At 72.1% G+C, this 57,671-nt stretch carries 44 protein-coding genes and 2 pseudogenes; 21 read left to right on the top strand and 25 right to left on the bottom strand.

Annotated elements, in window-relative coordinates; genetic code table 11:
* The first annotated feature begins 349 nt into the window (after positions 1 to 349).
* The 4 genes from Sm713_RS31630 (at position 350) to Sm713_RS31615 (ending at position 5,373) form a co-directional block, all read left to right on the top strand.
* Positions 350 to 745, top strand: a complete 396-nt coding sequence (locus Sm713_RS31630) for a nuclear transport factor 2 family protein (protein WP_212913396.1) — start codon at positions 350 to 352, stop codon at positions 743 to 745.
* 277 nt (positions 746 to 1,022) lie between these two features.
* Entirely contained in the window at positions 1,023 to 2,201 is a 1,179-nt protein-coding gene (locus tag Sm713_RS31625; protein WP_212913395.1) for an acyl-CoA dehydrogenase family protein, read from the top strand.
* 87 nt (positions 2,202 to 2,288) lie between these two features.
* Positions 2,289 to 3,746: an NAD(P)/FAD-dependent oxidoreductase gene (locus tag Sm713_RS31620; RefSeq protein ID WP_212913394.1), complete on the top strand. Its 1,458-nt coding sequence runs from the start codon at positions 2,289 to 2,291 to the stop codon at positions 3,744 to 3,746.
* Positions 3,747 to 3,870: 124 nt separating this feature from the next.
* Positions 3,871 to 5,373, top strand: a complete 1,503-nt coding sequence (locus Sm713_RS31615) for an aldehyde dehydrogenase family protein (RefSeq protein WP_283249834.1) — start codon at positions 3,871 to 3,873, stop codon at positions 5,371 to 5,373.
* Positions 5,374 to 5,813: 440 nt separating this feature from the next.
* Here the strand turns inward: Sm713_RS31615 and Sm713_RS31610 are convergent, their stop codons facing one another.
* Positions 5,814 to 7,064, bottom strand: coding sequence for a cytochrome P450 (locus Sm713_RS31610; RefSeq protein ID WP_212913393.1), 1,251 nt, complete (start codon positions 7,062 to 7,064; stop codon positions 5,814 to 5,816).
* A 276-nt stretch (positions 7,065 to 7,340) separates the two neighbouring features.
* Positions 7,341 to 7,685, bottom strand: a pseudogene (locus Sm713_RS31605) (MerR family transcriptional regulator); the annotation flags it as partial.
* 58 nt (positions 7,686 to 7,743) lie between these two features.
* Here Sm713_RS31605 and Sm713_RS31600 point away from each other — a divergent pair.
* On the top strand, positions 7,744 to 8,670 hold the full coding sequence (locus Sm713_RS31600; protein WP_212913391.1) for an NAD(P)-dependent oxidoreductase: 927 nt from the start codon (positions 7,744 to 7,746) through the stop codon (positions 8,668 to 8,670).
* 106 nt (positions 8,671 to 8,776) lie between these two features.
* On the opposite strand, the gene Sm713_RS31595 is transcribed toward Sm713_RS31600, so the two are convergent.
* Both Sm713_RS31595 and Sm713_RS31590 read right to left on the bottom strand, forming a co-directional pair.
* Positions 8,777 to 9,637: an NAD(P)-binding domain-containing protein gene (locus Sm713_RS31595; protein ID WP_283249833.1), complete on the bottom strand. Its 861-nt coding sequence runs from the start codon at positions 9,635 to 9,637 to the stop codon at positions 8,777 to 8,779.
* Positions 9,638 to 9,786: 149 nt separating this feature from the next.
* The gene (locus Sm713_RS31590) at positions 9,787 to 10,302 is read right to left on the bottom strand and encodes a flavin reductase family protein (protein ID WP_249416817.1); all 516 of its coding nucleotides are present in this window, start codon (positions 10,300 to 10,302) and stop codon (positions 9,787 to 9,789) included.
* Between the two features lie 312 nt (positions 10,303 to 10,614).
* Between Sm713_RS31590 and Sm713_RS31585 the strand changes: the two genes are divergently transcribed.
* Positions 10,615 to 12,177 (top strand): aspartate aminotransferase family protein, encoded by a 1,563-nt coding sequence (locus Sm713_RS31585; RefSeq protein ID WP_249416816.1) that lies wholly within the window; start codon positions 10,615 to 10,617, stop codon positions 12,175 to 12,177.
* 180 nt (positions 12,178 to 12,357) lie between these two features.
* Positions 12,358 to 12,639: a helix-turn-helix domain-containing protein gene (locus tag Sm713_RS31580; protein WP_249416815.1), complete on the top strand. Its 282-nt coding sequence runs from the start codon at positions 12,358 to 12,360 to the stop codon at positions 12,637 to 12,639.
* Positions 12,640 to 12,716: 77 nt separating this feature from the next.
* Here Sm713_RS31580 and Sm713_RS31575 read toward each other — a convergent pair whose 3' ends face one another.
* A complete protein-coding gene (locus Sm713_RS31575; protein WP_212913389.1) occupies positions 12,717 to 15,152 on the bottom strand; it encodes a BTAD domain-containing putative transcriptional regulator in 2,436 nt (811 codons plus the stop codon).
* Between the two features lie 603 nt (positions 15,153 to 15,755).
* Between Sm713_RS31575 and Sm713_RS31570 the strand changes: the two genes are divergently transcribed.
* The 8 genes from Sm713_RS31570 (at position 15,756) to Sm713_RS31535 (ending at position 24,896) form a co-directional block, all read left to right on the top strand.
* A complete protein-coding gene (locus Sm713_RS31570) occupies positions 15,756 to 16,937 on the top strand; it encodes an acyl-CoA dehydrogenase family protein (protein ID WP_212913388.1) in 1,182 nt (393 codons plus the stop codon).
* A gap of 78 nt (positions 16,938 to 17,015) precedes the next feature.
* The gene (locus tag Sm713_RS31565) at positions 17,016 to 17,417 is read left to right on the top strand and encodes a DUF4440 domain-containing protein (RefSeq protein ID WP_212913387.1); all 402 of its coding nucleotides are present in this window, start codon (positions 17,016 to 17,018) and stop codon (positions 17,415 to 17,417) included.
* A gap of 454 nt (positions 17,418 to 17,871) precedes the next feature.
* A complete protein-coding gene (locus tag Sm713_RS31560; protein ID WP_212913386.1) occupies positions 17,872 to 18,153 on the top strand; it encodes a hypothetical protein in 282 nt (93 codons plus the stop codon).
* 2 nt (positions 18,154 to 18,155) lie between these two features.
* The gene (locus Sm713_RS31555) at positions 18,156 to 19,976 is read left to right on the top strand and encodes a fatty acyl-AMP ligase (RefSeq protein ID WP_249416814.1); all 1,821 of its coding nucleotides are present in this window, start codon (positions 18,156 to 18,158) and stop codon (positions 19,974 to 19,976) included.
* On the top strand, positions 19,973 to 20,971 hold the full coding sequence (locus Sm713_RS31550; protein ID WP_212913384.1) for a beta-ketoacyl-ACP synthase III: 999 nt from the start codon (positions 19,973 to 19,975) through the stop codon (positions 20,969 to 20,971). The genes Sm713_RS31555 and Sm713_RS31550 overlap by 4 nt, the downstream gene beginning before the upstream one ends.
* Positions 20,968 to 22,686, top strand: a complete 1,719-nt coding sequence (locus Sm713_RS31545) for an acyl-CoA carboxylase subunit beta (protein ID WP_212913383.1) — start codon at positions 20,968 to 20,970, stop codon at positions 22,684 to 22,686. The genes Sm713_RS31550 and Sm713_RS31545 overlap by 4 nt, the downstream gene beginning before the upstream one ends.
* Complete coding sequence (locus Sm713_RS31540) at positions 22,683 to 22,955, top strand: acyl-CoA carboxylase subunit epsilon (RefSeq protein WP_212913382.1); 273 nt, start codon at positions 22,683 to 22,685, stop codon at positions 22,953 to 22,955. Before Sm713_RS31545 ends, Sm713_RS31540 begins: the two co-directional genes overlap by 4 nt.
* 159 nt (positions 22,956 to 23,114) lie before the next feature.
* Entirely contained in the window at positions 23,115 to 24,896 is a 1,782-nt protein-coding gene (locus Sm713_RS31535) for a biotin carboxylase N-terminal domain-containing protein (RefSeq protein WP_212913381.1), read from the top strand.
* 62 nt (positions 24,897 to 24,958) lie between these two features.
* Here Sm713_RS31535 and Sm713_RS31530 read toward each other — a convergent pair whose 3' ends face one another.
* The 5 genes and pseudogenes from Sm713_RS31530 to Sm713_RS31510 all read right to left on the bottom strand — a co-directional run bounded on the left by Sm713_RS31530 (position 24,959) and on the right by Sm713_RS31510 (position 29,929).
* Positions 24,959 to 26,893 (bottom strand): Xaa-Pro dipeptidyl-peptidase, encoded by a 1,935-nt coding sequence (locus Sm713_RS31530; protein WP_212913380.1) that lies wholly within the window; start codon positions 26,891 to 26,893, stop codon positions 24,959 to 24,961.
* A 379-nt stretch (positions 26,894 to 27,272) separates the two neighbouring features.
* Positions 27,273 to 28,175 (bottom strand): annotated as a pseudogene (locus Sm713_RS31525) (non-reducing end alpha-L-arabinofuranosidase family hydrolase); the annotation flags it as partial.
* A gap of 527 nt (positions 28,176 to 28,702) precedes the next feature.
* On the bottom strand, positions 28,703 to 29,275 hold the full coding sequence (locus Sm713_RS31520; protein WP_212913378.1) for a YbhB/YbcL family Raf kinase inhibitor-like protein: 573 nt from the start codon (positions 29,273 to 29,275) through the stop codon (positions 28,703 to 28,705).
* A complete protein-coding gene (locus Sm713_RS31515; protein ID WP_212913377.1) occupies positions 29,272 to 29,448 on the bottom strand; it encodes a hypothetical protein in 177 nt (58 codons plus the stop codon). Before Sm713_RS31515 ends, Sm713_RS31520 begins: the two co-directional genes overlap by 4 nt.
* A gap of 40 nt (positions 29,449 to 29,488) precedes the next feature.
* Positions 29,489 to 29,929, bottom strand: a complete 441-nt coding sequence (locus Sm713_RS31510) for a MarR family winged helix-turn-helix transcriptional regulator (protein WP_212913376.1) — start codon at positions 29,927 to 29,929, stop codon at positions 29,489 to 29,491.
* A 174-nt stretch (positions 29,930 to 30,103) separates the two neighbouring features.
* On the opposite strand from Sm713_RS31510, the gene Sm713_RS31505 reads away from it, so the two are divergent.
* From Sm713_RS31505 to Sm713_RS31485, 5 genes are all read left to right on the top strand, one after another.
* Entirely contained in the window at positions 30,104 to 32,251 is a 2,148-nt protein-coding gene (locus Sm713_RS31505) for a CocE/NonD family hydrolase (RefSeq protein WP_212913375.1), read from the top strand.
* 23 nt (positions 32,252 to 32,274) lie between these two features.
* A complete protein-coding gene (locus Sm713_RS31500) occupies positions 32,275 to 33,174 on the top strand; it encodes a glycine betaine ABC transporter substrate-binding protein (RefSeq protein ID WP_249416813.1) in 900 nt (299 codons plus the stop codon).
* A gap of 61 nt (positions 33,175 to 33,235) precedes the next feature.
* Positions 33,236 to 34,288 (top strand): ABC transporter ATP-binding protein, encoded by a 1,053-nt coding sequence (locus Sm713_RS31495; RefSeq protein WP_212913373.1) that lies wholly within the window; start codon positions 33,236 to 33,238, stop codon positions 34,286 to 34,288.
* Entirely contained in the window at positions 34,285 to 35,073 is a 789-nt protein-coding gene (locus Sm713_RS31490) for an ABC transporter permease (protein ID WP_212913372.1), read from the top strand. Before Sm713_RS31495 ends, Sm713_RS31490 begins: the two co-directional genes overlap by 4 nt.
* Positions 35,074 to 35,727, top strand: a complete 654-nt coding sequence (locus Sm713_RS31485) for an ABC transporter permease (RefSeq protein ID WP_212913371.1) — start codon at positions 35,074 to 35,076, stop codon at positions 35,725 to 35,727.
* A 49-nt stretch (positions 35,728 to 35,776) separates the two neighbouring features.
* Here the strand turns inward: Sm713_RS31485 and Sm713_RS31480 are convergent, their stop codons facing one another.
* The 8 genes from Sm713_RS31480 to Sm713_RS31445 all read right to left on the bottom strand — a co-directional run bounded on the left by Sm713_RS31480 (position 35,777) and on the right by Sm713_RS31445 (position 48,361).
* The gene (locus tag Sm713_RS31480) at positions 35,777 to 39,859 is read right to left on the bottom strand and encodes a serine/threonine protein kinase (protein WP_212913370.1); all 4,083 of its coding nucleotides are present in this window, start codon (positions 39,857 to 39,859) and stop codon (positions 35,777 to 35,779) included.
* Between the two features lie 390 nt (positions 39,860 to 40,249).
* Positions 40,250 to 41,431, bottom strand: coding sequence for an enolase C-terminal domain-like protein (locus tag Sm713_RS31475; protein WP_212913369.1), 1,182 nt, complete (start codon positions 41,429 to 41,431; stop codon positions 40,250 to 40,252).
* 112 nt (positions 41,432 to 41,543) lie between these two features.
* Entirely contained in the window at positions 41,544 to 42,992 is a 1,449-nt protein-coding gene (locus Sm713_RS31470; RefSeq protein WP_249416812.1) for an NAD-dependent succinate-semialdehyde dehydrogenase, read from the bottom strand.
* Entirely contained in the window at positions 42,989 to 44,470 is a 1,482-nt protein-coding gene (locus tag Sm713_RS31465; RefSeq protein ID WP_212913368.1) for an iron-containing alcohol dehydrogenase, read from the bottom strand. Before Sm713_RS31465 ends, Sm713_RS31470 begins: the two co-directional genes overlap by 4 nt.
* The gene (locus Sm713_RS31460; protein WP_212913367.1) at positions 44,467 to 45,516 is read right to left on the bottom strand and encodes an Ldh family oxidoreductase; all 1,050 of its coding nucleotides are present in this window, start codon (positions 45,514 to 45,516) and stop codon (positions 44,467 to 44,469) included. The genes Sm713_RS31465 and Sm713_RS31460 overlap by 4 nt, the downstream gene beginning before the upstream one ends.
* Positions 45,517 to 45,525: 9 nt before the next feature.
* On the bottom strand, positions 45,526 to 46,341 hold the full coding sequence (locus tag Sm713_RS31455) for an ABC transporter permease (protein ID WP_212913366.1): 816 nt from the start codon (positions 46,339 to 46,341) through the stop codon (positions 45,526 to 45,528).
* The gene (locus Sm713_RS31450) at positions 46,338 to 47,234 is read right to left on the bottom strand and encodes an ABC transporter ATP-binding protein (protein WP_212913365.1); all 897 of its coding nucleotides are present in this window, start codon (positions 47,232 to 47,234) and stop codon (positions 46,338 to 46,340) included. Before Sm713_RS31450 ends, Sm713_RS31455 begins: the two co-directional genes overlap by 4 nt.
* Positions 47,234 to 48,361, bottom strand: a complete 1,128-nt coding sequence (locus tag Sm713_RS31445; protein ID WP_212913364.1) for an ABC transporter substrate-binding protein — start codon at positions 48,359 to 48,361, stop codon at positions 47,234 to 47,236. The genes Sm713_RS31450 and Sm713_RS31445 overlap by 1 nt, the downstream gene beginning before the upstream one ends.
* A gap of 91 nt (positions 48,362 to 48,452) precedes the next feature.
* Here Sm713_RS31445 and Sm713_RS31440 point away from each other — a divergent pair, with 91 nt between their 5' ends.
* Positions 48,453 to 49,217 (top strand): IclR family transcriptional regulator, encoded by a 765-nt coding sequence (locus tag Sm713_RS31440; protein WP_212913363.1) that lies wholly within the window; start codon positions 48,453 to 48,455, stop codon positions 49,215 to 49,217.
* A 42-nt stretch (positions 49,218 to 49,259) separates the two neighbouring features.
* On the opposite strand, the gene Sm713_RS31435 is transcribed toward Sm713_RS31440, so the two are convergent.
* From Sm713_RS31435 to Sm713_RS31405, 7 genes are all read right to left on the bottom strand, one after another.
* Positions 49,260 to 50,423 (bottom strand): mandelate racemase/muconate lactonizing enzyme family protein, encoded by a 1,164-nt coding sequence (locus tag Sm713_RS31435; RefSeq protein ID WP_212913362.1) that lies wholly within the window; start codon positions 50,421 to 50,423, stop codon positions 49,260 to 49,262.
* A gap of 250 nt (positions 50,424 to 50,673) precedes the next feature.
* Positions 50,674 to 51,855 carry a mandelate racemase/muconate lactonizing enzyme family protein gene (locus Sm713_RS31430; protein ID WP_212913361.1) on the bottom strand — a complete coding sequence of 394 codons (1,182 nt, stop codon included), beginning with the start codon at positions 51,853 to 51,855 and terminating at the stop codon, positions 50,674 to 50,676.
* 28 nt (positions 51,856 to 51,883) lie between these two features.
* Positions 51,884 to 52,984 carry an ABC transporter substrate-binding protein gene (locus Sm713_RS31425; RefSeq protein ID WP_212913360.1) on the bottom strand — a complete coding sequence of 367 codons (1,101 nt, stop codon included), beginning with the start codon at positions 52,982 to 52,984 and terminating at the stop codon, positions 51,884 to 51,886.
* A 444-nt stretch (positions 52,985 to 53,428) separates the two neighbouring features.
* Positions 53,429 to 53,692 (bottom strand): GlsB/YeaQ/YmgE family stress response membrane protein, encoded by a 264-nt coding sequence (locus Sm713_RS31420; RefSeq protein ID WP_212914972.1) that lies wholly within the window; start codon positions 53,690 to 53,692, stop codon positions 53,429 to 53,431.
* Between the two features lie 216 nt (positions 53,693 to 53,908).
* Positions 53,909 to 54,241: a hypothetical protein gene (locus Sm713_RS31415; protein WP_212913359.1), complete on the bottom strand. Its 333-nt coding sequence runs from the start codon at positions 54,239 to 54,241 to the stop codon at positions 53,909 to 53,911.
* Positions 54,242 to 54,532: 291 nt separating this feature from the next.
* The gene (locus Sm713_RS31410) at positions 54,533 to 56,797 is read right to left on the bottom strand and encodes a xanthine dehydrogenase family protein molybdopterin-binding subunit (protein WP_212913358.1); all 2,265 of its coding nucleotides are present in this window, start codon (positions 56,795 to 56,797) and stop codon (positions 54,533 to 54,535) included.
* A gap of 10 nt (positions 56,798 to 56,807) precedes the next feature.
* Positions 56,808 to 57,311: a (2Fe-2S)-binding protein gene (locus Sm713_RS31405; protein WP_212913357.1), complete on the bottom strand. Its 504-nt coding sequence runs from the start codon at positions 57,309 to 57,311 to the stop codon at positions 56,808 to 56,810.
* Positions 57,312 to 57,671 lie beyond the last annotated feature (360 nt).

The following is a 57,671-nucleotide window of genomic DNA, read 5'->3' as shown; positions in this document are numbered from 1 at the left end:
ACCCCCATGGACCGGTGACCAGTACGGGTGCCCTGCATTCGGATTCGAAGAATGCGGGCGAGCGGAAGTGGTGCGTGATCGCCAGTCTGCCCGCCGGCGCCCCAACGGCCGGTCACACAGCGGTAATCACAACGCGCCGGGGCCCTCGTGAGCAGCGCGTTGACCGCCGATGAGAGAGCGGTGGTGCGGCCTCGGTAACTTCGGGGTGCACACCACACCAGCTTTTTCAGGCCGGTCGGGAAAGACCGCCGACCGTACTCCGCTGAACCTGCGGGGTCAATCCGCGTACAGACGACTCACATACGACTCGCGGACATGCGACTCGACGCACAGAAATGGAGAGCACGCCATGGCAACTCCGACCACGAGCGCGGATCTCATCAAGGGAGCCGAGGAGCACGGCAAGCGTTATGTGGAGGCCTTCAATTCCGGTGACCTCGACACGATCAACTCGATGTACACCCCCGACGCGGTCTCCGTGTGGGAGCCGGGCAACCCGCTCACCGGTCAGGCCAGGAAAGCCGCTCTCGCGGAGTTCATCGGGCAGAAGCCGAAGATGACGGCGACGCTGCGCGAGTCGCACGTCACCAGCACCACCGCGCTGCTGGTGGTCGACTGGGCGATCGACATCCCGACGCCGGACGGCACGGAGCACGTGGAGGGCGTGGGCCTGGACGTGCTGCGCCGCGGCACGGACGGCGAGTGGCGGTTCGCCATCGACAACCCGTTCGGCCAGACGAGCTGACCCGCTGAGACCGCGGGGCACGGCGGGATCCCGCCACCGGCGCCCCGCTCGGCGTTCCCATCCGCACGGCGCCGCCGCACGCGAGGGCACCGTCCGGGTACCGGCACGCCCACCGCCCGGTCACCGCGCGGTCATCGGACGCTCATCGGCCCGTCGGGCTGCGCCGATTGCCGCGCAGTGACCCGGGCCCCGCAAGGATGCACCCGATCCCTGCTCCCGGCCCGCGATGCGGGCGGCGGGAATCCCCTCGTTGTCAACAGCCCCCAGGGAGACGCACATGACCGACTCCGATGCCTCAACGGCGGCCGTCCTGGACGCCGTGTCGGCCCTCGTCCCGAAGCTCAGGGAGAACGGCCCCGCGGCCGAGGACCGGCGCTGGATCCCGGACGAGAACATCGACCTGCTGGAGAAGGCCGGGGTCTTCCGGCTCGGCGTGCCGAAGCGCTTCGGCGGCCTGGAGGCCTCCATGGCCGACCAGTTCAAGGCGGTGACCGAGATCTCCCGCGGCTGCGCCTCCACCGGCTGGGTCGCCGCGGCCTGGATCGAGGGCGCCTGGGTGGCGTCGCTCTACCCGGACGAGGTGCAGAAGGAGGTCTACGCCTCCTCCTCGGTACGCGCCTCCGGCGGCCTCGCCCCCACCGCGCTGTTCACGGCCACCGACGGCGGCTACGTGCTCAACGGCAGCTGGGGCTTCAACACCGGGTGCCGGGGCGCCGACTGGAACCTGGTGGCCGGCATCGTCGAGCACCCGGACGGCACCCCGGAGCCGCTGTACGCGCTGGTCCCGATCGCCGAGTTCGAGATCGCCGACGACTGGCACGTCTCGGCCGCGGCCGGCACCGGGAGCTTCACCACCACGGCGACGAACGTGTTCGTGCCGGCCCGCCGCGTGGTCGGCGCCGAGCAGCTGGTGACCGGCACCACCGAGGGCCGCACCAACACCGGTGCCACCGGAAGCAACTACGGCCTGATCACCTACGTCGCCGCGCTGTCCGTGGCCGTCTTCATCGGTGCGGCCAAGGGCGCCTACGACACGTTCACCGAGCGGCTGCCCGGCAAGCCGATCGCCTACACCAACTGGACGGACCAGCGCGAGCACCCGCTGACGCAGATCAAGGTCGCCACCGCCGCCAACAAGATCACCGCCGCCGAGGCGCTGACGGCCGGTTTCGTGCGGCGCCTGCAGGACCGTGCGGACGCCGGCGAGCACCCCACCGTCGAGGACAGCGTGACCGTGCGCGGTCAGGGCGGCCTCGCCACGCTGCTGGTGAAGGAGGCCGTGGAGGACCTGCACCACGTCAGCGGCGCCTCCGCGCTCTCGCGCGGCCAGCACTTCCAGCGCTTCTACCGCGACGTCGAGGGCCTCACCCGGCACGGCATGATGACGCCCTTCACCAACCTGGAGCTGCACGGCCGGATGCTCCTCGGCCTGGACCCGGACACCCTCTACCTCTGATGCCGTGACCCGGGCCGCCCACGCACACCCCGCACACCCCCACGCCACCTGTCCCAACGATCCGATTCGAATCATGAACGGGGAACAGTGAAGAACCACCAGATTGATGCGCACAACACCGTCGCGCGTGCGGCCTCGCGCCGTACCGTCCTGAAGTCCGCCGGTGCGGCAGCGCTGGCCGCCTCGGCAACCGGTGTCGCAGCCGGTGCGGCGCACGCCGCCGGCGACGGCGGTGTGCAGGCCGGGCCGTACGACGTGATCATCGTGGGGGCCGGCTTCGCCGGTGTGACCGCGGCCCGCGAACTCAAGGCCAAGGGCCTCCGGTCGGTGATCCTGGAGGCCCGGGACCGCATCGGCGGCCGGACCTGGACCACCGAGTTCGCCGGCGAGCTCGTCGAGCTCGGCGGGGGCGCGGTGGACCCGAAGCAGCCGAACGTGTGGGCGGAGGCCAAGCGCTACAACATAGCCACCGTCGCGGGCGGCGGGGCCATCGACAAGTACGTGGTGGCCGCCGGCAGCGGCTTCACGGCCCTGCCGCTCGCGGAGGGGTCGGCCAGGGTCAAGGCGGCGTTCACCCCGTTCTTCGACGGCGTGGACAAACTCTTCCCGAAGCCCTACGAGCCGTTCAGCGCGGCGGGCCTGCTGACGGCAGCGGACAAGCTCTCCATGCAGGACCGCCTCGACCAGATGCGGCTCTCCGACGACGACCTGAAGCTGGTCAACGGCACCACCGGCGGCCTGTCCGGCGGCTCCAGCTCCCGAGGCGCGTACACCATGCTCGCCCAGGTCTGGGCGCTGTGCGGGTACACGTACGAGGGTTACCAGAGCATCAACACCTACGGGCTCCAGGGCGGCACCGCCGCCCTGCTGAACGCGATGCTGAAGGACTCCGGCGCCGACCTCAAGATCAACTCCCCGGTCGCCAGGATCACGGAGGCGTACGGCTCGGTCACCGTCACCACGAAGGCGGGCGTGGCCTACACGGCGCCGCACGTGATCGTCGCCGTGCCGGTCAACCTCTGGAAGACCATCACGTTCTCCCCGGGCCTGCCCGCCGAGTACACCAGCGTCTCCAAGGCCGGCATCGGCGCGCCGAACGTCAAGAAGATCTTCATGAAGGTCAGTGACAGCAGCATCGGCACGTTCATCGGCCACCCGCCGGAGGGCTTCCCGCTCTCCACCACCGTTCCGGAAGCCCAGCTCCCGGACGGCAGCACTCTGATGTTCGCCTTCAGCAGCGACCCGTCGCTGAACGGCGCCGACCCGGCCGCGGTGCAGTCGGTGCTCCGGGAGATGGCACCGGGCATCAAGGTGCTCTCCACCAAGGTGCAGACGTGGGGCGCCGACCCGTACTCGCTGGGCGGCTGGGCCTGCCGGCAGCCCGGCATGCTCACCGGCCCGTACCGCACCATCCAGCAGCCGCGCGGCAACATCGCGTTCGCCACGAGCGACATCGCGACCGGCTGGAGCGGCTACATCGACGGCGCGGTGGAGTCCGGCATGACCGCCGCCAAGCAGGTCGCCGCGCTGGCGGCCAGGGCCTGACAGGCACCGGCCTCGGGCCGGAGCACGAGCGCAACGCACCGGGAACCGGTCGCCACCTCACCGGCGGCCGGTTCCCGCCGTCCTGTGAGACATGTGGTGACCACCATCGAGGAGGCATACCGCCGTGAACCCCGCACTGCCCGCACTGCCCGCACTCGGCAAGAACGCCGCCGACTTCCTGAAGCGCCCGCGCCTGCTGTACATCGGCGGCCGTTTCGTCCCCGCCGCCGACGGCAAGACCTTTCCCACCCTCGACCCGTCCACCGGTGCGCACGTCACCGACGTGCCGTACGCGGGGGCGGCCGACGTCGACGCCGCGGTCACCGCGGCCCGCGCGGCCCTCGACGGCGACTGGGGCCGGCTGCCCGCCACTGCCCGCGGCCAGTTGCTGGCCCGGCTGGCGGACCTGATCGAGGCGGCCGCGGGGGAGCTGGCCGAGCTGGAGGCGCTGGACGGCGGCAAGCCGGTGGCCGTCAACGAGATGATGGACGTGCCCGCCGCGATCGAGCACTTCCGCTACTACAGCGGTTGGCCCACCAAGCTGGAGGGCTCGACGATCCCGGTGATGGTGCCGGGCACTCTCTGCTACACGCGGCTGGAGCCGGTCGGCGTGTGCGCGGGGATCATCCCGTGGAACTTCCCGCTGATGATGGCCGCCTGGAAGCTGGCGCCCGCGCTGGCGGCCGGCTGCACCGTCATCCTCAAGCCCGCCGAGCAGACCCCCCTGACCGCGCTGCGGCTCGCGGAACTGGTGGACGAGGCCGGCTTCCCGCCCGGCACCGTCAACATCCTCACCGGCGACGGCGCCACCGGGGCCGAGTTGGTGGGCCACCCGGGCGTCGACAAGATCGCCTTCACCGGGTCCACCGCGGTGGGGCGGGAGATCGCCTCGCGCGCCGGGGCGGCGTTCAAGCGGGTCACCCTGGAACTCGGCGGCAAGAGCCCGAACATCGTGCTGGCGGACGCCGACATCGAGGCAGCCGTCGCCGGTGCCTTCGACGGCATCTACTTCAACAGCGGCCAGAGCTGCGTGGCCGGCTCCCGGCTCTACGTGCACCGCAGCCGGTACGACGAGGTGGTGGCCGCGCTGGCCGCGGCGACCCGCGAGGCCCCGGTCGGACCCGCGCTGGAGCGCACCACCGCCTACGGGCCGCTGGTCTCCGCCGAGCAGTACCACCGGGTACGGGCCTCCATCGAGGACGGCATCGCGGCGGGCGCCACGCTGCTGGCCGGCGAGGTACCGCCCGCCGATCCCGAGGGCGGCTGGTTCGTCCGTCCGGTGATCTTCACCGAGGTGACGCCGGAGATGCGGATCAGCCGCGAGGAGATCTTCGGTCCGGTGCTGGTGGTGGCGCCGTTCGACGACATCGACGAGGTCGTGGCGCTGGCCAACGACACCGACTACGGCCTGGCCGCCGGGGTGTGGACACGGGACCTCGGCCACGCGCACGCCCTGGCCGCCCGGCTGAAGGCCGGCATGTTCTACGTCAACGGCTGGGCCCTGGGCGACCCGGGCGCGCCCTGGGGCGGGATGAAGGCGTCGGGGGTGGGCCGCGAGATGGGCCGGGCGAACCTGGACGCCTACCTGGAGATCAAGACCGTCTGGACGGTCTACGAACCGCGGTGACCTACGCGGTCGGCGCCCCTTGAAGCGGGGTGGGTTCGGGGCCCCGGCCCGGCCCCGGCCCGCCCCACGGGGCAGCATCTGTCACCTCCGGGCCACCGGCCGGTGGTGGGCTGGTCGCGCAGTTCCCCGCGCCCCTGAGGCAGGCCGGGGCGCAGCCCCACAGCCGGGGGCGGGGCCCCGTTGCGGGCGCGGAGCACCCTATAAGGGGCGCGGGGCTGTGTCGATATGCGGCTCCGCCGCGGGGGCGCGACCAGCCACGACGACACCGTCACGTCGTCACCGTCCCGAAGGGGCAGTCTTCCTCGCCTCCGGACCACCGGCAGGTGGTGGTTGCTCGCGCAGTTCCCCGCGCCCCTGGGCTGGCCGGGGCGCAGCCCCACAGTCGGCGTGCCGTTCGACCGGGGCGGAGCCCCGTGTTCGCGTGGCCCCGAAGGGGTGGCTCAGGCCGCGACCGGCGTTCCCAGGCGGACCGGCAGCTCGCGGTGGCCGTTGGAGACGAAGGACTCCAGCGGGAGCAGTTCCCCGGCCGGCTTGGCGAACGACATCTCGGGGAAGCGTTCGAACAGCGCCGGCAGCGCCACCCCCGCCTCGAGCCGGGCCAGCGGCGCGCCGAGGCAGAAGTGCACGCCGTGCCCGAAGCCGACATGCTCGCGGCGGGTGGCGCGCGTGACGTCGAAGGCGTCGGCGCTCCCGCCGTGCACCAGGGGGTCCCGGCCCGCCGCGGCGAAGGAGATGATCATGGCGTCGCCCTTGGCGATCGTCACGTCACCGACCTGGATGTCCTCCACGGCGTACCGCAGCGGCAGGTTGGCGAACGGCGCCTCCAGGCGGATGGTCTCGTCGATCACGTCGTCCCAGGTCGCCTCGCCGCGGCGCACCAGGGCGAGCTGGTCGGGGTTGGTCAGCAGCGTGTAGACGGCCTGGTCGATCAGGTTGGCGGTGGTCTCGTGCCCCGCGGTGAACGTCAGCAGGATGGTGTCGACCAGCTCGCGCTCTGTGAGCCCGGAGCCGTTCTCGTCGTCCCGCACCGTGATCAGCGCGCTGATCAGGTCGTCGCCGGGCTCGCTGCGCTTGTGGGCGACCAGCTCGGCCAGCAGCTCGTAGACGCGGCGTTCGTAGACGGCGACCTCCTCGGCGGAGACCTGGTTGGTCATCCAGGCGCCGATGATGCCGAGGAGCTCGTCGCGCATCCGGTCCGGAATGCCGAGCAGCTCGGATATCACCTGGGTCGGCAGGCCGTAGGCGAACTGCTCGCGCAGGTCCACCGGACCCTGGCGGCCCTGGTCGGCGATCGCGTCGAGCAGCGCGGCGGTGATGGCCTCCACCCGCGGGCGGAGCGCGGCGGTGCGGCGGGCCGTGAAGGCCTTGGCGACGAGCTTGCGCAACCGGCGGTGCTCGTCGCCGTAGGCGGTGATCATGTTGCGGTCGGCCACCCACATGGCCAGCGGCCAGCTCTTCGCCAGCTCGCCCTCGCCGTTCTCCCAGGCGGGCCAGTGCTGGTAGGTGTCCCGCGACACCCGCGGGTCGGTGAGCAGGCTCTTGATGGTGGCGGTGTCGGTGACGGCCCACACGACGACACCGCCGGGCAGCTCCACCTGGGTCACCGGGCCCTGCGATCTCAGCAGGGCGGCCTCGCCCTGGATGTCACGGCCGGTGGGATCCATCGCGTACGGGCAGGACGAAGCAGACATACGGGCCTCCGGGATGAGTGCACGCAAAGGGTGAGGAGTGGGGGGACGCCCGTGCCGTTGCCGGCGCTTTTCCGCCGGGCCGTCAGGTCGGCGTCCCTTGGGGCTTCAGGTTAGGGACGGGTCCGTAACCGGCGGTCCACCGCTCGTTCTGCCGCCGCTCCCTCGCGGCACGGGGCGGTCCGTGACCGGCCGCGGTGCGGTCGTGGTGGACCAGGTCACGGGGTTGGCGGCCACGGGGCGTGCGACATGGTGGCGCACCGGACGCCGCAGGTGGTGCGGTCCCGCGATGACGGTGTCCAGCATCTCCAGCGCGGCGGTGAGGTCGTCGATGGCACTCCTGATCCTGCTGCGCTCCTCGCGCAGCGCGGCGGACAGCTCAGTGCAGACGGGCGCCTGCGCCGGGCGCTCCTCGCCCAGGCACGGCAGCAACTCGGCGATGGCCGCGGTGCGCAGGCCGGCGGAGAGCAGGACGCGGATGCGGCTGACCGTCGCCACGTCCTCCTCCGCGTACTCGCGGTAGCCGCTGGGCCGCCGGTGCGGCCGCAGCAGGCCCTGTTCCTCGTAGTACCTGAGGGCCCGCTGGGTCGCTCCGGTCCGCCTGGCCAGCTCACCGATCCGCAACTTCCCTCCATGTCCCGGGTTGACTCTCACGCCGACGTCAGGGCCTAGCGTCGGCCGCATGACGCCTTCTCAGCTTTCGGAGCAGGACGCGGGCCGCCGTCCGGACGATGCCCTGCCCTCGCCGGTGACGGTCCTGGGCCTCGGCCCGATGGGGCAGGCGCTCGCCGCCGCCTTCCTGCGCGGCGGCCACCCGACCACCGTCTGGAACCGCACCCCCGCACGGGCCGACGCGCTGGTCTCCCAGGGCGCGACCCGCGGTGACAGCGCCGCCGCCGCGGTCGCCGCCAGCCCCGTGACGGTGGTGTGCCTGCTGGACCACGACGCGGTGGACGCCGTGGTCCGGCCGGCCGCCGAGGCGCTGCGGGGCCGGTCGCTGGTGAACCTGACGTCGCACACACCGGAGCACGCCCGCGAGAGCGCCGCCTGGGCCGCCACACACGGCATCCGCTACCTGGACGGCGCGATCCTGACGCCGACCACCAGCGTCGGCGGGCCCGACGCCCTGGTCCTGTACAGCGGCGCACAGGACGTCCACGACGACCTGCGCGAGACCCTGGGCGCCCTGGCCGGCACCGGGGTGTACCTCGGGCCCGACCCGGGCCGCGCGGCGGCGCACGACGTCGCGTTGCTCGACATCTTCTGGACGGCCATGACCGGTGTCGTGCACGCCTTCGCGCTGGCCGGCGCGGAGGACATCCCGGCCACGGACCTCGCTCCGTTCGCCGTGACCGCCATGCGGCTGCTGCCGGACGTCGTCGCGGGCTACGCGGAGCGCATCGACCAGCGCCGGCACCCCGGTGACCGGTCCAGCCTGCTGTCCGCCTCCGCGGGCATGGGGCATGTGGCGGCGGCCGCCCGGGCCCGCGGTCTCGACACCGAGGTGATGGACGCTGCGCTGCGGCTGGTGCGGCGGGAGGTCGACGCGGGCCGTGGCGCGGAGGGGTTCTCCCGCCTGGCCGAGTCGCTGGCCGCCCGCACCGGCTGAATGCCGGCTCCCGCACGGGCGGGGTGCCGGCCCGCGTCCGCGCACCGGAACGCCTGGCACGGCCGGACGGGCCGTGCCAGGCGGGCGGTCACCGGCCCGGGGGCCGTCACTCGGGGTTGCGGATGACCTCGATCAGGCTGGCCAGCGCGTCGCTGCCGTGGCCGTCGGCGACCCGCTTCTCCATGAAGTCCCTGATCGGCACCATCAGGTCGGGCCGGATGCCCTGCGCCTCGCTGGCCTGGACCATCTTGGCGAGGCCCACCGCGTTCAGGCCGACGGTGGAGATGTTGGTTCCGAACTCGCCGGCGTCCACCTGCTGGGCGGCGCCCTTGATGCTGGGCAGCGCGACGTGGGTGATCCACGCCTCGGCGAACGGCACCAGCGCCGCCGCCGGCACCTTCTCGCTGCCGACCAGGGCGAAGCCGTGCAGGGCGCTGGTCAGGGTGGACCAGAGGATGCCGAGCAGGGCCAGGTCGTACAGCGCGGCGATGCCGGCGTCGGGGCCGAGGAAGACGCTGTTGCCGCCGAGCACCTTCAGGGTGTCCTGGTGGGCGTCGAAGGTGTCCTTGGAACCGCCGTAGAACAGCAGCGTCTGCGGGAGGCCGACGGCCGGCGGCACCGTCATGATGTAGCCGTCCAGGTAGCGGGCGCCCACTCCCTCGGCCCACTTGGCCGCCGCGCGGGCGTCCTCCGGCAGCCCGGACGTCAGGTTGACGATCACCTTGCCGGCGAGGGCGTCGCCCACCGGGTCGAGGACGGTGTGCACGGCGTCGTAGTCGACGAGGCAGACCACCAGGATGTCGGAGGCCGCCACGGCCTCGGCGGCGTCCGCGGCTCGGGTCGCGCCCTGCTCCACGAGGGCGTCGGCCTTCTGCGCGGAGCGGTTCCACACGGTCGTCGGATGCCCGGCCTTCAGGAAGGCGCCGGCCAGTGCCGCACCCATCATCCCCAGGCCGAACACCGTCACGGGCGCACCATTGTTACCGGCCACCACGATCACTCTCCCTAGCACATATCGAATTACCGGCGGGCATGGCCCGGAGTCCACCTGTACGGCGGCCTTCGCCAAGCAATTTTTTCTCAACCTAGCGGCGGGCCTGAATACGTCTCAAGTACTTACTGCAAAGTGCGCACCCGGCGCTGCGCCAGATCGGCGCCCTCGACCGAGCCGAAGGCGCCGTTGTGGAAGAGGAGTCCTGGCGCATCGTCACCGCGACCCGCTTCGAGAACCGATCCGATGAAAATGGTGTGGTCCCCGGAATCGTGCGACTGGGTCAATTCGCATTCCAGCCACCCGAGTGCGCCCGAAATGAGCGGCGCCCCGGAAAGCGGTCCCGGCCGCCAGTCGACGGAGGTGAACTGCGCCGCACCGAGCGGGCGCTTCTTGTCGGCGAAGTGCCGGGCCACCCGCTCCTGGTCCGCTGCCATGACGGAGACGGCGAACCGCGCGGAGGCACTGAGCGCGCCGTGCATCACCGCGCTGTGCGCCACGCAGCACAGGACCAGCGGAGGGTCGAGGGAGACCGAGGTGAACGCGTTGGCCGTCATGCCGTGGACGTGCTCGCCTCCCACGGTCACCACGACCACACCGGTGGCGAACCGGGACATCACCTCACGGAGCGAGGAGGGCATGGCATCCTTCCCTGTCAGCGAAGGCCGCCGGTACGGGTGTTCCGGACGGGCCTCGGGCTCGAAAAGCGCGGCGACCGCGCCGGCCGCGGCAGGTCGCCGCCACCGTATCCAGCGGGCCGCAAAAGCCGTCCACCGACGAGTAACGCAGCGCTAACCAATAGCGCCGGAGGCCGCCGCTTACCGGGGCGTGACCAGCCGTTGGGAGCACGCTCGTAACATCCCTTGGAGGGCCCCGCGACCGGCGCGCAATTCCCGCGCCGGGCGGGCCCATCGTCATTCGGCACAGCAGACGACGAGGCGAAAAGGACAGCAATGAACTCTCCGTCACCGCAGTCCGGGCTCGCGGAACCCGCGATGCAGGATTTGCTGGCTCTCCTCGGTATCGACGTCGAGTACGTACGCGGCGAAGGCAACACGCTGCATTTCCTGGACGAGACCGGGCAGGAGGTGCCCGTCATCGACTACGCGGGCGGCTACGGTGCGCTGGTCCTCGGCCACAACCACCCGGAGGTGGCCGCCGCCGCCGAGTCCTTCCTGCGGGCGAGGCGGCCGGTCCTCGCCCAGGCCTCCCGGCAGCCCGCGGCCGGCCGGGTCCTGGACCGGCTCAACGCCATCCTGCACCGCGAGTTCGGCACCGCGGAGCCGTACTACGGAGTGTTCTCGAACAGCGGCGCCGAGTCCGTCGAGGTGGCGCTCAAGCACGCGGAGTTCGACCGGCAACTGGGGATCCGCGCGCGCCTGGAGGAGATCGCCGGCCACATCGAGGCGGCCCGCGAGGCGGTGCGGTCCGGACGGGCGGCGCTGCCGGAGGACGCCGGCGGCGACGTCGAGGCGCTGGTGCACCGGGTCACCGCGGCCAACGCCGCCGTGGCGGCGAGGCCGCCGCTCTTCCTCACGCTGGAGGGCTCCTTCCACGGCAAGCTGGCCGGCAGCGTCCAGCTCACGCACAACGCCGCCTACCGCACGCCGTTCTCCGCGCTGGCCGCGCAGGCCCGGTTCGTGCCCTTCGACCAGCCCGAGGCGATCACCAAGATCGCCGAGGAGGAGCGCGCCGTGCTGCTCGACCTGGTGGTGGAGGGCGGCCGGGTCCGGGTGGTGGAACGGGACCATCCGGTTTTCGCGGCGCTCTTCATGGAGGTGATCCAGGGCGAGGGCGGCATCCGGGAGGTCACCGAGGAGCAGGCGCGGACCATCCGGCGGGCGTGCGACTCGATCGGCTGCCCGGTCGTCGTGGACGAGATCCAGAGCGGCATGGGCCGCACCGGCGCGTTCTTCGCCAGCTCGCTGATCGGGCTCCAGGCGGACTACTACACGCTGGCCAAGGGGCTCGGCGGCGGTGTCGCCAAGACGGCCCTGACGCTGGTACGCGGTGCGCGGTTCCGGCGGGAGTTCGACCTGGTGCACAGCTCGACGTTCGCCAAGGACGGGCTCTCCCTCGCCGTGACGCACGCGGTGCTGGACCTCCTTGAGGCCGACGGGGGCGCCGCCTACCGGCGGGCCGCGGAGCGCGGCGGACGTCTGGTGGACGTGTTCAGCTCGCTCGTCGCCGCCTATCCGCGGGTGCTGAAGGAAGTACGCGGCAAGGGATTGATGCTGGGCCTGGAATTCCGGGACCAGTCAGAGGCGGCGGCGCCGCGCCTGCGCGAGAGCGCACGGGCCGACATGCTGGGCTATGTCCTCTCCGCCTACCTGCTGCGCGCGCACCGCATCCGCACGTTCCCGACCGCGAGCGCCGTCAACACGCTCCGATTCGAACCGTCCATCCACCTGACGGACGAGGAGATCGCGGCCCTGGAAATCGCGCTGCGGGATGTCTGCGGAAAGCTCGAAGCCCAGGACGAGACGGCGTTCTTCGGCCCCGCGGCGGCGCACTGAGCACCGAGATTATGGCAGTTTCCCGCCGGGTTGGCCGATAACCGCGCTGTGCCATCGCGACCATGTCGGATTACCATGAGATCGTCATGCTCATACAAAGACAGAGGTCTTCGTGAGGACTGCGGGGGTGCAATCTTGAGCGTGAGGCTCAGGCCGACACACTGTGGGCTGGACGCTGCCATGGAGGTCATCAGTGGCAAGTGGAAAGTCGTCATTCTGTGGGCGCTCTCCCAGCAGCACCGCCGTTTCGGTGAATTGAAGCGCGCCATTCCGGATGTCAGCGAGAAGGTCCTTATCCAGCACCTCAGGGAGCTGGAGGCGGACGGCATCGTGCACCGGGAGATCTTCGACGTGACACCGATGCGCGTCGAGTACTCCCTGACCCCTCCCGGTGTCGCCCTCAACGAGGCGCTCAAGCCGCTCGGAGCATGGGGCCGGGAGCACCTGCCCACTCAGGTCTGACATCCCGCAGAACCCGGGAATACGCCGGGGCCCGGGTGCCGCAATCGCGGTGCCCGGGCCCCGGCACGTGATGCCCGCTAGCCGGCGGCGACCCTGCAGACCGGGGCACCGCCGAGCCTCCGGGGGGAGCCCATGGCCAGCAGGGAGCGGATGATGAACCGCCTGCGGCGCTGGTCCGGCCGGCCGTTGGCACCGCTCTTCGGGGCCTCCGCCGGCGTGCCCTGGGCCGAACGCCGGCCCTCGGCGCGCCGGATCGGTGTGGAGGCCGTCGCGAAGTCGAAGAGCATGTCCACCGCCGCGTCCGAGAGCGGCTCCAGCGTCATCGACGTGAAGTGGTGCTTGCCGCCGCCCCAGCCCGCACGGTGCTGGAACAGCTCGGGACGGGCGGAGGCCACCACGAGCAGGGGCACCCCCGAGAAGTCCGCCAGCCCGCTGACGAAGTCGAGCAGCGCGTCGTCCGCACGGTGCAGGTCATCGATGACCAGCACCAGCGGCCGGTCGAGCATGATCCGTTCGAGGAAGTGCCACCAGGCGTCGAGCTCCGACTCGGCCTTCATCGGACCGGCCGGGGCCCGCGGGTCGAGCAGCGGTGTCAGGCAGCGCAGCAGCGGCTCCACGCGGTCCTCGCCGACCAGGGCGCGCACCGTGGACTCCAGCTTGGCCAGCGACTCCTGGAGGGGGTCGCCGCGCTCCACGCCGCACAGGGCCGACACCAGCTCCGTCTGGAGGGCCGAGATGCCGTCCCGCCCGGACAGCGGCGAGCGGCGCACCTGGAACCTGGCCAGGTGGACCTGCGACTCCACCGCGCGGCCGAACTCCGCGAGGAACCGGGTCTTGCCGCTGCCGGCCTCGCCGAGGACCGTGACCAGGTGCGGGGTCGTCCTGTGCTGGGCGCGCTCCAGCAGGTCGCAGAGGAGGCCCAGTTCGAAGTCGCGCTCCACGGTGGGCACGGTCGCGAGGTCCATGTAGTCGGCGCGGATGCCGAGCACGTCCGCCTCTCCGGCATCGCCGGACGCGTACTCGATCATCGCCTGGGTGCGCTCGCGGGTGATGCCGCAGACCCGTATTCGGTCGGCGGAGGCGTGCGCCAGTAACGCCTGGCAGCGGTCGAGCAGCGCCCCGCTGATCGTCGGGGCGAGCGCCTCGGTGGGGCCGGGATAGCGCAGCAGGGCCTCGCCGGTGGCGACCGCGGCGTGGAACGAGAGCGTCGGCCCCCTGCCGCCGAGCTGCGCCACGGGCCCGTTGGGCGCGTTGAGTCCTTCGCGCACGGCAAGCGCGCCGAGCACCGCGCGCCCGGCGTCGTCGCCGCCCTCCTCGCCCGAGTCGAAGACCGCCACGGAGACCGAGCCGAGGGTGGCCGTCACCACCCCGCCGAAGTGCTCCATGCTCTCCTGGATCCAGGTGGAGAAGCGCTCCATCAGCTCGTCGACATCCGTGGTGGCCCACTCGGGACCGGCGTCCCCGCCCCTGCCGCCCACCCTGTCCACCGGTTCGAAGCGGGTGCGCACGAAGACGACGCTGACCTGCTTGCGCCGCACCGACGCGGCCGCCCGTTCAGCCTCCGCTCTGGCGGGCCCCCCGTCGTCGTCCGCCACCGCGATGCGCGGCCGAAGGGCCACGGCGGCGGCCACCGGGGCGCTGCTCCCGGCTCCGGCCGGCGCGCCCGCGTCGAGGTCCGCCACGTCGGGCACCGGTGAGAGCCTGCGGACCGGCTCGCTGCTGACGTTCAGCGCCTCCGGCAGGTTGAGCGACGGATCCTGGCTCAGGATCGCCTGCTGGAGCGCCTGAAGCTCGCGGCCCGGTTCGAGGCCCAGGTGCTCGACCAGGACGCGCCGGACCCTGCTGTAGACGTTGAGGGCGTCCGCCTGGCGTCCGCTGCGGTAGAGGGCGAGCATCAGCTGCCCGCAGGATCTCTCCCGCAGCGTGCTGTCCTCGAACGCGGCCTGGAGGTCGCCTAACACGGCGTGGTGGCGGCCGCAGGCCAGCTCGGCCTCGAAGTAGTCCTCCATCACGTCCAGCCGGGAGTTCTGCACCGCGGTCAGCTCGGGCCAGCTGATGCCGGCCTCCACCAGATCCGCCAGCGCCGGCCCGCGCCACAGGCTCAGCGCGTCACGTAAGCGCTCCGCCGCCGCCTGCGGCTCTCCCGCCGCGAGCCTGGACCGGCCCTCCTCGACCACGCGCTGGAAGCGGTACAGGTCGACGTCGTCGGGCTCCACGGTGAGCCGGTAGCCCGGCGGTTGGGTCACCAGAGCCGGTCCCTCCGCACCGTGTCTCGGTGTGAGCACGCGCCGCAGCCCCCATACGGCGTTCTGAAGGATCTTGCGTGCCGAGGTGGGCGCGTCCTCGACGGGCCACAGGGCGTTGAGGAGCTGGCTTGTCGCGACGACGCGGTTGGCCCGCAGGAGCAGGTAGCCCAGCGTCGCCCGCTGCTTGGTCCCCCCCAGCGCCACCGGCCGCCCCTCGTCCACCGATTCCAGAGGTCCCAGGATCCGGAAGTGCACAGTTCTCCCCATGTAGTAACTGTTCAGCGGATTCCGTAAGAACACCCCCTGCACCCACTCCTCCGCAATCGGAAGCGCCCTCTCCGGCGTGTCGCCTTGCACGGACACACTCCTCCAGTGGTTCTGAGGAAGCGGGACGTCAGCGAACACAGCTCAGCGGTGGACGAATTCGACGGCGTCGGAATAGGGGTTGGCGAGCGGTTACTGGCGGTTCACTCATCGGTCCGAGGTGGGGGGTGTTCCAAGATGTCAAGCGACATTGCAGTGACTGAGTTGACCCTAAGCTAGGCACGCGCTTTGCGGTAAGTACTTACTTTTTGGTTAGCGCTTACCCGAAGGTAAGCACCCGGAGTCTCAGAACATCGCGGTTGACCTGGAGAAACAGGAAGGACGCGGAACCGCCAGCACTCTACCCACCGCTCCGCCACCGCCAGGTAATCAACGATTCACCGACCGCGGACGGGCCCCTGGTTACCGAACCGTGACCGTTCCTGGGACGGCCTCTGCCACGATTTCTTCGGTTCTCGGGGCGTGCCGGCCGTTGCCCAGGCAATTCACATGACCGCCGCCGCCCGGGAATCTCCGTCCGTCCGTGCGATCGAGCGAGGAGCCTCAATGGCCAACAATGGCAGCGATGTCGCGTCAGTGCTGGACGCGGTGCGGAGCATAGTTCCCAAACTCCGTGAGAACGGCCAGGAGGCCGAGGAGCGCCGTTGGCTGCCCGACGAGAATATCCAGCTCCTGGACAAGGCCGGGGTTTTCCGGATGGCGACTCCGCGGCGCTTCGGCGGTCTCGACCTCAGCCTGGAGGACCAGTCACGCGTGCTCGCGGAGATCGCACGCGGCTGCCCCGCGTCCAGCTGGGTCGCCATGGTGTGGGTCTCCAGCGCCTGGATGATCACTCTCTTCCAGGAGGAGCTCCAGGACGAGGTCTTCTCCCAGCCCTCCGCCCGGATCTCGGGCGGCTTCAGCCCCACCGGCGTCCTCACCCCGGCAGAGGGCGGCTACGTCCTCAACGGCACCTGGGGCTTCAACTCCGGCTGCCGCGGCGCCGACTGGAACATGATGCTGGCCTTCGTCGAGCGCGAGGACGGCTCGATGGACGACGCCATCGCGCTCGTGCCCATCTCCGAGTTCAGCTTCGCCGACGACTGGAACGCCTCCGCGCTGGCCGCCACCGGCAGCTCGACGGCGACCGCGAAGGACGTCTTCGTGCCCGCGCACCGGGTCGTCATCCCCGCGGAGGCCGAGGCCGCCGCGGCGGCCGGCATCGAGCTTCCCGCCCCGCCGCAGGGCCGCGGCTACGGCCTGTACAGCTTCCTGTTCTCGCAGGCCGTCTCCACGTTCATCGGCATCGCCCGCGGCGCCTACGAGCTGTTCACCGAGCGGCTGCCGGGCCGGGCCATCAGCTACACCTCCTGGACCGAGCAGAAGCAGCACCCGCTGACGCAGATGCAGGTGGCGACGGCGGCCAGCAAGATCGCGGCGGCCGAGGCGCTCGCCGCGAGCATGTACCGCACCCTCCAGGAGCGCGCCGACGCCGTCGAGGAGCTCACCCTCGAACAGCGCGCCGCGATCCGCGGGCACAGCGCCTATGCGGTGGAGCTCGCCAAGGAGGCCGTGGAGATCCTCTACAACGCGAGCGGCGCCTCGGTGATCCGCCGTGAGGTCCCGCTGCAGCGCTTCCACCGGGACATCCAGGGCCTCGCGCTGCACGGCTGGATCCTGCTCAGCTCGAACATGGAGGTCTACGGCCGCGTCCTGCTCGGCCTCGACCCCGACACTCCGCTGCTCTGACCCGCGGCCCCACGGCGCACCGCGCACCGCGCACCCACGAAATCCCACGCCACCCACAGATTCGGGAGCGATACCGCCATGAGTGAAGCCCTCGGCTCCGTCATACCCGACGACCCCGACCAGCAGAACGACCTGTTCGTGCGCATCTTCAATTCCGGGGACGGCGCGCTGTACGACTCGATGTACACCGCGGACGCCGTTTCCAACATCTCCGGGGCCCCGCTGTCCGGCGAGGCACGCACCGCCTTCTTCAAGGAGTTCCTGGCGACCGGCCCCAGGATCAACTCCAAGGTGCTCCAGACGTTCACCACCTCGGACACCTCGCTGCTGATCGTGGACTACGAGCTGGACGTCCCGACCCCGGAGGGCGGGACCCTGCACATGCACGGCACCTGCACCGACGTGCTCGTCCGCAACGTGGAGGGCCAGTGGCGGCTGGCCGTCGACCGCCCGGTCCCGGACGAGCAGCACGCCGCATAGCCGCACGCGACCGCGTCGCTCGGGCGCGAGCGCGCCCAGCCCGCCCGGACGACCCACACGGCTCCGGTGCCACGGTGGACCACCACCCGGCGCCGGAGCCCTTTTGTTCGGCTTTCCCCACGGTTCACTCCGGCATTTACTCCACCGCCTTCCCTTCGGCTTCTCCCCGTTTCCGTTCCTGTTTCGGTCCCGGCTTCGGTCCCTGTTTCCGTCCCGGCATCCGCTCCGTTTACCGCGCCGTTTCCGGCCCGGTTTCCCCACCGGCATCCGTGCGGTAATTCCGCCACTTCCGCAGGTGAGTTCGCCGCTCCCCCATGCCGAGGATGTCGGGTTACCGACCCATGACCGCGCACATGAAAGGCGAATACCACTCCGCCGGTAATGTCGTCGGCGCAGCATGCAATGCGCTGCCGTACTGCCGTCGGGTCTCGTCATTCCACGGAAAGGACGCGCCATGGACCACCAGCCGACCGGCGCCGCGCCGGTCGCGGCGGACGGGCTGGCCCCGGTACTCGCCAGGCAGCCCGGCCCGGTTCCGACTCCGCCGTCCGTGCCGAACGGCGGAGTCCGCCCGGACGGCGCGGTCCGCGTCGCGCCGGAGCCGGCGCTCCGTCCGGTGCCGACCGGCCAGGAGCTGCTCCGGGCCGTTCTGACCTCCATCCACGCACATCTCGCCGCCCCCACCACGACGACATGCCCGCCCCGGACGAGCGCCGGACCGGACAAGGAGCTCTGACAGTGACGACCACCGGACTCGATCCGCACGCGGACGAGGTGCGCACCCTCCCCGACGCGCTGCGCCTGCGCAGCGAGAAACAGCCCGACGAGACCGCCTACGTCTTCCTGCGTGCCGGCGAGGAGCCGCAGGAATCGCTGACCTACCGGGAACTCCACGATGCCGCCTGCCTGCGGGCCGGTGCGTTCGCCGCGGCGGGGCTCTCCGGAAGGAGCGCCGTGCTGCTGTACCCCTCGGGCATCGAATTCGTGCGGACCCTCCTCGGGTGCATGTACGGACGGGTGGCCGGCGCGCCGGTGCAGGTGCCCCGCCGCCGTGAGGACCTGGTGCGCTTACGCCGGATCGCCGATGACGCGGGCATCACGACCGTCCTGACCACGACCGAGGTCGCCCATGACCTCCAGTCGCGCTTCGGCGACCTGCCCGCCCTGCGCGGGCTGACCCTGCTGGCCACCGACGACCCCGACCTGCCGGCCGGGCCGGACGCCCTGCCCGCGAGCCCCGGCCCCGAGGACATCGCGCTGCTCCAGTACACCTCCGGCTCCACCGGTAGCCCCAAGGGCGTCATGGTCAGCCACGCCAACTTCCTCGCCAACGTCGTCGAGACCGACGAGCTGTGGCCGTGCGAGCCGGACGGCACGGTGGTGAACTGGCTGCCCCTCTTCCACGACATGGGCATGCTCTTCGGCGTGGTACTGCCGCTGTGGGCGGGCATCCCCTCCTACCTGATGGCTCCCGAGGCGTTCATCCGCAGGCCGGCACGGTGGCTGGAGGCCATCGCCCGGTTCGGCGGCACGCACGCCGCGGCACCGAGCTTCGCCTACGAGCTGTGCGCCCGCGCCGCCGCGGAGGGCAGGACCGGGGACGTGGGCGATCTGTCCCGCTGGCGGGTGGCCGCCAACGGCGCCGAGCCGGTGCGCTGGTCGACCATCCGCTCGTTCACCACCGCGTTCGCGCCGTACGGCTTCGACCCCCGCGCCATGTGCCCCGGCTACGGCCTCGCCGAGAACACCCTCAAGGCCACCGGCACCCGCCAGGACCGGGAACCCGCGGTGCTCTGGCTGAGCGCGCAGGCCCTGCACGACGGAATCGCCGAACCCCTCGAAGAGTCGGCCGACGATGTCGTGCCGCTGGTCAGCAGCGGAGCCACGATCTCCCGCACCCGGGTGCTGGCCGTGGACCCCGCCACCCGCCAGGTGCTCCCCGAGGACCGCGTCGGCGAGGTCTGGATCTCCGGCCCCTGCGTGGCGGGTGGCTACCTGGGACAACCCGAGGAGAGCGAGGCGACGTTCCGCGCCCGCACCGCCGGCGGGTCGAGCACGCCCGGCGGCTCCGGCGAGCCCGCCGCGAGCGCAGCCGCCGAGGGCGCCGGCGAGACCTTCCTGCGCACCGGCGACCTCGGCTTCCTGCACGGCGGCGAGCTGTACGTGACCGGCCGACTCAAGGACGTCATCATCCGCAAGGGCCGCAACCACTACCCGCAGGACATCGAGCTGTCGATCGAGCGCGCCGTCGCCGGCCTGCACCCGAACTGCGCCGCCGCGTTCTCGTCCGAGGACGGCACCCGGGAGCGTCTGGTGCTGGTCGTCGAGGCCGACGGCCGGGTCCTCAAGTCCTTCGGCGCCGAGAAGGTACGCGGGCTCATCCACGACGCCGTCCGCGAGCAGCACCGCATCACACCGGACGACATCCTGATCGTGCGCCGCGGCACGCTGTCGAAGACCTCCAGCGGCAAGGTGCAGCGCCGGGCGTGCAAGAAGCGCTACGAGGACGGCGAGCTGGTCCCCGTGGCCTCGCCGGCCGGCAGCGGAGGGGAGGCGTGATGGCCAGGCTCCGGCTGCCCGAGCGGCGCCCCGGATCCCGCATCCTCGGCGTCGGCGTGTACCGCCCCACACGCGTGGTGGGCAACGACGAGATATGCGACCGCATCGACTCCAGCGACGAGTGGATACGCCGCCGCTCCGGCATCGCCACCCGCCGCTTCGCCGGCCCCGACGAGACCGTGATCAGCATGGCGGCGGAGGCGGCCCGCAAGGCGATGGCGCAGTCCGGCACCGACCCCGGCGACGTCGGCATGGTCCTCCTCGCCACCATGTCCTTCCTGGAACAGGCCCCCGCCGCCGCGCCGCGCGTCGCCCACCTGCTGGGCGCCCGCTCCGCCGGCAGCCTGGACATCAGCGCCGCGTGCTCCGGCTTCTGCTACGCGCTGGGCCTGGCCGACTCCCTGGTCCGCTCCGGCGACGCCCGCACCGTCGTGGTCGTCGGCTCGGAGCGGATGAGCGACATCGTCGACCCGGCGGACCGCGGCACCGCGTTCCTGTTCGGGGACGGCGCCGGCGCGGTGGTGGTCGGCCCGTCCGAGACGCCCGGCATCGGCCCCGTGGTGTGGGGCTCGGACGGCGAGCGGCACCATGTGATCGCCCACGACCGCTCCTGGCAGGAGGCCCGCGACGGCGAGCCGTGGCCCTACATGCGCATGGCGGGACCGGAGGTCTTCCGCTGGGCGACGCGCATCGTGCCGGAGATATCGCGCGAGGCCCTGGACCGCGCGGGGCTGGAGACCGGGGACCTGGCCGCCTTCATCCCCCACCAGGCCAACCTCCGCATCATCGACGCCGCCGCGAAGTCGCTGGACCTGGCCCCGCACACCGCGGTGGCCAGGGACGTCGTCACCGCCGGCAACACCTCGGCCGCCTCCATCCCGCTGGCCCTCGACCAGTTGCTGGCCCAGGGCACGCTGCCCAGCGGCGGCCCGGCGCTGCTGGTCGGCTTCGGCGCCGGACTGGCCCACGCCGCCCAGGTGGTGACGCTGCCATGACGGACCATGAGGCGGCAGCGCCGGCCGAGGGCACGACCCCACGGAGCGTGGATGCGGCCGCCCGGCGCGAAAGCGCAACCGCACGGCGCGAGGATGCAGCCGCCCAGCGCGAGGGGACGACCGCGAGCCGGATCCAGGCGGTCCCCTTCGCCCGGTCCACCACGGCCGAGCGCCTCGCGGAGCTGGCCCGGCGCAGGGCCGACCTGGAGCGCCCCTTCGACGAGCAGGCGGTACGGCGCCAGCACGCCAAGGGCAAGCTGACGGCCCGTGAGCGCATCGAGGCACTACTGGACCCGGGCTCCTTCACGGAGCTGGACGCCCTGGCCCGGCACCGCAGCCACAACTTCGGCATGGCCGAGCAGCGGCCGTACGGCGACGGGGTGGTCACCGGCCACGGGACGATCGAGGGACGCCAGGTGGCACTGTTCGCCCAGGACTTCACCGTGTTCGGCGGCAGCCTGGGCGAGGTCTACGGCGAGAAGATCATCAAGGTGATGGACTTCGCACTCAAGGCAGGCTGCCCGATCATCGGGATCAACGACTCCGGCGGGGCCCGCATCCAGGAGGGCGTCGTCTCCCTCGCCTACTACGCCGAGCTGGTGCGACGGCATGTCGAGGCGTCCGGTGTCATCCCCCAGATCTCCCTGATGACGGGGCCCTGCGCGGGCGGTGCCGTGTACGCGCCCGCCATCACGGACTTCGTGGTGATGGTGGAGGGCATCTCGCACATGTTCGTCACGGGACCCGAGGTGCTGCGGACGGTGACCGGCCAGGCGGTGGACCGCGAGGAGCTGGGCGGCGCGCACAGCAACAACGCCGTCTCGGGCAACGCGCACTACCTGGCCCAGGACGAGAAGGACGCCTTCGAGTACGTGCGGCTGCTGCTCGGCTACCTGCCCGCCAACAACATGGAGGACCCCCCTGTCTACGGCGGCCCCGAGCGGCAGGACGAGCCCACGGAGGCGGACCTCGCGCTGGACACGCTGATCCCGGACGACCGGAACCGGCCGTACGACATGACGCGCGTGGTGCACGGCGTCCTGGACGACGGGGAGCTGCTGGAGGTCCAGCCGCTGTTCGCCCGCAACATGATCTGCGGCCTGGGCCGGGTCGAGGGGCGCAGTGTCGGCGTCGTCGCCAACCAGCCGATGCACATGGCCGGTGCGCTGGACATCGACGCCAGCGAGAAGGCGGCGCGCTTCATCCGGATGTGCGATGCCTTCCACATCCCCGTCCTGTCCTTCGTGGACGTCCCCGGCTTCCTGCCCAGCGTCGAGCAGGAGCAGAGCGGCATCATCCGGCGCGGCGCGAAGCTGATCTACGCGTACGCGGAGGCCACGGTCCCCATGGTCACGGTGGTCACACGCAAGGCGTACGGCGGCGGCTACGGCGTGATGGGCTCCAAGCACCTGGGCACGGACGTCAACCTGGCGTGGCCCACCTCCGAGATCGCCGTCATGGGCGGCGAGGGGGCGGTCAGCGTGCTGCACCGCCGGGCGCTGCAGGAGGCGGCGGATCCGGCCGTGGAACGCGCCCGGCTGATGGAGGAGTACGAGCGGACGTTGTGCAACCCGTACGTCGCCGCGGAGCGCGGCTACGTCGACGCGGTGATCATGCCGCACGAGACCCGTGCGCAGGTCGGCAGCGCGCTGCGGGCGCTGCGGGACAAGCGCCGGACGCGGCTGCCGCGCAAGCACGGGAACATCCCGCTGTGAACGGGCCGCCGGCTGCGGACGCCGCCCGCACGGCGGCGCAGCCGTCGCCCGAGCTGCGGGTGGTGCGGGGGCACCCGACCCCCGAGGAACTGACCGCGGCCCTCGTGGCGATCCGGGCGCTCACCGCCGCCGGGGCCCCGGAAGCGGACCCCGCTCCCGAGGGTGCCCCCGATGCCGCCGCCGGGTCGCGTGGACGCAGGCTGGCCGCGCTGCGGAGGCCGCTCACCGTGCGCGGACCCGGCGCCTGGCGGCGGAGCGGCTGGTCATGAGGCGCGGGAAGAATCGGGAAGAAGCACGGAGAAGAAGCACGAAGAACACGAGCAGGACGAGAACGCGAGCTGGACGGCAGGCAGGACTCCGGCGACGAAGGTCCGGGTCATGAGGCTCCGGGGGTTCATCCCGGAGTACGGAGCAAGGAGGGAGCCATCGTGCGCAAGGTGCTGATCGCCAACCGTGGCGAGATCGCGGTCCGCGTGGCCCGGGCATGCCGGGACGCGGGGATCACGAGCGTGGCCGTCTACGCCGATCCGGACCGCGACGCAGTCCACGTCCGCACCGCCGACGAGGCCTTCGCCCTGGGGGGCGACACCCCCGCCACCAGCTACCTGGACATCACCAAAGTCCTCCAGGCCGCCAAGGACTCCGAAGCCGACGCCATCCACCCCGGCTACGGCTTCCTCTCCGAGAACGCCGAATTCGCCCAAGCCGTCCTCGACGCCGGACTCACCTGGATCGGCCCACCCCCCACCGCCATCCGCGACCTCGGCGACAAGGTCGCCGCCCGCCACATCGCCCAACGCGCCGGCGCACCCCTGGTCGCCGGCACCCCCGACCCCGTCACCGGCGCCGACGAAGTCGTCGCCTTCGCCAAGGAACACGGCCTGCCCATCGCCATCAAAGCCGCCTTCGGCGGCGGCGGCCGCGGCCTGAAAGTCGCCCGCACCCTCGACGAAGTCCCCCACCTGTACGAATCAGCCGTCCGCGAAGCCGTCGCCGCCTTCGGCCGCGGCGAATGCTTCGTCGAGCGCTACCTCGACCAACCCCGCCACGTCGAAACCCAATGCCTGGCCGACACCCACGGCAACGTCATCGTCGTCTCCACCCGCGACTGCTCCCTGCAACGCCGCCACCAGAAACTGGTGGAAGAGGCACCGGCACCCTTCCTCACCGAGGAGCAGACCCACCAGCTCTACACCGCCTCCAAAGCCATCCTCAAAGAAGCCGGATACGTCGGCGCCGGCACCGTCGAATTCCTCGTCGGCAACGACGGCACGATCTCCTTCCTGGAAGTCAACACCCGCCTCCAGGTCGAACACCCCGTCACCGAAGAAGTCACCGGCATCGACCTGGTCCGCGAGATGTTCCGCATCGCCGACGGCGAACCCCTCGGCTACACCGACCCGCCCATGCGCGGACACTCCATCGAATTCCGCATCAACGGCGAGGACCCCGGCCGCGGCTTTCTGCCCGCCCCCGGCACCGTCACCACCTTCACCCCGCCCTCCGGCCCCGGCGTCCGCCTGGACGCCGGCGTCGAATCCGGCAGCGTCATCGGCCCCGCCTGGGACTCCCTGCTCGCCAAACTCATCGTCACCGGCGCCACCCGCCAGCAGGCCCTGCAACGCGCCGCACGCGCCCTGGACGAGTTCCGCGTCGAAGGCATGGCCACCGCCCTGCCCTTCCACCGCGCCGTCGTCCGCGACCCCGCCTTCGGCCCCGAACTCACCGGCTCCACCGACCCCTTCACCATCCACACCCGGTGGATCGAGACCGGCTTCGTCAACGAGATCAAACCCTTCACCGCACCCGTGGACACCGCCGAGGCCGCCGACGAGGCGGATACCGGCCGCGAAACCGTCGTCGTCGAGGTCAGCGGCAAACGCCTGGAAGTCTCGCTACCCGCCAGCCTGGGCATGACACTCGCCCGCACCGGCCTGGCCGCCGGCGCACGCCCCAAACGACGCGCCGTACGCAAATCCGGACCCGCCGCCTCCGGCGACACCCTCGCCTCCCCCATGCAAGGCACCATCGTCAAGGTCGCCGTCGAGGAAGGCCAGGAAGTCAAGGAAGGCGACCTCGTCGTCGTCCTCGAAGCCATGAAGATGGAACAACCCCTCAACGCCCACCGCTCCGGCACCATCAAGGGCCTCACCGCCGAAGTCGGCGCCTCCCTCACCTCCGGCGCCCCCATCTGCGAGATCAAGGACTGAGCGGCCCGGGACGGCGTCCCGGGCCGCGCGTGCGGGGGCCGGCACCCGGCCCCCGCGGTCGTTCAGTGGAACGAGCGGTGCGGGCGCGGCAGATCGACCCGGGCCGGTCCGTGCCAGGTGTGCTCCGGGGCGAACAGCGCCTCAGCGGACGCCGGGCGCGCAGGTGGGGCCACGGGCAGGGTGATCCCGCTGCCGGCCAGGGCGACGGAGACGGTGGCGCCTGTCGCGTGCTCCGACTGCACGTCGTCGTCGGTGCCGATCAGCACCAGGGCCAGCCGGTGCCCCGCCTTGAACGTGTAGTCCTGCGGCAGCGTGTCCCACGTGACGCCGTAGGCCCTGCCCGGTGTCAGCGGGGCCGGCCGGCTCAGCGAGAGGCGGTTCTGCGCGTCGAGGTAGCCGCGCGCCACCACGTTGACGTCCGAGGTCACCGTGTCGGTGACGACCTTCCGGTAGCAGGCGTCGTCCACGGCCGTGCTCTCGCCGTGGCAGTCCTCGGTGTCGAGGGTCTTCACGCCCTCTCCTCCGCCGAGGTAGTCGACCCGGGTGTCGGTGCCGTAGTCGACGAGCAGTGCGCCGAGGTTCGCGGTGGGCTTGTCGAGCCGCACCGAGAGGCTCACCTTCGGCGTTCCGGAGAGCCGCAGGTCGTGCGCGAGCGGCGGCGTCGTATAGGCGAGGCGCCCGGGCACGGTCGTCTCCGGAGCGCTGACCGCGGTGTCCTCGGCCAGCGCGGTGTCGGTGTAGGTGCCGGTTCCCGAGCCGGCGGCGAGGCCGAGGGAGCCGTCCGCCCCCGGGTGGAAGGTCACGGGTGCCGCTGCGGGCGCCGGCCAGTCCTTCTGCGTGACCCACTGGTCGGGGCCGATCTCGACGTCGGCGCGCGGCCGGCGCAGGATGTCGTTGGGAACGCGCCACAGCCAGTGGTCGAACCACTGGTGCAGGGTGTCGACCCAGGCGTCGCGCCGGTAGTCGAACGGGTCGACGTGCCCGTACTGGGAGAGCCACACCTTGCGCGGCACGCCCTGCTCGGCCAGCGCGGACCACCAGGTGGAGAACTGGCTCGGCTTGACGTTCAGGTCGTTCAGGCCCTGCGTCGCGAAGACCGCGGCGTGCACCTTGCGGACATCGGCGACGGTGCCGTCGCGGTAGTCGCGCTCGGCCCAGAAGGCGTTGTAGTCGCCGGTGGCGTCGTCCTGGCCCGCTGCCAGCTGCTGCTGCACGGCCGCGCACTTCGCGGGCGGATCGGTGTCGACGGTGTCGGCGAGACCGTCCTCCTCGCCGCGCGTGAAGAGGGTGCCGTTCATGCGGCTGTAGTCGTACCAGGAGCTGATGGCCGAGATCGGCACGATGGTCTCCAGGCCCTTCACGCCGGTCGCCGCCACCGCGTTGGCGAGGGTGCCGTCGTAGGACTTTCCGATCATCGCGGTCCGGCCGTTCGTCCAGCTCGCCTCGACCTGCTTGCCGTCGGCGTCGAAGGCCTTGGCACGCCCGTTCAGCCAGTCCACCACGGCCTTGCCGCCGAGCACGTCGGAGGCACCGCCCGAGGTGGGGCAGCCGTCGGACTTCGTCGTGCCGTCCATGTCCGCTTGGAGCACGGCGTAGCCCCGCGGCACGAAGTAGTTGTCGTAGAAGAGGGGGAACTTCGCCGGATCGCCGTCCGCGTCGTACGTCTTGCGCTCGGACTCGTTGCCCCGGCCGAGATTGTCGTAGTAGGGGCTCTCGTCCATGATGACGGGGACCTTGAGCCCCTCGTCGCTCTCCCTGGGCCGGATGATGTCGACCCGGATGAGGTCCTTCCTGCCGTCGCCGTCCGAGTCCACGCTCGACTCGACGTTGACGTACTCCCTGATGGCGTCCTGGTAGGAGAAGACCGGCTGGGTGCCGTCCTCGGTCACCTTGACGGAGGGTTGCTCCGCCGCCGCGTGCGCGGCGGGCATTCCACCCGCCACGAGCGCGGCGGTGATCGCGATCGAGGCAAGGAATCTTCGCCGTGGTGTGCGCATGTGCTACCTCCTGCCGCCCTGAGGTGTTACCCGGAGACGGCACGGGCCGGTGGGAAGGCGCCGCCTCCAACGCCCGGAATCCGTCCGGGCGAACGGCTGACACCCGCGGCAACCGGGCGGGAAGGTTCACTGCTGCGAGCATCGCCGGGAAGATCGGGCCCATCCTCTCAGCATGCACAGGACAGGACTCCGTAGTTCCGGCGATCTGGCGTGGCCCGGACGAGACGCCCCGCAAGAGGGGGGAACCCCAGCCGGTGTGCGGCTGGGGCTCCTGGTGGTGGTGAGTGCTGGTCGGCGGGTGGGGTTGCCGTTGTGGTGGACGGCTGGTCCGCGCACCGACAGGCCGCGCCGCTTCGTGGTCGTCGTGGGTCGGGCGGGGTCAGCGCTGGAGGGTGAGGAGGCCGGGTCGCCAGGGCAGTTGGTCGTAGGGGCCGCTCGCGTTGGGGGACTTGCCCTGGTAGAGGAGTTGGAGGTTGCAGGGGTCGATGGTCATGGTCTGGTCGGGGTTGTTGCGGACGAGGTCGCCGTGGCTGATGTCGTTGGTCCAGGTGGCGCCGCTGTTGGCCTTGCCTGCGAAGGGGTTGCTCTCGCTGGCGGCCTGCGGGGTCCATGAGCCGTTGAGGCTGGAGGCGGTGAAGGAGCGGAAGTAGCGTCCGCCTGATCCCATCGCCTCGACGATCATGAGGTACTGGTTCTGGCCCTGGACCTTGTAGACCTGCGGCGCCTCGAAGAGGTTGTTCGTGGAGTCGCTCATGATCGTCGTGTACGAGGAGCCGAAGTTGCCGGGGAAGTTCCCGATGGGCATGCTCGCCCGGTAGATCTTGCCGTTGTCGCCGGCGAAGAACAGGTACATGTTCTGCCCGTCGGCGATCAGGGTCTGGTCGATCGGGCCGGTGCCGGAGCCGGAGATGCTGCCGGTGAACAGCGGCTGCGGCGAGGACCAGCCGTTGGGGTTGGTGGGATCGCTCGACGTGCGGTAGATGAACGGCCACGAACCCCACTGGTAGGCCAGCACCCAGATGTTCTTCGGCGCGAAGTAGAACAACGTCGGCGCCACCGTGGACTGGCTCATCCCCGTCTGGCCCGCCGACGCCATGTCCGACCAGTTCGTGAACGGACTGAAGGCCATCGAACCGTACGACGACCCCGACACATTCGACGCATAGACCAGATGCCTGCCGTTGTACACCACGTTCGTGAAGTCCTTCAGCGACACCCACCCGTTCGCCGGCTGCGCCAACACACCCGACGACGACCACCGATACGCCGACGGAAGAGAACACGCGGCGCCTGCCGACGGGCTGGCGGTGGCCGCCTGAGCCGGGTTGGCGACGAGCATGGCCGCCAACGCGACCAGGGCCGCAACCGCGGCGGTGAGTACCGCGGACAGACGTCCGCGACCGAAACTTCCTCTGCGCATGGGGACCTCTTGATCCTTGAGTGGGCGTTTCCGGTCGGCCCCGTCAGAGGCTGTCCGGACTGTCGGGGTGCGGGTGGTGCGGGTGATGCAGGTGATGCGGGTGATGCGGTTCGTGGCGGTCCGCGGGCACCGGGCTGACCCTCGCGGCCAGCTTTGACGAGGGCATGACACGCACATGAATGACATGCTCCCTGCGGCTCGGATGGTGCGGTGGACGCGACCTGGGGGTGCCCTGCCGTGCGGGTGGAGCGATACGGATCGTTCGCGATATCGAACAAGGGTCGAAGTATCGAGCAGTCTGGATGATTGGGGAGCCGGCGGACGGCGTCAATACCTTTCGCAAGATTCGCTATCGATGCCGAAAGATTTCGCCACCATCCGGGGCCGGGTCAGCGTTCGAAGGTGCCGGTCAGCCTGCCGCGGTCGAGGACGGGCGCGGTGATGGCGGGCAGCAGGGCGCGGGGCCGTGCCCGGTTCGGTGGCGTGGTGCCGGGGGCGCCGTCCACGGGCGCGGCGAGGGCGAACAGCTGGAAGACGTAGCGGTGCGGCCCGTGGCCCTTGATGGGCGCGGGACCGTGGTAGCCGCGTCCGAGGGTGGACCGCAGCAGTTGCACTCCGGTGGCCGGATGCCGTGCGTCGAGGGCGCCGGGGTCGAGGTGCCCGGCCGCCGGGTCGATGAGGGCGGCGCAGTGCACGGCGGGCTTCGCCAGGGGGACGTCGATGTCCTCGACGACCAGGAGGAGTTGCGCGGCGCCGGCCGCGGGCGGGGTCCAGCTCAGCTGGGGGGAGAGATTGTCGCCGCCGATGTTCTTCGCGCCGAGTTCCGGGGGCATGGCATCGCCGTCGCCGAAGTGCCGGCTGGTGAGGGTCATCAGCTCGGCACCTCCCAGGTTGGGCAGGTTCCACGCGATGTGGGTATCGCCTGCCCTGCGGTTGCCCAGGAGCCGGCCCAGCAGGGTCATCGCGCCACCCCGGCCATGACGGTGAACTCGGCGGTGGCGGCGGTCCCGCCGAGTTCGGGGAACGCGCGTTCGGTGCTGCGGCGGTGGGCGCCGGCGTCAGGGGCGGTCGCGACGAGCGCGGGCGTGGGGGTGGGCGGGGGCGAGGGCATGGGGTCGATCGTTGTCAGTGCCATGGATGTCGTTCCTCCTGTGGATGGCGGCTCTCCGTCGGCGTCAGATGTTCCGTGCCAGCCGCTCCAGCAGAGGCGCGGCCGCCGCGAGCCGTTCCAGCTCCTCGGGGGTGAACGCGCCGCCGGTCAGGGCCTGGGCGAGGAGTTCGGCGCGAGCGTTGCGCTTGTCCTTCAGCGCCTGCGTTCCGGCGTCGGTCACCGTCAGCACCACGCGCCTGCCGTCGTCCGGATCCGGGCGCCGTTCGACCAGGCCACGGGTCCGCAGTGCCTTGAGCGTCGCCCCCATGGCCTGCGCGGTGATCTGCACCTCCCGGGCCAGCGCCGAGGAGGTGGTGGGGCCGGAGCGGTCCAGGAGCGACAGGGCCGTCCGCTCGGGCATCGTGAGCCCGCCGCCGGGCGGCACCTGGCGCACCCGGCGCACCAGAAGGCTGAGGCCGGCCAGCAGGGCCGAGGCGACTCCACCGGGGTCCAGGTCGTCGTTCATACGCTAAGGCTACTTTATCAACCAGCCTTATCAACCAGCCTTAGTGATCAGGGTTGGCTAAAATACCCAGTCCCGCGTGGCTCATTCGTGTGTTGATATTCACCCGTTCACATGGACCCCGAAACCGTCGATATGGCGACATATACCTAGTGAGTGATCGTCTAATGTGCCGCCATGCCCACTACCGGAAGCCCAGACTCCGCAGCTGAGACGGCACATCGTCACGCGCAGGGGCATCCCCGCGACGGCTCGCACCGCGCCGCGGGCGACGGCCGTACGCACCACGCCGTGCGCGTGCTGCGCCACGTGTGGATACCCCTCAAGGACGGGGCCAGGCTCGCCGCGCGGATCTGGCTGCCGGCGGACGCTTCGGGACCCGTGCCGGCGGTGCTGGAGTACATCCCGTACCGCAAGAACGACGCCACCGCGCCTCGCGACGTCACGCTGCACGGGCCCTTCGCCCAGGCCGGGTTCGCCTCGGTGCGCGTCGACTGCCGGGGCAGCGGCGACTCCGACGGCGTGATGCTCGACGAGTACCACCCGACCGAGCTGGCCGACGCCCTCGAAGTCCTGGCCTGGATCGAGCGGCAGGACTGGTCGGACGGGCAGGTGGCGATCATCGGCAAGTCCTGGGGCGGCTTCAACGGGTTGCAGATCGCCGCGCTCGACCCGCCCCAGCTGCGCTGCGTCGTCACCGTCTGCTCCACCGACGACCGGTACGCCGACGACGTCCACTACGCCGGCGGCGCCCTGCTCGCCTCCGAGATGCTGCCGTGGGCGGCGACGATGCTCGCCTACAACGCCCGCCCCGGTGACCCCGCCGTGCTCGGCGAGTCCTGGCGGGAGCGCTGGCTGGAGCGGCTGGAGGCGACCGTCCCGTACGCCGAGGAGTGGATCGGCCACCAGCGCCGTGACGCGTACTGGGAGCACGGCTCGGTCTGCGAGGACTACTCCGCGATCAAGGTCCCGGTGTACGCGGTGGGCGGCTGGCTCGACCAGTACCGCGGCGCGGTCTTCCGGTTGATGAGCGGCCTCGCGGACGCGGGCGTCCCGGTCAGGGGACTGCTCGGGCCCTGGGCGCACAACTACCCGCATCAGGGCCTGCCCGGACCCGCCATCGACTTCGTCGGCGAGTGCGTCCGCTGGTTCGACCGCTGGATGCGCCCCGGTGCCGCGGACGGCACCGACGGCGCCGACGGCACGACCGGCACCGCTCCGGCCATCGACGACGAGCCGGGGCTGCGCGTGTGGATGCCGGAGCCCGCGCCGCTCGGCGCCGACCGCGTGCACCGCGCGGGACGCTGGGTCGCCGAGCCGTCCTGGCCGTCGCCGGGCGTCACCGCCCGCCGGACAGCCCTGAGCGAGCTGGGCGGGGCCCCGGGCACAGCGCTGCTGCGCTCGCCGCTCGCCATCGGCGCCGCGACCGGCGACTTCCTCAAGTTCGGGGACGTACCCGGGCAGTACGCCGACCAGGCACCCGACGACGGGCGGGCCTGCTCCTTCACGGGGCCGCCGCTGCCCGAACGGGTGGAGATCCTCGGTGTCCCCGAGGTCACCCTGCGCGTCACGAGCGACCGCCCGCAGGCCCAGCTCGCCGTGCGGCTGTGCGAGGTGACGCCGGACGGCGCCTCCCGGCTCGTCACCACCGGGCTGCTCAACCTCACCCACCGCGCCGGCCACGCCGAGCCCGAACCGCTCCAGCCGGGCCGGGCCTACGACGTGACGGTCCCCCTCTTCGCCGTGGGCCACGCCTTCGGTGCCGGGAACCGCATCCGGGTGGCGGTCTCCGCGTCGCTGTGGCCGTGGATGTGGCCCTCGCCCCAGCCCGTGGCGCTGGAGCTGGACACCGGCCAGGGCGAGCTGGTCCTCCCCGTCCGGGAACCCCGCCCGGCCGAGGAGGCCGCGCTGCGCGACTTCGCCCCGCCGTCTCCTCCCCCGCCGCACACCATCGAGAGCGAGGCCCCGCCCGGCGCGCGCCGGGTGACGTACGACCCGGTGGACCGGGAGCAGATCATCGTCGCCACGCCGGCCGGCAGCTCGATGAGCGACAGCGCCGACGGCCTCAGGCACAGCACGCGCGACCTCAACCGCTTCCGGCTGGTGGAGGGCGACCCGCTCTCCGCGAGCGTCGAGTGCGAGCGGGAGGAGCGCGTCGCGCGGGGTGAGTGGGCGGTACGGATCCTCACCAACTCCCGGATGACCGCCGGCGAGCGGGACTTCCTCGTCGTCAACCGCCTGATCGCGTACGAGGGTTCGGGCGCGGCGGAGCGCGAGGTGTTCGACCGCACCTGGACCCGTTCGATACCCAGGGACCAGGTGTGAGCGCCCGAAGAGCGGGCCGGCACGTGAGCCGGCCCCGAGCCGCGGGAGCGCTGCTGCTGGCGCTCGGATGCGTCGCCACGCTGAGCGGCTGCGGAGCCGAGTCTCCCGGCGGGCGGCCCACGGTGGTGATCGGCGCGAAGGAGTTCACCGAGGAGTGGGTCATCGGCGAGCTGTACAAGCAGGGGCTCCAGAACGCCGGTTACAAGGTCGAGCTCAAGTCGAACATCGGCAGCACCAACATCATCGACGGTGCGCTCACCTCCGGGCAGATCGACCTCTACCCCGAGTACACGGGCGTGATCCTCCAGGTGCTGGCCCAGCAGACGAAGATCCCCGGCAGCGCCGGTGAGACCTTCAGCAAGGCGAAGGCGTTCCAGGAGAAGCGGGGCCTGACGATGCTGCCGCCGACGCCGTTCCAGAACCGCGACGCCGTGGGCGTGAAGCCCGCCTTCGCCAGGAAGTACGGCCTGAGGACGATCGCGGATCTGCGCAGGGCCCCGCACGTCGTGTTCGGCGAGTACCCCGACAACCTCGCCGGGGCGCTGGGCTACCACCAGCTCGTCAAGGCGTACGGCCTGCGCAACACCGAGGTGAAGACCCTCAACATCGGCCTCCAGTACCCCGCCCTGGACCACGGCCAGGTCGACGCCGCCGACGTCTTCACCACCGACCCCCAGCTCGCCCACGGCGGCTACACGCTGCTGGCGGACACCAAGAGCTTCTACGGCTACCAGAACCTCGCCCCGGTGCTGCGCAAGGGCGTGCTGGAGCAGCAGGGCCCCGGTTTCGCGAAGGTGCTGAACCGGATCGACGCCCTGCTCACCGACAAGGCCGTACGCGAGATGAACCGCGCCGTCGACACCGTGCGCCTGGCGCCCTCCGAGGTCGCCACGGACTTCCTGCGGGCGAACGGGATGACGTGAGCGCCGCGGACCCCGCGCGCCCGCGCCCGTACGTTCCGCCGCCCACCCAGGAGAGACCCCGATGAGCCAGGAAACCACCCAACCGACGAGCGAGGCGAGCGGGCGGGACGGCGCCGCCGCCGGCCGCGCCGAAGCGCAGGAGATCGTCTTCGACCGGGTCGTGAAGAGCTACCCGGGCGCGGAGGCGCCGGCCGTCGACGAGCTGTCGCTGACCGTCCCGGCCGGTGAGGTCTGCGTCCTGCTCGGTCCGTCCGGCAGCGGCAAGACCACGGCCCTGATGATGGTCAACCGGCTGACCGAGCCCACCAGCGGCGACATCACGATCGGCGGCCGCTCCATCCGCGACATGGACCGGATCCAGCTGCGCCGCTCCATCGGATACGTCATCCAGCAGGTCGGCCTCTTCCCGCACCTGTCCATAGCGGACAACGTCGCCACGGTGCCGAAGGTCCTCGGCTGGGACCGCGGCCGCACGAAGGCGCGCGTGGCCGAACTGCTCGATCTGGTGGGGCTGCCGGTCGCGGAGTACGGCAAGCGGTATCCGGCGCAGCTCTCCGGGGGGCAGCAGCAGCGCGTCGGCATCGCGCGTGCGCTGGCCGCCGACCCGCCCGTGATGCTGATGGACGAGCCGTTCGGCGCGCTGGACCCGATCACCCGGGAGCGGGTGCAGGACGAGTTCCTGGCGCTGCACGAGCGGATCAGGAAGACCGTCATCTTCGTCAGCCACGACATCGACGAGGCCGTGAAGATGGGCACGCGGATCGCCGTGCTGCGCCAGGGCGGGCGGCTCGCGCAGTACGACACCCCGCAGGCGCTGCTGAAGGAGCCGGCCGACGAGTTCGTGGCCCGCTTCGTCGGCGCCGACCGGGGGCTGAAGCGGCTCACCCTGATCCGGCTGGCCGACCTGGAGCTGGCGGCGCCCGGCGCCGCGGTGCCGGGTGCGGAAGCGGATGGGGCGTCCCGGCTGCCCTCGCTCCCCCGGGACGCGTCGCTGCGCTCGGCGCTCTCCCTGATGATCGCCGAGGGCACCGAAGCCCTGCGCGTGACGGGCCCGGACGGCCAGGTCGTGGGCACCGCGACCCTCGACGCCGTCCGCAGGGCGGGGGCGGCATGAGCGCCGCACTCGCGCCGGCCGTGGCGTCCCTCGGCTCCGCCGCCTTCGGAGCGTCGGCCGGCGGGGGCCCCGGCGGTCCCGGCCATCCCGTCATCCCCGACTTCGGCGAGCCCAGCAGGTGCGTGGCCGACGACGCCACCTTCTGCACGGACTGGTTCACCGCGCACTGGTCGAACCTCTTCTGGCCCGCGCTCGCGCAGCACATCGAGCTGACCCTGATCGCGGTCGTCATCGGCTTCGCCATCGCTCTGGCGGCCGCCGTACTCGCGCACTTCCAGGGCTGGCTCGCCGCGCCGGTCTCCGCGGTGTCGTCGTTCCTCTACACGGTGCCGCCGCTCGCCCTCTTCCAGTTGCTGGTGCCGGCGACCGGCTTCTCGGTGCTGACGGTGGAGGTGGCGCTCGTCGCGTACAGCCTCTACCTGCTCTTCACCACCATCCTCACGGGGCTGCGCGAGGTACCGCAGGACGCCATCCGGGCCGGGCGGGGCATGGGGCTGACCCGGCGGCAGATCCTCTTCAAGGTGGAGATCCCCCTGGCGCTGCCCGCGATCATCTCGGGCCTGCGCGTGGCGACGGTGATGACCATCGGCACCGTCGCCATCGCGGCCTACGTCATCGACGAGGGGCTCGGCTCCCTGATCCTCAAGGCGCTCCAGTCGCCGTTCAACACCCAGTTCATCGGAGCGGGGGCGCTGGCGGTCGCGCTGGCGCTGGCCGCCGACGGCCTGCTGGTGCTCGCCGGCCGGCTGCTCACGCCCTGGTCGCGCCGTAGGAGGATCGCGTAGATGGACACCTTCACGGGCTCATTCACCTTCATGCGCGACCAGCTGCCGCTGCTGCTGGACAAGACCGGGCAGCACCTGTGGATGTGCGGCCTGGTCATCGGCATCTCGCTGGTCGTCGCCGTGCCCGCCGGCCTGTGGCTGGGACACCTGCACCGGGGCGAGTTCCTGACCACCAGCATCTCCAACGTGGGCAGGGCGCTGCCCAGCCTCGCCGTCATCGCCATCGGCCTGGGCGTCATCGGGCTCAACTTCGCCAACATCGCCGTCGCGCTGCTGGTCTGCGCGATCCCGCCGATCCTCAGCCAGGCGTACCTGGCCGTCGAGCAGGTCGACCAGAGCCTGGTGCGTGCGGCGCGCGGCATGGGGCTGACCGCGTGGCAGGTCCTCGTCAGGGTGGAACTGCCACTCGCGCTGCCGCTGCTCTTCTCCGGCATCCGGATCGCGGTGGTCTACGTGATCTCCAGCGCCACGCTGGCGACCGTGGCGGGCGGCGGGGGCCTGGGCGACATCGTGCTCGGCCAGGCCAACTACGGTCTGCAGGGCGTCATCGCCGCCGCGCTGTGGGTCGCCGCCCTGGCCCTCATCGCCGACGGGCTGCTGGCGCTGGCCCAGCGGTTGCTGGTACCGCGCGGGCTCAAGGTGGCACGGGGCTGAGGCCGGGGCGCGGCGTCCACCGTTGCCCCCGGGGAATGTGCGAGCCGGGTCACCGGGTGCAGAGGTCGTCGTCGGGCACCGGGCTTCCTCCCCGGTCGTCCTGGATGCGTTGCAGGCCGCTGAGAAGGTCCTGGAGTCTCGCCGCGCCGGTCGCGTAGTCCAGCACGGCCCGGTAGAAGGCGGCGGTCAGGTCGGGCGCCATGGCGTCGGCGGCGCTGAAGCACAGCCGGTAGCCGGATTCCGGCTGGAGCATGGCGGCGATCCGGCGCTGCACTGGGTTCCGGTAGGCATTCACCGGGACCCCGCTGCTGGCGGAGATCGCATAGCCCTGCCGGTAGTTCACCCAAGCCTGCTGGGCCCTGCTGCCGGACAGGTAGGCGAGGAGGGACCGGGCGGCGGGGCGGTCGGTGAACATGCCGACGAAGTCCGCCGAGACCTGCAGGTGCCCGCTGGAGGAGAACGGCACGAAGTCGTAGTCCTTGCCGGGGCTCAGCCGCGACGGGAAGTTCATGGCGGACAGCGCGCCGTGCGCCAGCGAGCAGGTCGGGCGCTCCCCGGTCATGCCCTCCGTGGCCGTGTCGAACTCCACCCTGGCGGCCTTGCCGATGTCTGTGCCGAGCATGGCGCGCCAGGTCTCCCAGGCCTGTTCCGTGTCCTGCCAGGACCGCGCGCCGTAGAGCCACTTCCGGTACGCGGGGGCCTTGCCCTCCGCCAGCAGGATGTCGGCGATCCAGTCGGCGCCCGGCCAGCCGGAGGTCGGTCCTGCCAGGGCGCTCTTGCTGGACTCGGTCATGTCCGGATCGTCGGGGATCTGAAGAGGCGCCGGGAGCGCCATGGCGATGTCCGGGGTCCGAGGCGTGCGGAACGGCTCCGGCATGCTCAGCCGCGCCTCGTCGTCCGGGCTCGCCGCCACCCAGTGCATGAGCGGGCGTGCCGCCCCGAGGCCGCCGTGCAGGGCCGTGGGCATCGGGCCGAACAGGGCCGACGCCCTGATGACCTGGTAGCCCGAGCCCGCCGCCACCTGCCGGATCACGCCACTGAGCTGCTCACCGAACTGGCGCGCCGTCGCGAAGCGCCGCTGCGGCACCGCGGTGTCCGTGGCCCGCTCCAGCACCAGGCGCAGCGAGTCGGCACCGGGCGTGGTGGCGGACATGTTCGGGTGGGAGCCGCAGAGCCGCTGCAGCGTTCTGCCGAGGCAGAACAGGTCGAAGCCCTCGGTGGGCCGGGACCACTCCGGGTCACTCGGCGGGGGCGCGTACGCCTCGGTGAACGACTCGATCGGTCCTGGTTCCCGCTGCTTTCGCACCGAACCGAAGTCGATGAGCCGGACCCCCTCGCGCCGCTCGGGCTCCTCCGCCCGGCCGCCGGGGGCGTCGCGGCGCTCGACGGGGAACCGGATGACGTTCGAGGGCTTGACGTCGCAGTGCAGCAGGCCCTTGCCGTGCAGGTGGTCCAGCGCCTGGAGGATGCGGATCCCGTGGCCGAGGAGGACGGCCGGCGGGATGTCCCGGCGGGCCGAGAGCTGCACGCCCGGCACGAACTCCAGCACGAGGTACGGCCCTTCGGACTCGAAGTCGAGGATCCGCACGATGTTGTCGTGCCGCAGGTCGACCAGCGCCTCCCGCTCGCCCTCGGCCGTACTGGCGACGGAGGTGTGCTTCAGGGCCTTGAGGACCACGCCGGCCCGCAGGTTGCGGTCATGGGCGAGGTACGCCGTGCCGTTGGCACCCGAGCCGAGCCGGCCTTCGATGGTGTAGCGCCCCGCGACGATCCGGCCGACGGGCACGGCGAAGTCGAAGGGGGTACGGCAGCGCGGGCAGAAGCCGGCGATGCGGCCCGGGGCGCCGCCGTGCCCGCGGCCGACCTCTCCCTGGCACCGGGGATTGGCGCAGTACCGTTCCGCCTCCGGGACCGGTTCCCGCGACAGGGACGCCGCGGGCGGGGCGCTCTCCGCGACGGTCCCCGGCCCCAGTGCCTCGGCCAGCTCAAGGCCGTACCAGGGGTTCGGGCGCACCGTCGGAACGCCCGCCTCCGGACGCTGCCGCGCCGGCGCGTCCGCAAGGCCGTGCCCGGCGTCCCGGGCGGACCCCGTGGGACGCCGTCCGCAGGCCGTACACACCCCTTGGCCGCCGATCTCGCCCCGACCGCAGTCCTGGCGACTGCGCACGGCCATGGCGCCCCCTTCCGTCATGTCTCGCGACCGGCCTGTTCCACCCGCTGGTTGACCTCGTCGGCGAAGAGGACGACCAGGCGCCGCGCCCTCGGCAGGCGGATCGGTGCGGTGTGCGGTTCGCGGGCCGCGCGGCTGTAGCGCTCGCCGAGCCGCCGGTCCTCCTCGGGGAGGTACCGCGCGGCCCGGCGCCGGTACAGCTCCAGGCCGGCGAGCAGGTCCCGGTGGTCGCCGGCCAGCCGCTCCACGGCGGTCCGGAACCGCGCGACGGCGGCCGCAGCGGTGTCCGCCGCGTCGTGGATCGCGGCTAGGTCGTGTCCGGCGGATCTTCGTGGGCCCGCGACTCCCCCACTGCCTGAAGGGCGTGGGTGGGGGTACCTCCCACGCCCGTTCAGGGCAGTGGGGGAATGCCCCCAGCACCGCACCTCGCCGCGTTGCCGGAGTCATCCGGGTACGCCCAGTACGAGGACGATCCTCCGCCTTGCGATGCACGGCACCAGACGCCGCAGGCTGATCCACGAAGATCCGCCGGACACGACCTGGCTCGGCGTTCGGGGCGGTGTCGCGTGCGGCGGCCAGCCGGACACGCAACCGTGGCGCGACGCTCGGCGGCATGGCCGGTGCCCCCGCGAACGTGGCCGCCTCCGCCACCAGCGGGAGCGCCGCGGCCTCGTCCTCCGCGAGCCGCCGGACGGCCTCCTGCGCCTCGGCGGCCCTCATGAGGCGCCCGGGGGCCCGCCGCAGCGGTTCGGGGTCGAGGAACACGTCGTGGGCCAGCCCGGCGGGCGGCCGGTTCTCGAAGCCGAGGACGAGACGTACGCCACGCGACCTGGCGCGCCTGGCCAGCGGCCCCAGCAGGGCCCGCACCAGCTCGTCCGGGTCGTCGGCCGTGTCGACCCCGCCCACCACGAGGCTGGCGGGCGGGCGGCGGCGCAGCAGTTGGAGGAGTACGTCGCGGTCGCCTCCGTCGGACAGCCCGAACCGCCCGACCAGGTAGGCCCTCACGTCCGCGACGGAACGGCCACGGGCGTCGTAGGCGGCGTCGATGGCGCCGAGGCTCAGGACGGTGCCCTGCGGGGCCGCGCTGAGCACGCCGTCGGGGACGACGGCACGGGACGCCGGGTCGGCGGTGCCCGCCAGGCGCACCAGCCACGAGGCTCCCGCACCCGTCGTGCCGCCCGTGACGACGACCGCCGTGCCCGACCAGTCGCTGTCGAGCAGCCGGGTCAGTTCCCGGGTCAGGGCGAGCCGCAGCGAGTCGTCGAGGACGTCGCCCCGGCGCACCGCGTCAGGGGGGCCGATGCGGTTCGTGCGGTCCCCGTCCACGAAGCCGGCGATGTGATCCGACAGGTAGTACTCGATCGTCTCGGTCGGCATCATCCAGGCCGCCCTGCCGCTCTCGGCCTCGTAGCGGGCCACCACGATGCCGATCACCCGCCCCTTGAACCTGCCGTCCATCGCCATCACGCCCGCGCCGGAGTAGCCCCCCTCGATCCACGGGGTACCGGGCGCCGGCGGTTTCAGCAGAGCCCATTCGGCCTCCCGGCCGCCGTGGCCACCCAGCTCGGCGTCGACCGGGAGGGCCCGTGTCCCGTCCTCGGGAAAACCCTGCACGCGCACGATGCCGCTGGACACCGGAGCCCTGCGCAGCACGGTCCTGATCCCGCAGTCCGCGGGCTCGTCGAGGCGGAGCAGCGCGACGTCGCGGCGGAGCGTGGCCTCCCTGTGCACCCAGGACCCCGGGACCACGCGCGCCGGCCGGCTCCACTCCGGCCGGCAGGCGAGACTGGTGACCCGTACCCCGGCCGCCGTACCGCCGGGCGCGCCGCCGGCCCTCCTGACGACGTGAGCACACGTCAGCACGTGCCGGTCGTCCAGGAGAACCCCCGCCCCCCAGGGGTTGCCGTCCACGTCGTCGACCCGCACCGGCCAGGCGGGGTCACCGTGGTGGTGCCGACCCATCCCCTCAAGGTAGTACGGAGCCGGGCCGCACCGCCCCGGAATTCCCCGCTCAGGCCGTCGCCGGGGGGAAACGGCCCGAAAGGCGCCGTCCGGCCGGGGCTCGCGGTCGTTCACCCCGTCGTATGTGCCCCCGCGGAGGCCCCGAGCGGCGGTATCGCGCCCCTCCCGAGCCCGAGCCGGCCGCGGGTGGCGACCAGCAGGACGAGAGCCACGACGACGGATCCGAGCAGGAACGCCTGCGTGGTGTCCTCGACGGACAGCGAGGGGAACAGCCGCGCCGCCGCACCTCACCCATCACACGTCCCCGCCGCCGGGTGGCGGCACCTGGCACCTGGCACCTGGCACCTGCCAGGGGCGGACCGCGAAGCCCGCGGACGCAGGGAGCAGCCCCTACTCGTAGACCGCCACCCCCGTCTCACTGCTCCGGATCCACTCCCAGTTCAGCGTCACGCCGAGTCCGGGTCCCTCCGGTACGTGGACGCGGCCCTCGGCGTCGACCGAGGTGAGATCGTCGGCATAGCCGTCCGCGTAGGCGTGGTAGTGGCTGCTCTTCGGGTCGAGCTTGGGGCCGACCAGGGCGAGCTCGTAGTAGTTGGTGTTGCGGATGGCCGCCATGCAGTGCCGCTGCGCCGGGCCGGCGGCGTGGATCTCCACGTCCAGGCCGAGGCCCTCCGCGGCGTGTGCGATCTTCATGACGCCCGTGATGCCGCCGTCGTAGTCGGGGTCGGCCCGGACGAAGTCGGTGCCCTCGGCGAGGATCTGGTCGACGTGCGCCTCCAGGCCGCGCACGTGCTCGCCGAGCAGCAGCGGGGTCCTGATCAGCTGGCGGAGCTTGCGGTGTGCGAAGGACGAGACGCCGCCGTCGCGGTACGGGTCCTCGTACCAGAAGTAGCCCGCCTCGTCGCATGCCCTGCCGACCTTGAGCGCGTCGGCGAAGGTCTCGTACTCGCAGGCCGGGTCGATCATCAGGTCCATGGCGGGGCCGACCGCCGCCCGGGTGGCGAGCACCGCCTCCACTTCGCGGGCGATCGGCCCGCCGCCCCAGCCGTGGATCTTGAAGCCGGGATAGCCCAGTTCCCTGCAGCGCACCGCGAAGTCCGCGAAGGCCGCGGGGCTGTCCAGGCCGCCGTGCTCGTCGCCGAAGTGCGTGGAGGCGTACGCGGGCAGGGCGGTGCGGTAGGTGCCGAGCAGTTCGTGGACCGGGGCGCCGAGGCTCTTGCCCGCGATGTCCCACAGGGCGATGTCGAGCGGTCCGAGGCCGAAGCGGTCCTGCTTGCGCAGGGCGCGCTTGACGTCGTTCCAGATCCGCTCGCGGTGCAGCGCGTTCCTGCCGATCAGGTAGCGGGCCACCATGGCGATCTGCGCGGTGGACACGCCCTTGCCGCCCTGCGACCAGGAGTACTCGCCGGTGACGCCGCCCGCGGTCTCCACGGTCACGACGTAGCCGGTGTTGGTGGACCGGGCGCCGGGCCGGTAGGCGTGGTTGAGGCCGGTGCGGTCCGGTGCCAGGTCCGGCATGGTCCACTCCAGCTCGCGCGCCACCACCCGGCGGATGGTCAGGTCGTCCCGCATCACAGCTCCTCCCGGCGCACCGCGCCACCACCCGGCACTGCCGGCACGACCGCGTACCCGGCGCCGGCCGGTGGCCCGGCCTGCGCCGCGCCACCGCCGCGTACGCGTGCCCTCACCACGCCACCGCCACGTACTTCTGCTCGGTGAACTCCCTGAGCCCCTCGCCGCCGCCCTCACGGCCCAGGCCGCTCTGCTTGACGCCGCCGAACGGTGCCGCGGGGTCGGAGACCAGGCCGCGGTTGACCGCCACCATGCCGCTCTCCAGGCGCTCCGCGACGGCCAGGCCGCGGGCGAGGTCGCGGGTGTAGACGTAGGCGGAAAGGCCGTGCTCGGTGTCGTTCGCGGCGGCGACCACCTCGTCCTCGGTGCCGAACGGGATGACTCCGGCGACCGGTCCGAACACCTCCTCGCGGGCCATCGCCGCCGCGGGCGGCACACCGTCGAGCACCGTCGGCGGGTAGAAGTAGCCGTCACGCTGCGGGCGCTCACCGCCGACCACCACCGACGCGCCGGCCGCCACGGCCTCCCCCACCAGCCGCTCCACCTTGCGCACGCCGGCCTCGTCGACCAGCGGACCGCACTGCGTCCCGGGGTCCGTCCCGGGTCCCAGCACCAGCGCGCCCATCCGCTCGGCGAGCCCGCGCACGAACGCCTCCCGGATGCCGTGCTGGACGTAGATGCGGTTCGCGGCGGTGCAGGCCTGGCCGCCGTTGCGCATCTTGGCGATCATCACGCCGTCCAGCGCGTCGTCGAGGTCGGCGTCGTCGAAGACGATGAACGGGGCGTTGCCGCCCAGCTCCATCGAGCACTTGAGGACCTGGTCGGCCGCCTCGCGCAGCAGCAGCCGGCCGACCGGCGTGGAGCCGGTGAAGGACAGCGCGCGCACCCGCGGGTCGTGCAGCATCGCGGACACCACGGGTCCCGGGTCCTCGGTGGTCAGCACGTTGACCACGCCCGCGGGCACCCCGACCTCGTGCAGGATGTCGGCGACGGCGTAGGCGGTCAGCGGCGTCTGCGCGGCGGGCTTGAGGACCACCGAGCAGCCGGCGGCCAGCGCCGGGGCTATCTTGCGGGTGGCCATGGCGGCCGGGAAGTTCCACGGCGTCACCAGCACGGCGACGCCGACGGGCTGGTGCTGCACCATGATCCGGTTGGCGCCGCCGGGTGCGACGGACAGGTCGCCGACGACCCGGACGGCTTCCTCCGAGTACCAGCGGAAGAACTCCGCCGCGTACGCCACCTCGCCCCGCGCGTCCGCCAGCGCCTTGCCGTTCTCCAGCGAGATCAGTGCCGCCAGTTCCTCGGCGCGCTCGGTCATCACCTCGTAGCAGCCGTGCAGGATCTCGGCGCGCTCCCGGGGTGCGAGCGCGGCCCAGGCGGGCTGGGCGCGGTGCGCCGCCTCCACCGCCGCCAGCGCGTCGGCGGGCCCGGCGTCCTCGACCCGGGCGATCGGATTCCCGGTCGAGGGGTCGAGCACCTCGAACGTGCCGCCGCCTTCCGCGGTCCGCCACTCGCCGCCGATGAACAGCCGGGTCCTCAGGTCCTCGGTCACCGTCTTCACCGCTTCCTCTCCGTACCGGTCCGTGTCCGTGTCCGCTCCCGGACCGGGTGCTGTCCGGCGACCGGTGCGCCGGCCGCCTCGTCCACCGCCGTGCGCAGCAGCCCGTCGAGGTCGCCCTCGAACGCGGCGTCGACGATGAGCCCCAGTTGCCCGGCGTCCAGCGGGCGCGGGTTGTTCTGCACCAGGCGTGCCGCGTTCATGCCCTGCTCGGCCACGGTGGCGAGCTGGCCCGCGGTCAGGCCGAGGCCGTCCAGGGTGCGGGGGATGCCGACCGCGGCGAGCAGTTCGGCGACCCGCTCGACGGCGGCCCGGGCCCGCGCCCGCTCGCCGCCGCCCGAGTCGCCGTCACCGCCGGCCCGGCCGTCACCGGCACCCGGGCCGCGGTCGTCACCGCCACCGCCACCGCCACCGCCACCGTCGCCGTCGCCGTCGCCGTCGCCGGAGCAGCCGAGTGCCGCGGCGAGCTGTGCGAACTCCGGGACCCTGGCCGGCAGGTTGTACGCCATCACGTACGGCAGCAGGGCGCCCACGCCGACGCCGTGCGGGGTGTGGGTGAGCGCGCCGATCGGGTACTGGAGGGCGTGTGCGGCGGCCGTTCCCGCGGTGCTCAGCGCCAGGCCACCGTAGAGCGCGCCGAGCTGGAGGTCGTGCCGGGCCGCCGCGTCGGCGCCGTCGCGCACGGCCGCCACGATGCTGCGGCCGATCAGCTCGGTCCCGGCCAGGGCATAGGTGTCGGTGAGCAGGGACTTGCCGACGAACACGCGCTCGCGCGCCAGTCCCGGTTCCGGCGTCCTGCGGATGGCGGTGAAGGACTCGACGCAGTGCGTCAGCGCGTCCGCGGCGGTGTGCGCGGTGAGGCCCGGCGGGCAGCTGCGGCTCAGCTCCGGGTCGACGATCGCGGTGTCCGGGATCAGGTACGGGCTGGAGATGCCGACCTTGGTGGCCCGCTCGGGGTCGGCGAGCACGGCCACCGCGGTGGCCTCCGAGCCGGTGCCCGCGGTGGTCGGCACCGCCACCACCGGCAGTGCGGGCCCCGGCACGGCGAACTCGCCGTAGTAGTCGGCGGGCCGCCCGCCGTGCACGAGCAGCAGCGAGACCACCTTGGCGTGATCGATGCAGCTGCCGCCGCCGATGCCGACGACCACGTCCGGGCGGTGGCCCGCCACCTTGGCCACGCAGTCGACGAGGCCGGCAACGGGCAGCTCGGGCTGCACGTCGTCGTAGACCTCCACGAACGGCACCGCGCGGCGCAGCCCGTCGAGCAGCGTCCGGAACTCCTCCTGCCCGGCCATCCTGCGGTCGGTGCAGACCAGCGCCCTGCTGCCGAGCCCGGCCACCACCGGGCCGAGGCCGTGCCGCTGGCCGGCGCCGAAGACGATCTGCCGGGGGCCCCGCAGCAGGCCGTAGCCGTCTGCCGCGGGGGTGGTGCCCGCCGGCGCGCCGCGCGGGGCGGGGGCCGTCGGGGGTGCGTCCGTCATGAAAGCTCCCTCTTCTTCGCTGTCGTCGGGAGAGTGCCGCCCGCCGCCCTGGCCAGGTCGGTGAGGTCCCGCCAGACCTCCTCGGTGACCTCGATGCCGTCCGCCTGGGCCGCCGTGCGCCACTGCCGGGCCCGGTCGCCGGGCACCCGCACCGGGCCGTGGCCGGCGGCGGGCTCGGAGTCGCGGACCAGCTGGAGGTAGCGGCCGATCGCCTCCGCCGCCCCTGGCCGGGGCGCGTCGAAGACGACGAACACGTCGCCCTTCGAGCTGGGCAGCTCGGAGTCGAGCGTGCCGCGCACGCCGGTACCGGTCGCGGAGCCGGTCAGGGCCGCCACCAGCGCCTCCAGCGACAGGCCGAGGGCGTAGCCCTTGGACTCGCCGAACGGGGCGATGGCGCCGAGGGCCGCGCGGCGCGGGTCGGTGGTGGGTTCGCCGTCCGCGTCCAGGGCCCAGCCCTCCTCCAGCTCCAGGCCCCGGTGCGCGTAGTCGTGGATCTTGCCCATCGAGACGACGCCGGTGGCCATGTCGAAGACCAGCGGCTCGCCGTCGGTGGGCACGCCGATGGCGATCGGGTTGGTACCGACCAGGGCGCGGCGCCCGCCCCACGGGTGGACCAGGGCCTCGCTGGTGCAGGTGGCCAGGGCGATCTGGCCGTCCCGCGCGATCCGCTCCACGTACCAGCCGAGCATCCCGAGGTGGTTGTTGTTGCGGATCACGGCGGCGGCCACGCCGCTGGTCCTGGCCCGCTCCTGCACGGCGCCGAGCGCTTCCACCGCCACCACGGGACCGAGCCCCTGCTCACCGTCCACGTCGAGCAGCGCGCTGCCGCTCCAGTGGTGCCGGCCCCGGGCCTTCGGGTCGGCGACCCCGCCCCGGATGCGCTCGACGATGCGGCGCAGCCGCAGTACGCCGTGTGAGGGGTGGCCGCGCAGTTCGGCGGCGACCAGCAGGTCGGCCTGGAGGTCGGCGGCGTCCCCGGGGACTCCGTGGTCGGTCAGGATGGTGTGGAGGGTGGCCCGCAGGCGGGCGGTGTCGACGAGAACCATGGCCGCGCATCAGATCCCGGAGACGGAGTCGTGCCAGGGGATCAGGAACCGTTTCAACGAGCTGACCACCGCGAACAGCAGCGAGCCGATCACCGCGAGCACGATGATCACCGCGAAGAGCCCCGGCGCGTCCAGCGCGTTCAGGCTGGACACCACCCGGTAGCCGAGCCCGGTGCTGCCCCCCAGGTACTCGCCGACGATGGCCCCGATCACCGAGAACACGATCGCGACCTCGGCCCCGGCGAAGACGTACGGCAGCATGCTCGGCAGCTCCAGGCTCCTGAACGTCGCCCACCGGGTGGCGCCGAGGCTGCGCATCACGTCCCGGTGGCCGGTGTCCACCGAGCGGACGCCCAGCAGGACGTTCAGCATGATCGGGAAGAAGGCGAGGATCGCCGCGATGATGATCTTCGAGTTCATGCCGAAGCCGAACCAGATCACCATGATCGGCACGAACGCCACCTTGGGCACCACCTGGAACGCCACCAGCGTCGGCTGGAGCGCGCGCTCCAGCCAGCGCACCCGGCCCAGCACCGCGCCCACCGCGATCCCGAGCACCAGCGCGATCACGAAGCCCACCACGACCTCGACCAGCGTGGTGCGGATGTCGCTCCACGCCGACCCGCCGCCGGCCCCGGTGCCGCCCGAGCCGAAGCCGAGCATGGTGCTCAGCGACGTCCACACGGAGTGCGGCGAGGGGATGATGAAGGGCGAGACCCTCATGACCGACACCGCGAACTGCCAGGCGCCCAGCACGAGCGCCAGGATGATCACCGAGGACACCCAGGGCAGCGCCCTGGACTGACCTTCACGCGCTTTGCTCATGACTCCTCGTCAAGTTCGTGCCTGAGCGCCCGTACGACCTGCTGGAAGTCACCGTTGCTCTGGGTGTCCAGGGACCGCGGCCGCTCGAAGGCGACCGGGGTGACGGAGCGGATCCGGCCGGGGCGCGGCGTCAGCAGCACCACGCGGTCGGCCAGGAAGACCGCCTCGGATATGGAGTGCGTGACGAAGACGATCGTCGCGCCGGAGGCGGCGTGGATGGACTGGAGCTCCAGGTTCATCTTGTCCCTGGTCAGCGCGTCCAGAGCGCCGAACGGCTCGTCCATCAGCAGCACGCTGGGCTGGTAGCTGAGCGCCCGGGCGATGGCGGCGCGCTGCCGCATGCCGCCGGAGAGCTCACGCGGGTAGGCGTTCTCGAAGCCGCCGAGGCCCACCAGCGCGCACAGCCGCTCCGCCTCCGCGCGCCGCTCGGCCTTGCCGGCGCCGCGCAGCTTCAGGGGCAGCACGACGTTCTCCTGCACCGTGTACCAGGGGAAGAGGTTGGCCTCCTGGAAGACCACGCCGAACTTCGCCAGCGCCTCGCCGCCTCGCCGCGTACCGCTCCACACGTCGAGGCCATCGGCCCGCACGGTGCCGGAGCTGGGCGCTTCCAGGCCGGCCAGGATGCGCAGCAGGGTGGTCTTGCCGCATCCCGAGCGGCCCACCAGCGAGATGAACTCGCGGCTCCTGATGTGCAGGTTCACGTCGCTGAGCGCGGTGACCTCGCCGCGCCGCGCCTGGTAGACCTTGTTGACCCCGGACAGCTCCAGGCCCTCGCCCGCGGTGTTCCCGGATCCGTCCTGCCTGCCGTTCCCGGATCCGTCCTGCGCCTGGTCCGCCCCGCCGGTGAGCCCGGCGCCCGGCCCGTTGGCCAGCTTGCTCTCGCCCGCCATCATCACTGCTCCTTCCCGGTCGCGGCGGTGCGCGGCGCGGCGGCCCTCGGGGCGCTCCCCGACGCGCCGGCGCCCTTGGGGACCTGCGCGTTCGAGTACCACGCGGCCGGCTTGAGGCCCTTCTTGATCAGGCCGGCCGACGTCAGCTCGTCGTAGGTCTTCTGCCAGGCCTTCGGGTCGGTCTGGAGCAGCTTGTCCGCTCCGCCGGTGGTCCAGGCCTTGACGTAGGTGTCCAGGGAGCGGCGGGCCACCTCGTCGTCCTTGAGGCTGGCCACGTCGTACTTGGACGCGATGCACTTCTTCGTCTTGGCGTAGTCGTCGGCCTGGTCGGCGATGATGAACCGCATGGCCGCCTGGATGCCCGCCTCGAACCGGTGGATCTGGGACGCCTTGGCCGGGTCCTTCAGCTGCCTGGCGGAGGTGACGTAGTTGTTCGAGCCCGCCGTGATGAAGTCCGCGGGGTTCGTCACCACCACGTCCTTCTGCTGCTTCTGGAGCGTGTAGGCGGTGTCGAGCGAGACCACGTAGCCGTCCAGCTTGCCGCTCTGGACCAGGTTGAAGACGCCCGGCGTGAGGCCCACCACCTGGCGCGTGAGCGCGTCCGGCTTGAGGTGGGCGGTGGCGAGCACCAGGTCGAGCATGACCTTCGTGGAGCCGCCCGTGGAGCCCACGCCCATGGTCTTGCCCTTGAGGGATGCCGGGGTGGTGAGCGGGTGGTGCCTGTCGGAGACGATGCGCAGCGTGGCGCCGCCCTTCTGCACCGCGCCCACGTTCACGATCGGCGCCCCGGTCGCGATGGACTGCATGGCGTCCGTGTCGCCGGGCCGCACCAGCAGGGCGGAGCCGGCGAGCACGGCCTGCACCCCGGCGGGGGCGCCGTTGATGTACTGGAACTTCACCTTCAGGTGCTGCTTCGCGAACTGCCCGCAGGTGTCGGCGACCAGCTCCGGGGCCCAGGTCAGGCCCGCGGTCGGCACGTTCGTCAGGAAGGTGATGGTGTCCAGGCCCCTGGCACTGCCGGCGGCGGCGTCACTCGCCGGCCCGCCGCAGGCCGTCAGCGCCAGCGTCGCCGCCGCGCCGAGGGCGACGCAGCACCTTCCGGGGCTCGCTGCCCGTTTCAGCGCAGTCATGATCCGCCTCCTTTGGCGTTCTCCACTGCTTCGTCTTCGTCGGACGCAACCCTGGTCAGCGGACCGATGTCGTGGAAAGGTGCGTTCCGATATGCGGAACCCAACCTCGTCCCTCATCAGGGCCCTCACCCTTCTCGACGCGTTCGACAAGGGCGACGGCGAACTCACCCTGACCGAGCTCGCCGCCAAGGCGGGCCTGCCGAAGTCGACGGCCCACCGCCTGGTCGGCGACCTCGTGAAATGGCGTGCCCTGGAGCGCTCACCCGGCGGCCTGCGCCTGGGCATGCGGCTGTTCGAGCTGGGGCACCTCGTGCCGTCCGCGCGCAACCTGCGCGACATCGCCCTGCCGTACCTGGAAGACCTCTACGTGACCACGCGCAGGACCGTGAACCTCGCGGTCCGCGACGGCATGGACATCGTCTACGTCGAGAAGCTCTTCGCCCCCGACGTGCCCGTGCCGCACTCCCGAACGGGCGGGCGGCTGCCGCTGCACTGCACGGCGCTCGGCAAGGCGATGCTGGCCTTCGGCCCGCCGGAGCTGGTCGACGAGGTCATCGAGGCCGGCCTGCGGCGGCGCACCGTCAAGACCAACGTGGACCCCGGAGTGCTGCGCAGCGAGCTCGGCACCATCCGCAAGAGGCGCATCGCCTACGACCTCCAGGAATCCCACATCGGCCTGCACTGCGTGGCCGCACCGCTGTTCGCGGGCGGCGGCGAGGCGGTCGCCGCGGTCTCCGTCACGGGCCTGGAGAGCCTCCGCTCGGCCCGGCACCTCGCCCCCGCGGTGCTCACGGCGTCGCTGTCGCTGTCGCGGCAGCTCGGCGCGTTATGGGCGGTGGACGGGGCGGCTGCCTAGGGCCGCCCCCGGACGGCCGGTACGCGGGCGGCCGGCCCCGCCTCACCACACCCGCGGGAACGGCGATCCCGTCTCGCCCGGGTACGAGGCCAGCGCCGACTCGTCCACCCGGGCGCCGAGCCCCGGCGCGTCCGGCAGCCGCACCCGGCCGCCCGAGAACGTGATGCCGCTGGAGAACACCCCGTCGCGGAACGGGTTCACCGCGCTGCCGTCCGCCTCGAAGACGCCGTCGCCGACGGCGGAGATCACGTGCAGCGTGGCGGCGTGGTTGAGGCAGCTGTGCGAGATGTGCGGCGCGAAGCGCAGCCCCGCGGCGCGCGCCAGCGCCCCGATCCGCACCGCCTCGGTGATCCCGCCGACCCGGCTGACGTCCGGCTGGACGACGTCCAGCGCGCCCCGGCCGATCCAGTCCGCGAACTCCGCCGCGCCGCCCAGGTTCTCCCCGCCGGCCAGCGGCACCAGGCCCCGCGCACGCAGCGCCGCGAACCGCGCCGGCTGCTGCGGCGCGTACGGCTCCTCCAGCCAGCCCACGCCCAGCTCGCCCAGCGCCCCGGCGATCCGCGCCACGTCGTAGCGGTGGCCCAGGTTGGCGTCCACCATGATCTCCAGGCCGTCCCCGAACGCCTCCCGGACGTGCCGCACCCGGTCCAGGTCGGCACCGGGCGCCTGGCCGACGCGGAGCTTGACGGCGTCGAGGCCGAAGGCCTCCCGCATCCGCCGCACCTCGTCGGCCAGCCGCTCGGGCGGCTGGAAGCCGAGCGTGAACCCGCCGCCGTAGACGTCCGCTTCGGTGAGCGAACCGCCCAGCAGGCGGTGCACCGGCTGCCCGCACACCTTGCCCCAGGCGTCCCACATCGCGAGGTCCACACCGCTGAGCGCGAGGAGGAACCCGCTGGACATCCCGGCCGCGTACACGAACCGGTGGAAGGTCTCCGCGCCCACGTCCCGGGTCTCGTACGGGGCCCGGCCGACCACCACGTCCTGCATGGTGGTGTTGACGATCTCGGCGACGGCGCTGCCCGCATGCCCGTGGAAGGCCTCCCCGTACCCCACCGTCCCATCCGCACACCGCACCCGCACCAGCACCACGTCCCGGCGCTCCGCGCTCCCCACGGCCAGCGGCTCGGGCCGCACGGGGAAGCGGTAGCTGACCAACCGGGCGTCGAGTGAGGTGATCGGGGGCACGGAGGACGGGACGGCGGGCATGGGGACTCCTCGGAGTGACGGGGGGGAGCGGCGGGCGGACGCACCGGGGCCGGGCGCGGTGGGACCCGGACGGCGATGGCGGAGCCCTGCGGCGATGGGCAGGAGGCTTGCGGTGGTGGGCGGGCGCACGGCGATGGTGGGCAGGCCCACGGCGCTGGTGGGCAGGCGCACCGGACGGTGTGGCCGGGCTCGGACGGTGGCGGGTGGAGCCCGTGCCGCCCCGGCCGCACGGGACGGTGTCCTGCCGGGCTCAGACGGCGGTGGCCGTGGCGGGATGCGCGCGGATCGCCTCCTCGTCCGGCTCGCAGCCCCAACCCGGGCCGTCCGGCACCGCCATCCGGCCGTCGGCGATCTCGGGAGCCCGGGTGAACACCTCGTCCCGCCAGGGCACGCCGTCCACGTCGTACTCCAGCACCGAGAGGTTCGCGGTGGCCGCGGCGAGGTGGGCGCTCATGAAGGTGTAGAGGTGCCCCGCGCAGTTGTGCGGCGCGATGTTCAGGTCGTACGTGTCGGCCAGCGCGGCGACCCGGACGGCCTCCGGCAGCCCGTTCCACGCCACGTCCACGATGGGCACGTCCACCGCGCCCGCGTCGAAGAACGGCCGGTACGCGCGTGCCGTGTGCACCGACTCGCAGGAGGCGATGCGCACCCCGCCGCCACGGGCGGCGAGCAGCGGCCGGGGGTCGTGGCTGTCGACCTCCAGCCAGTCCACGCCGAGCGGTGCGAGCGCCCTGGCCAGGCGGCCGATCGCCGGACCCTTGACGTTGAAGTTGACGTCGAGCATGATCCGCACGCCCGGCCCGGCGCCCTCGGCGAAGGCGCGCAGCACGTCCGCGGCACCGGCCAGCAGCTCGGGCTCCGGTTCCAGCTCCGGAAAGCCCGCGCCGCCCCAGGCGGGCAGCCACAGCCGCACCCCGCCGGCATCCGCGACGAGCAGGTTGGTCTTCAGCGCGCGGTAGCCGCGTTCGCGCACCTCGGCGCCCAGCGCGCGAACGTCGTCCAGGTCCCGCAGCGCCGGCGTGCCGAGCGCCTCGGACATCCGGATCCGGCCGAGGCCGCAGTGCGACCAGTACAGCGGGACGCTGTCCCGGACGGCGCCGCCGAACAGCTCGTACACCGGGACGTCGAGGTGGCGTGCCTTGGCGTCCAGCGCGGCGTTCACGATGGCGGCGACGGCGCGCTGGGCGAGCCCGCCGGCGGCCTCGCGCAACCGGGCCCGGAGCGTGGCCTCCAGCAGCCCGACGCGCCGCGGGTCGTGCCCCAGCACCCGGCGGCCGAGGCGTTCGATCACGCTGGACAGCGCCACGCTGCCCAGCTCGCTGTCGCTGTACTCGGACCATCCGGTGACCCCGGTGTCGGTGGTCAGCCTGAGGAACGACCAGGTGCGGGTGCCGGCACCGCAGTGCAGGCTGTCCAGTGCGGTGATGCGCATGGGGTGGGCCCTCCGGAGTCCGTCGTCGTCAGGAGGCCGGGGACATCCGGTCGTCGACCCACTGCTCCGGGTCCTTGCCGCCGGGCACCATGCCCGCCTTGACCATCTCGCCGTAGACGGCCTTCCAGCGCTTGTGGTCGGTCTGCACCGCGCCGTCGGCCCCGCCGTAGGTCCAGGAGGCCACGTAGCCGTCCAGGGAGGCCTTCGCGACCTCGGGCTGGTCGAAGGCCGGCACGTGGTACTTCGTACCGATCGCCTTCATCGTCTTGGCGTAGCCGTCCTTCTGGTCGGCGACGATGAACTGGATGGCCGACTTGATCGCCCGCAGGTAGCGGTGGATGGCGTCGCGCGTCTTCGGGTCCCCGGCCTGCGCGGGCGAGGTGATGTACGCCTGCGAGCCGGCGGCGATGTACTTGGACAGATCGAAGGTGACGGCGTCCTTGTGGGCGGCCTTGAGCGCGGTGGCGGTGTCCAGCGAGGGCATGAACCCGTCGAGCCGGCCCTTCTGGACCAGGCTGAAGGTGCCCGCACTCAGCGGCACCACCTGCTGGTGCAGGTCGGAGAGCTTCATACCGGCCGAGGAGAGCAGGAGGGTGAGCAGGCCCTCCGTGGTGCCGCCGAGCGCGGACTCGCCGATCGTCTTGCCGCGCAGGTCGGCGGGCTTGCGCACGGCGCTCCTGGTGTCCGAGACGATCCGGATGGTGGCGCCGCCCTTCTGCACGGTGCCCACGTTGGTGATCTTCGCGCCCTTGGTGACGATGCTCTTGATGATGTCGGCGTCCCCGGCCCGGGTGAGCTGGCCCCTGCCGGACATCACGGCGGCGATGGCGGGCGGCGTGCCGTTGACGAACTGGAAGTCGACCTTGACGTGCTGCGCGGCGAAGAAGCCCTTGGTGTCGGCGACCAGTTCGGGCGCGTAGGTGAGGGTCTCGATCGGCAGCGTGTTGAGGTACGTCAGCGTCGCCGTACCGCCCCCGGCGCTCCCCGCGGCCCCGGCACCTCCGGCCGGGTCCGCGCACCCCGAGGCCAGCAGCCCCACGCCCACCATCCCGGCGCCGACCACCCGCCACTTCCGCGAAGCACCGGAACGCACCGTCCGCCACGTCCCCCGAGCAACCCCACGACTCACGACGTCTCCTCCCTTGTCGCCCTGCTTCCACGGCGACTTCCGGCCGGCCGCCCACACGGCCGGCCCAGCGCCAGACGCTGACATCGGCCGCGCGGAGGGACAAGCGGGGGTTCCGGTATGCGGTACGGGACGGTCGCGGGGATCCGTCCGTCCGAAGGCCAGGTTCCGGGAGGCGCCGGCGCGAAAGCGCGGCAGGCACGCGGAGGACGCAGGGAGGCGGAGGCGGCAGGCACGCGGAGGACGCAGGAAGACAGGGCCGCAGGCGACGCCGCGAACGCCGGCGCGTCGAAGGCCCCGTGCGCGCACGGCACGGCACGGCTCCCCCGCGAGCCGGCCGTCTTCCTGGCGCGCAAGAGCGCCGGCTGAGCGACCGCGTCGCCGCCCGCGGGTGGGCGGACGGCGACCAAGGGGGTCAGGGAGTACGGGTGGCCATGACGGCCACGGTCAGCGGCGGGACTTCGCGCGGTCCAGGAACGTGACGCCGACGGCGGCCAGCACGACCTGGATGACGATCTCGATCCAGTCGATGCCCTTGGTGTCGGCGACTCCGAACGCGGCGGCTATCCCCGTGCCGACGAATGCCGCGACGATCCCGACGAGGATCGTCCATATCACGCCGATGTGCTGGCGACCGGGCACGACGAGCCGGCCCAGGACGCCGATGACGATACCGATGACAATGGCGCTGAAAACGCCCGCGATCCCCATGCCCAGCCCCATTCGTCGAGTGTGCTCATCTCAGGTCTGCCCTGCGCGAGACAGTACATACCGGCCTCGCGCGGCGTGAGTCCTGCCACGACTCCTCCACCTTCTGAGCAGTCTCCCCGCATCAGGCCTCTGAGCAGCCTCCCTGCATCAGGCATGCGCCGCCTTCTGGTCGGACGCACGACACGAGCCGGACGGCTGAGCACCCCTGGAAGGCCGTCATGCCCCACCCGGCGCCGCGGGCTCCCGCCGGGTCTGGCGCTTGCGGGCCTCGGCCAGCTGCCAGCCGAGGTCGCCCACCAGGGCCCCCGCCGCGATGGCTCCGGCCAGCTTGCCCACCGTCATCACGCCCGCGCCGAGGTAGGAATGCCCGCGGAGGCTGCTGAGACCGCCCACGAGCAGGAACAGCGCCGCGACGGCCGCCGACACGCTCGGTGCGGCCAGGGCCAGCAGGGACAGCCGGCTGCGGCCGCCGGCACCGGTCGCGGTCGGCGCGGCGCCGCGGCGGTGTTCGGCCGCGATCTGCCTGTCGGACGGCCGGGGATCTGACATGTCGCCTCACTGGTGGTGCTGCGGCGGTTCTCGACGGACGCCGCGTCTGACAGAGGGAGTGACGAGTGTAGTGACGCTCGGCAGCGACGTTCCCCCAGGCCGGCCCGCCACGGCGTAGCGACCGGGCGACGTGCGCTGATCCGTCGGTCCCTGTCACGACCCGTCACGACCCCTCCGCCATACCGAAGGTCCCGGTCCGCCGGACCGGGACCTTCGTGGTACCTCACCCCACCGGTGCCCGGGGACACTCGGCGAAGCGCTCTGGGCGACCGTGCCCGGCTGGCTGTCCGGCTACCCCATGGCCGCCTTGACCGCCTCGGCCGTGAAGGGCATCGTGCGGAGCCGCACGCCGGTGGCGTCGAAGATGGCGCTGGAGATGGCGGACGGCATCACGTTGACGGCCGGCTCGCCGACGCCCGAGGGAGCCGTCTGGGGGTTGGGGACGAGGACCGTGTTGATCGTCGGCGTCTCGTCCATATGGAGCATCGGGTAGCTCTCCCAGTCGACGGTGGTGACGTTGGAGGTGTCGAACTTCACCTCCTCGTGGAGCACCCGGCTCGCCGTCTGGATCACGCAGCTGGAGATCTGGTGCTCGATGGCGCGCGGGTTGATGATCTGCCCCTGGTCCTGCGCCACGGTCACCTCCGTGAGCAGGACCTTGCCCGTGGTGGGAGTCACCTCCAGCCTGACCACCCCGGCGGCGTAGGTGCCGTCGCGCAGGACGAACGAGATGCCCTGCCCGGTGAAGGTGCCCTCGCCGGTGCTCGCATCCCCCTTGGGCGAGGACCGCGGCTCCCACCCGGCCGCCTTGGCGGCCGCCTGCAGGACGGCGATCGCCCGGGGGTCGGTGAGGTACTTCAGACGGAGCTGGAGCGGGTCCTGTCCGGTCCTGGCCGCGATCTCGTCGACGAAGGCCTCCTGGGCGAACGTGATCTGGTACTGGCCGGGTGAGCGCAGGAAGGTGGTGCGCAGGCCGAACCCGTAGGGCGAGGTGTCGGCACCGAACTCCGGCAGCTGGTGCGCGAGTTCCAGCAGGTTGGGGAACTGGTAGAGGTCGGGACCGGTCCAGTTCCCGACCGGCTTGCGCCCGCTCGGCTTCTGCACGCCGACCAGGAGGGGCCCGAGCATGGTGCTGTCGTTGTTCGGCGCCATGAACGCGTCGTGCTTCCAGGCCGTGACGTTGCCGGACTCGTCGAATCCGGCCGCCATGTCGTGGAGCGTGCCCGGGCCGTGCGGCTCCCAGATGTGCTCGTCCTCACGGCTCCACTGCACGCGCACCGGCTTGCCCAGCTTCTGGGAGAGGAACACCGCTTCCGAGGCCGCGTCGTCGTAGTTGGCGCTGAGGCGCCCGTAGGTGCCGGGTCCGTCGACCCAGACCACCTCGACCTGCTCGGGGGCGATGTCCAGCATCTGCGCGATGCCTTTCCTGAGCCCCTGCGGGTACTGGGTGGTGGACCAGACGGTCACGCTGCCGTCCGGGCGCACGTCGGCGACGGCGCAGCTCGGCCCGAACATGCCGTGGTTCTCGAACGGGGTCTGGTACGTCGCCTCCAGGGTGTGTTCGGCGGCGGCGTAGGCGCCCTCGAAGTCGCCCTGGCTGGCATGCGTCATGGTGTTGCCCGGCAGGGCACGCATGGCGGCGGGCCACTCCTCGCTCCCGGGCAGGCCGTTCCAGTCCGACCAGGTGACCGGCAGGGCGGCCGCTCCCTTGACCGCGTCCCACTCCTGCCGTGCGACCACCGCGACCAGGTTGCCGAGCTGGACCACCTGCGCGCTGCTCCCGGACGGCAGGCGGCCCACCGAGATCACGGTCGAGCCGATCCCCTTGGGGTGGACGACCCGGGCGTGGAGCATGCCGTGGACCCTGACGTCATGGACGAACATGGTCTTCTGGCGGACCTTGTCCACGATGTCGACCCGGGGGACGGACTGGCCGACCAGGGTGTACTCGGTGAACGGCTTGGGTGTGGCCCCGACATGCGTGCCTTGGCCGTCGATCACGATCGGCGTCTCCGCCGTGAGCGCCTTGCCGTGGACGAGGCGGCCGTAACTGATCTGCCTCGCGCCATGGCGGACCACGCCGTCGTGGACCGTGAGCTCGTCCACCGGGGCGTGCAGCCGCTCGGAGGCCAGGGCGAGCAGGGTGGCCCGGGCCTCGGCGGCGATCAGCCGGGCCTGCACCCCGGCTCGGGCGATCGTGCCGCTGCCGGCCGTCACTCCCTGGTCGGGTGTGACGTCGGTGTTGCCCATCACCAGCGTGACCTTGTCGAAGGCGACGTCGATCTCCTCGGCCACCATCTGCGCGAGGGCGGTCCGGTTCCCCTGGCCCAGCTCGACGTGGCCGGTGCGCCAGGTGACGTCGCCGTTGGCGTGCACCGTCAGCCACGTGGAGAGGTCGGTCATCTCGGGGGTGGGGAAGGGCGTTCCGGTCGCGGCCGCTTCCGCGACCGACGTCCGCAGGGCGGCCGGAACCGCCGCCGACAGCACGACCAGGGCCCCGCCCGCCTTGAGGAGGCCGCGCCGGCTGACCGCCCCGGATTCGTCTCTCATGGTCATCTCCGGCTCCTCAGGCCATCAGCTCGGCGGCACGCTGTACCGCCTTGATGATCTTGTCGTAGGTGCCGCACCGGCACAGGTGGGCTGAGGGGCCCGAGGTGCTGAACGCCGTCATGATCTCGCTCACCGAGGGGTCGGGGTTGGCGGCGAGCAGGTTGACGGCCGTGATCATCATCCCGTTCTGGCAGTAGCCGCACTGGGGGACCTGCTCCTCGATCCAGGCCTGCTGGACGGGGTGGAGGTCCGTGTGCCGTCTCGCGTCGTCCTTCGCCCAGAGCTCGGGCAACCCCTCCACCGTCGTGATGTTCTGCCCCTCGAACTCCGAGACGGGCTTCACGCAGGTGCGCCGCGCGCCTTCGTCCGACAGCACCGAGCAGGCGCCGCACTGTTCCAGGCCGCAGCCGAACTTCGGCCCCGACAGGCCGAGTTCTCCGCGCAGCACGTAGAGCAACGGCGTATCGGGTGACGAGGCGACGTTCGCTTTCTTGCCGTTGACGACCAGTTCGATGGCCATGCGGAACCTCCGGGGGGGGAGAGAAGGTGGCACGGAGCGCCCCCACGCTGCCCAGCGGAGGCGTGGTCGTCAATGGACCGGACCAAGAGTGGCCAGATGTGGCTATCGATTGAGTAGGGGGACCTGTTGGCACGTAGTACTTCAGGGGCCCGCATGTCGTTTACGGCGTGGGAGGTGGCCGGGAGCCCGGAAGGCAGCCGGGGGCGGGGAGGGTAGCCGAGGGTTCGGAGAGCGGGGCTCGGAAGGCAGCCGGGCGCTCGGAGGGTAGCCCAGGGCTCGGAAGGTACCGGGGGCTGGGCGGCTCCCCGGCCGTGTCGCCTCGCGCACCCGCCGCGGCGCGGGCGGTCCGGAGCCGCGTCG

It is taken from the genome of Streptomyces sp. TS71-3 (genome assembly GCF_018327685.1).
Lineage (GTDB): Bacteria > Actinomycetota > Actinomycetes > Streptomycetales > Streptomycetaceae > Streptomyces.
The sequence above is the reverse complement of the archived record's forward strand: the minus strand, read 5'-3'. Positions and strand labels throughout refer to the sequence as shown.

Excerpts from the sequence above, each read along its gene's own strand:
- Sm713_RS31475 (WP_212913369.1), bottom strand. The coding sequence starts at position 41,431 with ATGCGGGACGACCTGACCATCCGCCGGGTGGTGGCGCGCGAGCTGGAG.
- Sm713_RS31585 (WP_249416816.1), top strand. The coding sequence starts at position 10,615 with ATGAACTCTCCGTCACCGCAGTCCGGGCTCGCGGAACCCGCGATGCAG.
- Sm713_RS31520 (WP_212913378.1), bottom strand. The coding sequence starts at position 29,275 with ATGACCCTGCTGGGCCGGCTCCTGGGCAACCGCAGGGCAGGCGATACC.
- Sm713_RS31510 (WP_212913376.1), bottom strand. The coding sequence starts at position 29,929 with ATGAACGACGACCTGGACCCCGGTGGAGTCGCCTCGGCCCTGCTGGCC.
- Sm713_RS31600 (WP_212913391.1), top strand. The coding sequence starts at position 7,744 with ATGACGCCTTCTCAGCTTTCGGAGCAGGACGCGGGCCGCCGTCCGGAC.
- Sm713_RS31410 (WP_212913358.1), bottom strand. The coding sequence starts at position 56,797 with ATGACCATGAGAGACGAATCCGGGGCGGTCAGCCGGCGCGGCCTCCTC.
- Sm713_RS31435 (WP_212913362.1), bottom strand. The coding sequence starts at position 50,423 with ATGCCCGCCGTCCCGTCCTCCGTGCCCCCGATCACCTCACTCGACGCC.
- Sm713_RS31625 (WP_212913395.1), top strand. The coding sequence starts at position 1,023 with ATGACCGACTCCGATGCCTCAACGGCGGCCGTCCTGGACGCCGTGTCG.
- Sm713_RS31440 (WP_212913363.1), top strand. The coding sequence starts at position 48,453 with ATGCGGAACCCAACCTCGTCCCTCATCAGGGCCCTCACCCTTCTCGAC.
- Sm713_RS31575 (WP_212913389.1), bottom strand. The coding sequence starts at position 15,152 with ATGGGGAGAACTGTGCACTTCCGGATCCTGGGACCTCTGGAATCGGTG.
- Sm713_RS31460 (WP_212913367.1), bottom strand. The coding sequence starts at position 45,516 with ATGGTTCTCGTCGACACCGCCCGCCTGCGGGCCACCCTCCACACCATC.
- Sm713_RS31455 (WP_212913366.1), bottom strand. The coding sequence starts at position 46,341 with ATGAGCAAAGCGCGTGAAGGTCAGTCCAGGGCGCTGCCCTGGGTGTCC.
- Sm713_RS31610 (WP_212913393.1), bottom strand. The coding sequence starts at position 7,064 with ATGTCTGCTTCGTCCTGCCCGTACGCGATGGATCCCACCGGCCGTGAC.
- Sm713_RS31545 (WP_212913383.1), top strand. The coding sequence starts at position 20,968 with ATGACGGACCATGAGGCGGCAGCGCCGGCCGAGGGCACGACCCCACGG.
- Sm713_RS31530 (WP_212913380.1), bottom strand. The coding sequence starts at position 26,893 with ATGCGCACACCACGGCGAAGATTCCTTGCCTCGATCGCGATCACCGCC.
- Sm713_RS31495 (WP_212913373.1), top strand. The coding sequence starts at position 33,236 with ATGAGCCAGGAAACCACCCAACCGACGAGCGAGGCGAGCGGGCGGGAC.
- Sm713_RS31465 (WP_212913368.1), bottom strand. The coding sequence starts at position 44,470 with ATGACGGACGCACCCCCGACGGCCCCCGCCCCGCGCGGCGCGCCGGCG.
- Sm713_RS31505 (WP_212913375.1), top strand. The coding sequence starts at position 30,104 with ATGCCCACTACCGGAAGCCCAGACTCCGCAGCTGAGACGGCACATCGT.
- Sm713_RS31485 (WP_212913371.1), top strand. The coding sequence starts at position 35,074 with ATGGACACCTTCACGGGCTCATTCACCTTCATGCGCGACCAGCTGCCG.
- Sm713_RS31415 (WP_212913359.1), bottom strand. The coding sequence starts at position 54,241 with ATGTCAGATCCCCGGCCGTCCGACAGGCAGATCGCGGCCGAACACCGC.
- Sm713_RS31580 (WP_249416815.1), top strand. The coding sequence starts at position 12,358 with ATGGAGGTCATCAGTGGCAAGTGGAAAGTCGTCATTCTGTGGGCGCTC.
- Sm713_RS31405 (WP_212913357.1), bottom strand. The coding sequence starts at position 57,311 with ATGGCCATCGAACTGGTCGTCAACGGCAAGAAAGCGAACGTCGCCTCG.
- Sm713_RS31570 (WP_212913388.1), top strand. The coding sequence starts at position 15,756 with ATGGCCAACAATGGCAGCGATGTCGCGTCAGTGCTGGACGCGGTGCGG.
- Sm713_RS31480 (WP_212913370.1), bottom strand. The coding sequence starts at position 39,859 with ATGGGTCGGCACCACCACGGTGACCCCGCCTGGCCGGTGCGGGTCGAC.
- Sm713_RS31445 (WP_212913364.1), bottom strand. The coding sequence starts at position 48,361 with ATGACTGCGCTGAAACGGGCAGCGAGCCCCGGAAGGTGCTGCGTCGCC.
- Sm713_RS31450 (WP_212913365.1), bottom strand. The coding sequence starts at position 47,234 with ATGATGGCGGGCGAGAGCAAGCTGGCCAACGGGCCGGGCGCCGGGCTC.
- Sm713_RS31630 (WP_212913396.1), top strand. The coding sequence starts at position 350 with ATGGCAACTCCGACCACGAGCGCGGATCTCATCAAGGGAGCCGAGGAG.
- Sm713_RS31565 (WP_212913387.1), top strand. The coding sequence starts at position 17,016 with ATGAGTGAAGCCCTCGGCTCCGTCATACCCGACGACCCCGACCAGCAG.
- Sm713_RS31515 (WP_212913377.1), bottom strand. The coding sequence starts at position 29,448 with ATGGCACTGACAACGATCGACCCCATGCCCTCGCCCCCGCCCACCCCC.
- Sm713_RS31420 (WP_212914972.1), bottom strand. The coding sequence starts at position 53,692 with ATGGGGATCGCGGGCGTTTTCAGCGCCATTGTCATCGGTATCGTCATC.
- Sm713_RS31590 (WP_249416817.1), bottom strand. The coding sequence starts at position 10,302 with ATGCCCTCCTCGCTCCGTGAGGTGATGTCCCGGTTCGCCACCGGTGTG.
- Sm713_RS31490 (WP_212913372.1), top strand. The coding sequence starts at position 34,285 with ATGAGCGCCGCACTCGCGCCGGCCGTGGCGTCCCTCGGCTCCGCCGCC.
- Sm713_RS31430 (WP_212913361.1), bottom strand. The coding sequence starts at position 51,855 with ATGCGCATCACCGCACTGGACAGCCTGCACTGCGGTGCCGGCACCCGC.
- Sm713_RS31560 (WP_212913386.1), top strand. The coding sequence starts at position 17,872 with ATGGACCACCAGCCGACCGGCGCCGCGCCGGTCGCGGCGGACGGGCTG.